The 54,764-nt window shown below is 68.5% G+C and carries 52 protein-coding genes and 2 pseudogenes (1 of these 54 cut by a window edge); 37 read left to right on the top strand and 17 right to left on the bottom strand.

Features of this window, described 5'->3' with window-relative positions:
• The 3 genes from ELQ92_RS15100 to ELQ92_RS15090 all read left to right on the top strand — a co-directional run.
• Positions 1-1,433 (top strand): YncE family protein (locus tag ELQ92_RS15100; protein WP_208004413.1); only part of this gene is annotated, 1,433 nt, incomplete at its 5' end.
• 344 nt (positions 1,434-1,777) lie between these two features.
• Positions 1,778-3,049, top strand: a complete 1,272-nt coding sequence (locus ELQ92_RS15095; protein WP_128500157.1) for a DUF445 domain-containing protein — start codon at positions 1,778-1,780, stop codon at positions 3,047-3,049.
• Between the two features lie 43 nt (positions 3,050-3,092).
• The gene (locus ELQ92_RS15090; RefSeq protein ID WP_128494143.1) at positions 3,093-4,130 is read left to right on the top strand and encodes a lactonase family protein; all 1,038 of its coding nucleotides are present in this window, start codon (positions 3,093-3,095) and stop codon (positions 4,128-4,130) included.
• Positions 4,131-4,218: 88 nt separating this feature from the next.
• On the opposite strand, the gene ELQ92_RS15085 is transcribed toward ELQ92_RS15090, so the two are convergent.
• From ELQ92_RS15085 to ELQ92_RS15075, 3 genes are all read right to left on the bottom strand, one after another.
• Complete coding sequence (locus ELQ92_RS15085) at positions 4,219-4,431, bottom strand: hypothetical protein (protein ID WP_128494144.1); 213 nt, start codon at positions 4,429-4,431, stop codon at positions 4,219-4,221.
• Positions 4,432-4,435: 4 nt separating this feature from the next.
• On the bottom strand, positions 4,436-5,230 hold the full coding sequence (locus ELQ92_RS15080; protein ID WP_128494145.1) for a hypothetical protein: 795 nt from the start codon (positions 5,228-5,230) through the stop codon (positions 4,436-4,438).
• A 138-nt stretch (positions 5,231-5,368) separates the two neighbouring features.
• Complete coding sequence (locus ELQ92_RS15075; protein WP_166408907.1) at positions 5,369-6,019, bottom strand: response regulator transcription factor; 651 nt, start codon at positions 6,017-6,019, stop codon at positions 5,369-5,371.
• Between the two features lie 199 nt (positions 6,020-6,218).
• Between ELQ92_RS15075 and ELQ92_RS15070 the strand changes: the two genes are divergently transcribed.
• The 10 genes from ELQ92_RS15070 (at position 6,219) to ELQ92_RS15025 (ending at position 17,995) form a co-directional block, all read left to right on the top strand.
• Positions 6,219-7,538, top strand: coding sequence for a sensor histidine kinase (locus tag ELQ92_RS15070; protein ID WP_243695071.1), 1,320 nt, complete (start codon positions 6,219-6,221; stop codon positions 7,536-7,538).
• Positions 7,539-7,618: 80 nt separating this feature from the next.
• Positions 7,619-9,085 (top strand): SDR family NAD(P)-dependent oxidoreductase, encoded by a 1,467-nt coding sequence (locus ELQ92_RS15065; RefSeq protein WP_128500156.1) that lies wholly within the window; start codon positions 7,619-7,621, stop codon positions 9,083-9,085.
• Positions 9,079-9,291: a putative acetyltransferase gene (locus tag ELQ92_RS15060; protein WP_128494148.1), complete on the top strand. Its 213-nt coding sequence runs from the start codon at positions 9,079-9,081 to the stop codon at positions 9,289-9,291. Before ELQ92_RS15065 ends, ELQ92_RS15060 begins: the two co-directional genes overlap by 7 nt.
• 180 nt (positions 9,292-9,471) lie before the next feature.
• Complete coding sequence (locus tag ELQ92_RS15055) at positions 9,472-10,665, top strand: ROK family transcriptional regulator (protein ID WP_243695070.1); 1,194 nt, start codon at positions 9,472-9,474, stop codon at positions 10,663-10,665.
• A 191-nt stretch (positions 10,666-10,856) separates the two neighbouring features.
• On the top strand, positions 10,857-12,191 hold the full coding sequence (locus ELQ92_RS15050; protein ID WP_243695069.1) for an extracellular solute-binding protein: 1,335 nt from the start codon (positions 10,857-10,859) through the stop codon (positions 12,189-12,191).
• Positions 12,192-12,298: 107 nt separating this feature from the next.
• Positions 12,299-13,189 (top strand): carbohydrate ABC transporter permease, encoded by an 891-nt coding sequence (locus ELQ92_RS15045; protein ID WP_243695068.1) that lies wholly within the window; start codon positions 12,299-12,301, stop codon positions 13,187-13,189.
• Positions 13,186-14,085, top strand: a complete 900-nt coding sequence (locus ELQ92_RS15040; protein ID WP_128500154.1) for a carbohydrate ABC transporter permease — start codon at positions 13,186-13,188, stop codon at positions 14,083-14,085. Before ELQ92_RS15045 ends, ELQ92_RS15040 begins: the two co-directional genes overlap by 4 nt.
• Before the next feature lie 2 nt (positions 14,086-14,087).
• The gene (locus tag ELQ92_RS15035) at positions 14,088-15,359 is read left to right on the top strand and encodes a family 4 glycosyl hydrolase (RefSeq protein WP_128500153.1); all 1,272 of its coding nucleotides are present in this window, start codon (positions 14,088-14,090) and stop codon (positions 15,357-15,359) included.
• A 77-nt stretch (positions 15,360-15,436) separates the two neighbouring features.
• Positions 15,437-16,435 (top strand): N-acetylglucosamine kinase, encoded by a 999-nt coding sequence (locus ELQ92_RS15030; protein ID WP_128500152.1) that lies wholly within the window; start codon positions 15,437-15,439, stop codon positions 16,433-16,435.
• Between the two features lie 123 nt (positions 16,436-16,558).
• Positions 16,559-17,995 carry an APC family permease gene (locus ELQ92_RS15025; RefSeq protein ID WP_128500151.1) on the top strand — a complete coding sequence of 479 codons (1,437 nt, stop codon included), beginning with the start codon at positions 16,559-16,561 and terminating at the stop codon, positions 17,993-17,995.
• A gap of 78 nt (positions 17,996-18,073) precedes the next feature.
• Here the strand turns inward: ELQ92_RS15025 and ELQ92_RS15020 are convergent, their stop codons facing one another.
• A complete protein-coding gene (locus ELQ92_RS15020; protein WP_128500150.1) occupies positions 18,074-18,532 on the bottom strand; it encodes a hypothetical protein in 459 nt (152 codons plus the stop codon).
• Positions 18,533-18,707: 175 nt separating this feature from the next.
• On the opposite strand from ELQ92_RS15020, the gene ELQ92_RS15015 reads away from it, so the two are divergent.
• From ELQ92_RS15015 to ELQ92_RS15005, 3 genes are all read left to right on the top strand, one after another.
• Positions 18,708-19,241, top strand: a complete 534-nt coding sequence (locus ELQ92_RS15015) for a PadR family transcriptional regulator (protein WP_128500149.1) — start codon at positions 18,708-18,710, stop codon at positions 19,239-19,241.
• Between the two features lie 3 nt (positions 19,242-19,244).
• Positions 19,245-20,957: an ABC1 kinase family protein gene (locus tag ELQ92_RS15010; RefSeq protein ID WP_128500148.1), complete on the top strand. Its 1,713-nt coding sequence runs from the start codon at positions 19,245-19,247 to the stop codon at positions 20,955-20,957.
• An 83-nt stretch (positions 20,958-21,040) separates the two neighbouring features.
• Positions 21,041-21,403: a hypothetical protein gene (locus tag ELQ92_RS15005; protein WP_128500147.1), complete on the top strand. Its 363-nt coding sequence runs from the start codon at positions 21,041-21,043 to the stop codon at positions 21,401-21,403.
• Positions 21,404-21,547: 144 nt separating this feature from the next.
• On the opposite strand, the gene ELQ92_RS15000 is transcribed toward ELQ92_RS15005, so the two are convergent.
• Positions 21,548-22,312 (bottom strand): SDR family NAD(P)-dependent oxidoreductase, encoded by a 765-nt coding sequence (locus tag ELQ92_RS15000; protein ID WP_128500146.1) that lies wholly within the window; start codon positions 22,310-22,312, stop codon positions 21,548-21,550.
• A gap of 101 nt (positions 22,313-22,413) precedes the next feature.
• On the opposite strand from ELQ92_RS15000, the gene ELQ92_RS14995 reads away from it, so the two are divergent.
• Complete coding sequence (locus tag ELQ92_RS14995) at positions 22,414-23,133, top strand: SDR family oxidoreductase (RefSeq protein ID WP_128500145.1); 720 nt, start codon at positions 22,414-22,416, stop codon at positions 23,131-23,133.
• A 176-nt stretch (positions 23,134-23,309) separates the two neighbouring features.
• Here ELQ92_RS14995 and ELQ92_RS14990 read toward each other — a convergent pair whose 3' ends face one another.
• A complete protein-coding gene (locus ELQ92_RS14990) occupies positions 23,310-25,103 on the bottom strand; it encodes a glycoside hydrolase family 2 protein (protein ID WP_128500144.1) in 1,794 nt (597 codons plus the stop codon).
• Positions 25,100-26,098: a LacI family DNA-binding transcriptional regulator gene (locus ELQ92_RS14985; protein ID WP_128500143.1), complete on the bottom strand. Its 999-nt coding sequence runs from the start codon at positions 26,096-26,098 to the stop codon at positions 25,100-25,102. Before ELQ92_RS14985 ends, ELQ92_RS14990 begins: the two co-directional genes overlap by 4 nt.
• A 115-nt stretch (positions 26,099-26,213) precedes the next feature.
• Here ELQ92_RS14985 and ELQ92_RS16370 point away from each other — a divergent pair, with 115 nt between their 5' ends.
• From ELQ92_RS16370 to ELQ92_RS14945, 9 genes are all read left to right on the top strand, one after another.
• Positions 26,214-26,351: a hypothetical protein gene (locus ELQ92_RS16370; protein ID WP_166426815.1), complete on the top strand. Its 138-nt coding sequence runs from the start codon at positions 26,214-26,216 to the stop codon at positions 26,349-26,351.
• Between the two features lie 235 nt (positions 26,352-26,586).
• Positions 26,587-28,725 carry a hydantoinase/oxoprolinase family protein gene (locus ELQ92_RS14980; RefSeq protein ID WP_128500142.1) on the top strand — a complete coding sequence of 713 codons (2,139 nt, stop codon included), beginning with the start codon at positions 26,587-26,589 and terminating at the stop codon, positions 28,723-28,725.
• Positions 28,722-30,386: a hydantoinase B/oxoprolinase family protein gene (locus ELQ92_RS14975; RefSeq protein WP_128500141.1), complete on the top strand. Its 1,665-nt coding sequence runs from the start codon at positions 28,722-28,724 to the stop codon at positions 30,384-30,386. Before ELQ92_RS14980 ends, ELQ92_RS14975 begins: the two co-directional genes overlap by 4 nt.
• A complete protein-coding gene (solA, locus tag ELQ92_RS14970) occupies positions 30,383-31,528 on the top strand; it encodes an N-methyl-L-tryptophan oxidase (protein WP_128500140.1) in 1,146 nt (381 codons plus the stop codon). The genes ELQ92_RS14975 and solA (ELQ92_RS14970) overlap by 4 nt, the downstream gene beginning before the upstream one ends.
• A gap of 122 nt (positions 31,529-31,650) precedes the next feature.
• On the top strand, positions 31,651-33,234 hold the full coding sequence (locus tag ELQ92_RS14965) for an ABC transporter substrate-binding protein (protein ID WP_166426814.1): 1,584 nt from the start codon (positions 31,651-31,653) through the stop codon (positions 33,232-33,234).
• 34 nt (positions 33,235-33,268) lie between these two features.
• The gene (locus ELQ92_RS14960) at positions 33,269-34,216 is read left to right on the top strand and encodes an ABC transporter permease (RefSeq protein ID WP_128500138.1); all 948 of its coding nucleotides are present in this window, start codon (positions 33,269-33,271) and stop codon (positions 34,214-34,216) included.
• Between the two features lie 4 nt (positions 34,217-34,220).
• Positions 34,221-35,075, top strand: a complete 855-nt coding sequence (locus ELQ92_RS14955; protein ID WP_128500137.1) for an ABC transporter permease — start codon at positions 34,221-34,223, stop codon at positions 35,073-35,075.
• Entirely contained in the window at positions 35,068-36,807 is a 1,740-nt protein-coding gene (locus ELQ92_RS14950; protein ID WP_128500136.1) for an ABC transporter ATP-binding protein, read from the top strand. Before ELQ92_RS14955 ends, ELQ92_RS14950 begins: the two co-directional genes overlap by 8 nt.
• 53 nt (positions 36,808-36,860) lie before the next feature.
• The gene (locus tag ELQ92_RS14945) at positions 36,861-37,772 is read left to right on the top strand and encodes a LysR family transcriptional regulator (protein ID WP_128500135.1); all 912 of its coding nucleotides are present in this window, start codon (positions 36,861-36,863) and stop codon (positions 37,770-37,772) included.
• 46 nt (positions 37,773-37,818) lie between these two features.
• On the opposite strand, the gene ELQ92_RS14940 is transcribed toward ELQ92_RS14945, so the two are convergent.
• From ELQ92_RS14940 to solA (ELQ92_RS14905), 8 genes are read right to left on the bottom strand one after another with little or no spacing between them, the layout of a single operon-like run.
• A complete protein-coding gene (locus tag ELQ92_RS14940; protein WP_128500134.1) occupies positions 37,819-38,847 on the bottom strand; it encodes an aldo/keto reductase in 1,029 nt (342 codons plus the stop codon).
• A complete protein-coding gene (locus tag ELQ92_RS14935; RefSeq protein WP_128500133.1) occupies positions 38,844-39,731 on the bottom strand; it encodes a class II fructose-bisphosphate aldolase in 888 nt (295 codons plus the stop codon). Before ELQ92_RS14935 ends, ELQ92_RS14940 begins: the two co-directional genes overlap by 4 nt.
• Positions 39,728-41,029, bottom strand: coding sequence for an FGGY family carbohydrate kinase (locus tag ELQ92_RS14930; protein ID WP_128500132.1), 1,302 nt, complete (start codon positions 41,027-41,029; stop codon positions 39,728-39,730). The genes ELQ92_RS14935 and ELQ92_RS14930 overlap by 4 nt, the downstream gene beginning before the upstream one ends.
• Positions 41,026-42,060, bottom strand: a complete 1,035-nt coding sequence (locus tag ELQ92_RS14925) for a 1-phosphofructokinase family hexose kinase (RefSeq protein ID WP_128500131.1) — start codon at positions 42,058-42,060, stop codon at positions 41,026-41,028. The genes ELQ92_RS14930 and ELQ92_RS14925 overlap by 4 nt, the downstream gene beginning before the upstream one ends.
• A 2-nt stretch (positions 42,061-42,062) precedes the next feature.
• A complete protein-coding gene (locus ELQ92_RS14920) occupies positions 42,063-42,797 on the bottom strand; it encodes an amino acid ABC transporter ATP-binding protein (RefSeq protein WP_128500130.1) in 735 nt (244 codons plus the stop codon).
• Positions 42,794-43,546, bottom strand: coding sequence for an amino acid ABC transporter permease (locus tag ELQ92_RS14915; RefSeq protein ID WP_128500129.1), 753 nt, complete (start codon positions 43,544-43,546; stop codon positions 42,794-42,796). Before ELQ92_RS14915 ends, ELQ92_RS14920 begins: the two co-directional genes overlap by 4 nt.
• A 54-nt stretch (positions 43,547-43,600) precedes the next feature.
• Positions 43,601-44,467, bottom strand: a complete 867-nt coding sequence (locus tag ELQ92_RS14910) for an ABC transporter substrate-binding protein (protein WP_128500128.1) — start codon at positions 44,465-44,467, stop codon at positions 43,601-43,603.
• Positions 44,464-45,636, bottom strand: coding sequence for an N-methyl-L-tryptophan oxidase (solA, locus tag ELQ92_RS14905; protein ID WP_166426813.1), 1,173 nt, complete (start codon positions 45,634-45,636; stop codon positions 44,464-44,466). Before solA (ELQ92_RS14905) ends, ELQ92_RS14910 begins: the two co-directional genes overlap by 4 nt.
• Before the next feature lie 182 nt (positions 45,637-45,818).
• On the opposite strand from solA (ELQ92_RS14905), the gene ELQ92_RS14900 reads away from it, so the two are divergent.
• The 4 genes and pseudogenes from ELQ92_RS14900 to ELQ92_RS14890 all read left to right on the top strand — a co-directional run bounded on the left by ELQ92_RS14900 (position 45,819) and on the right by ELQ92_RS14890 (position 47,144).
• Positions 45,819-46,595, top strand: coding sequence for a DeoR/GlpR family DNA-binding transcription regulator (locus ELQ92_RS14900; RefSeq protein WP_243695067.1), 777 nt, complete (start codon positions 45,819-45,821; stop codon positions 46,593-46,595).
• A gap of 9 nt (positions 46,596-46,604) precedes the next feature.
• Positions 46,605-46,739: pseudogene (locus ELQ92_RS16825) on the top strand (histidine kinase dimerization/phospho-acceptor domain-containing protein); the annotation flags it as partial.
• 76 nt (positions 46,740-46,815) lie between these two features.
• The gene (locus tag ELQ92_RS16740; RefSeq protein ID WP_279432177.1) at positions 46,816-46,938 is read left to right on the top strand and encodes a hypothetical protein; all 123 of its coding nucleotides are present in this window, start codon (positions 46,816-46,818) and stop codon (positions 46,936-46,938) included.
• Positions 46,926-47,144, top strand: coding sequence for a hypothetical protein (locus ELQ92_RS14890; RefSeq protein ID WP_128500125.1), 219 nt, complete (start codon positions 46,926-46,928; stop codon positions 47,142-47,144). The genes ELQ92_RS16740 and ELQ92_RS14890 overlap by 13 nt, the downstream gene beginning before the upstream one ends.
• Here the strand turns inward: ELQ92_RS14890 and ELQ92_RS14885 are convergent.
• On the bottom strand, positions 47,131-47,877 hold the full coding sequence (locus tag ELQ92_RS14885; protein ID WP_128500124.1) for an alpha/beta fold hydrolase: 747 nt from the start codon (positions 47,875-47,877) through the stop codon (positions 47,131-47,133). The genes ELQ92_RS14890 and ELQ92_RS14885 overlap by 14 nt on opposite strands.
• A gap of 166 nt (positions 47,878-48,043) precedes the next feature.
• On the opposite strand from ELQ92_RS14885, the gene ELQ92_RS16365 reads away from it, so the two are divergent.
• The 4 genes and pseudogenes from ELQ92_RS16365 to ELQ92_RS14865 all read left to right on the top strand — a co-directional run bounded on the left by ELQ92_RS16365 (position 48,044) and on the right by ELQ92_RS14865 (position 51,854).
• The gene (locus tag ELQ92_RS16365; protein ID WP_166426812.1) at positions 48,044-48,250 is read left to right on the top strand and encodes a DUF1232 domain-containing protein; all 207 of its coding nucleotides are present in this window, start codon (positions 48,044-48,046) and stop codon (positions 48,248-48,250) included.
• Positions 48,251-48,322: 72 nt separating this feature from the next.
• Positions 48,323-49,708: pseudogene (locus ELQ92_RS14875) on the top strand (ABC1 kinase family protein); the annotation flags it as partial.
• Positions 49,709-49,710: 2 nt separating this feature from the next.
• Complete coding sequence (locus ELQ92_RS14870) at positions 49,711-50,265, top strand: hypothetical protein (RefSeq protein WP_128500121.1); 555 nt, start codon at positions 49,711-49,713, stop codon at positions 50,263-50,265.
• Positions 50,262-51,854, top strand: coding sequence for an ABC-F family ATP-binding cassette domain-containing protein (locus tag ELQ92_RS14865; protein WP_128500120.1), 1,593 nt, complete (start codon positions 50,262-50,264; stop codon positions 51,852-51,854). The genes ELQ92_RS14870 and ELQ92_RS14865 overlap by 4 nt, the downstream gene beginning before the upstream one ends.
• 106 nt (positions 51,855-51,960) lie before the next feature.
• Here ELQ92_RS14865 and ELQ92_RS14860 read toward each other — a convergent pair whose 3' ends face one another.
• Positions 51,961-52,638 (bottom strand): phosphoribosyltransferase, encoded by a 678-nt coding sequence (locus ELQ92_RS14860; protein ID WP_128500119.1) that lies wholly within the window; start codon positions 52,636-52,638, stop codon positions 51,961-51,963.
• Positions 52,639-52,806: 168 nt separating this feature from the next.
• Here ELQ92_RS14860 and ELQ92_RS14855 point away from each other — a divergent pair, with 168 nt between their 5' ends.
• The 3 genes in view from ELQ92_RS14855 to ELQ92_RS14845 are tightly spaced (at most 51 nt apart) and all read left to right on the top strand, a layout consistent with a single transcriptional unit that may run on beyond the window.
• The gene (locus ELQ92_RS14855; RefSeq protein ID WP_128500118.1) at positions 52,807-53,139 is read left to right on the top strand and encodes a DUF3140 domain-containing protein; all 333 of its coding nucleotides are present in this window, start codon (positions 52,807-52,809) and stop codon (positions 53,137-53,139) included.
• 51 nt (positions 53,140-53,190) lie between these two features.
• Positions 53,191-54,576: a magnesium chelatase ATPase subunit I gene (locus tag ELQ92_RS14850; protein WP_128500117.1), complete on the top strand. Its 1,386-nt coding sequence runs from the start codon at positions 53,191-53,193 to the stop codon at positions 54,574-54,576.
• Positions 54,569-54,764, top strand: the 5' end (the start) of a protein-coding gene (locus tag ELQ92_RS14845; protein ID WP_128500116.1) for a vWA domain-containing protein. It continues 1,817 nt past the right edge of the window; 196 of the gene's 2,013 nt are visible here — the first part of the coding sequence; its start codon is at positions 54,569-54,571; its stop codon lies beyond the right edge, outside the window. Before ELQ92_RS14850 ends, ELQ92_RS14845 begins: the two co-directional genes overlap by 8 nt.

Genomic DNA, 54,764 nt, shown 5'->3' with positions numbered 1-54,764 from the left:
TGGTCTACGGGGCCGTGCCGTCGCGCGGTGTCGAGGTGCTCGACGCGGAGACGGGCGCATCGCTCGGAGTCGTGAACGGCACCCTCGGTGCCTACTACGTCGCGGCCGATCCGGCGAAGGGCTACGTCACCACCGCGTTCTTCGAAGACGTGCCGGATGCGATCAACATCGCTGCTTTCGACGTGAGCGATGGTTACATGCAGGTCTGGGAGCAGGTCACGCGGCCGAACGCCCGTCAGCTCGACGTCGACTCGACCAACGGCTTGGTCTACGTGGGGTACACGGGCACCGCCGCGGGTACCGGTGGATTCTCGGTGCACGACATCGCGACCGGTGAGGTGGTGGCCGACATGGCCGATCCGTCCTTCGGAAAGGACGGCTACGGTATTTCGATCGACGAGGAGCGCCAGCGCGTCTTCGTGTCCAACCGCGACTTCCGTCTCAATCCGCCCGGCTCGGAGCTCGCTCCGGTCGCCGTGACGGTGAGTCAACGCACGGGAGCGACGGACCCGACCGATCCGACGGACCCGACCGATCCGACGGACCCGACCGATCCGACGGATCCGACCGACCCTCCGGCCGGAAGCGAGTACACCGCCTCGGCGCTCACGGCCATTCCGTCGGCCGAGCAGGATGGTGAACTCGACGTGAAGCCGGTGGGTTCCGTGGTCGACCCCGAGACGGGCCACCTGTTCGTGGGCAACGAGCAGCGACCGGCTCGCATCCTCGAGATCGACCCGGTGACCGACACCACCGTCGCCACCCACGTCATGCCGAACGGCACGGACGAGGGCGTGCGCGACGTTGCCATCGACACGGAGAAGAACGAGCTCTACGTCGGCTACGGCAATTCGTGGGTGGTCATGGACCTCGCCGACGACTCGGTAGTGCGTGGACCGTTCGCCTTCACGGCGAACGTCCGTGGACTCGATGTCGACCTCGCCACCGGGCGGGTGTTCGGCGCCACCCGAGGCAGTGGTTTCGAAGTGCTGGACGCCACCACGGGGGAGTCGTTGCAGGTCGTGACGACCCCGGGGGAGAACTGGTCGACCCACGGCATCGCGTTCGATCCCGAGGCGAACCGTCTTTACACGACGAACAACGGTACGGGAACAGAGGGCGTGCGCGTCTACGACGGCACGAGCTTCGACCTGCTGCAGTCGCTCGCCGTCGTCGACCCTGACTACAGGTCCGTCGCGGTCGATCCGGTGACGGGGCGGCTCTACATCGGGCATTCGAGCGACGCGTTCGAGGCGAGCGGTGTGCGGGTCTTCAGCGGGGCCGATCTCACCGAGATCGCGAACTACCCGGGCACGGCGTATGGGAACAAGGTCTACGGGGTCTCCGTGGATTCGGAGCGCGGCAGGGTCTACGTATCGGCCCGGGACCGTTTCCCCACCGGCCTGATCGTCCTCCAGCGAACCTCCGAGTAGGTCGCCGGCAGGCATCTCGCAGATCCGCCACCTCCTTTCAGCTCTCGTGGTTCGGAGCGGGAGGTGGCGGATCTGCGTCGACGGGGAGCGCGTCGTCCGGCCAACCGGATGCTGATCGAGATGCCGAGACCTCGGCATCACGCCGCGCCAGGCCAGACAGACCGTGACGGTCACGGCACTCGTCGGCCTGATCGTCGCGCCCACGTGGGCTCATGTTGCGCCTACCGGGCATCGGTGCCGGTTCCTCGGGAACGTCGACATCGGCGCCGATCCGCGGGAGGAGCATCTGATCTGGGCGGACAGACACCGACGCTCACGCTGGAACCGCGTGTAAGGATGACTGGATGGCACACAATCGGACACAGTTGCTGAGCCCCGCCGACCAGGAGCGCCGCCGGGGGCTGCGGGTCATGAAGGGGGTCGCACTGGGCGCGCTGGTGTTCATGGCGGTGCTGTTCGTGATCGCATTTGTGCTCCAGCAGGAGCACCCGCCGCTCGCCTACGTGCGTGCGTTCGCCGAAGGGGGCATGGTCGGCGCGCTGGCCGACTGGTTCGCGGTGACTGCGCTGTTCCGGCATCCGCTCGGCATCCCGATCCCGCACACGGCGATCATCCCGAACCGCAAGGACGAGATCGGAATCAACCTCGGCGAATTCGTCGAGACCGAGTTCCTGCGCGGGGACGTCGTGCGCACCAAACTCGAGAGCGCCGGGGTCGCCGCGCGGCTCGGGGAGTGGTTGAGCGTGCCGGAGCACACCGAACGGGTCGGCACTGAGGGGGCGCTCATGGCGGCGAGCGTCCTGCGCGCCTTGAGCGACGACGATGTGCACGACGTCATCGAGGACCTCGCCCGCAAGCACCTCATCGAACCACAGTCGGGTCCGCCGCTCGGCGCCCTGCTGGGCCGGACCGTGCAGTCCGGTGCGCACCACGGTGCCGTGGACCTCGCTCTCGACAGCATCGGGACGTGGTTGGCGTCCAACCACGACTCCTTCGCCGGACTCGTCTCGCGGCGCCTCCCGTCGTGGGTGCCCTCGATGGCGACGCGCCTCGTCGACGACGCCGTCTACAACGAAGCCGTGAAGTTCGTCGCCGCCGCTCAGGCCGACCCGCAGCACCCCGCCCGCGTCGCGATCGACGGGTACCTCGCGCGCCTGGCCGACGACCTGCAGCACGACCCGAAGACCATGGCGCGACTCGACGACGCCAAGGCGACGCTCTTCGACAGCCCGCGCGTACGCGAGTTGGCCGCCGAGGCGTGGAACACGGCGCGCGCCGGCCTGCTCGACTCGCTCGCCGACCCGCAGAGCGGGCTCCGCCGACGCGTGGTGCAGGTGCTCGGCGACATCGGCGCGCGGCTGACGACGGATTCCGCGCTCCAGAGCCGTGTCGACGGCCGAGTCGTCGACGCCGCGGTCTTCCTCGTCGACCGGTACCGGCACGACATCGCGTCCATCATCACCGACACCGTTTCACGCTGGGACGCGGAGGAGACTACCGAGAAGATCGAGCTCATGGTCGGGCGTGATCTGCAGTACATCCGCCTCAATGGCACCGTCGTCGGGGCGCTCGCCGGACTGGTGATCTTCACGATCGCGCACGCCGTTCTCGGCTGACCGAGGTCGCCGCAGTGGGCCACGGGATGTCTACGATCGAGGCATGACCGATTCCCTCGTCCTCGTCGCCAACTCCGGCGACGGCAGCATCAGCACCTTCCGTCTCGTCGGTGACTCCCTCGAGCGCCTCACGGTGACCGGCGATCTCGCCGGAACCTCCACGTTCGTCGTCGACACCGAGCGCGACCTCGTCTACGCGGGAGTGAAGGCGGGCGGCGGGCACGAGTCGGCCGGCATCGTGACGCTGAGCCTCGACCGCTCGAGCGGCGCGCTCTCCGTCCTCTCCCGCCGAGCCCTGCCCGGCGGCGGTATGAACTACCTCGCCCTGGCCCGCGAAGGGAGGGTCCTGCTCGGAGCCTCGTACGGAGGCGGCTACGGCATCAGCGCCGTCGTCGACGACGGGGTGGTGGGAGAGCCCGTCGCCCGCATCGATTACCCCAACCTGCATTCCGTGCTTCCGAGCGCCGACGGCCGCTTCGCCTACTTCGTGTCCCTCGGTGCCGACCTCGTCGCCCAGTACGCGCTGGGTTCGGACGCCGCGCTCACTCCACTCGACCCGCCCACCGTCGACGCGCCGAGCGGCAGCGGTCCGCGTCATCTCGTGCTCAACGCGGCCGGCGACGCGGTGTACGTGAACACCGAGTTCACCGGGCAAGTACTCCACTACGTGCCTGACGCCGAGACGGGCACGCTCGAACTCCGCGGCGCGGCCGACGCGTTCGACCCCAGTCAGGGACTGGCCGTGAGCCGCTTTGGCGCCGATCCGCGCGAGGAGCACCTCATCTGGGGTGCCGACCTGCACCTCGCCGACGGCGGGAACCGCATCTGGGCGTCCGAACGCACCGCGGCCACGCTCAGTTCCGTCGCCGTCGCGGCGGACGGCTCGCTCACCTCCTCGGCATCGTTCGTCGCCACCGAACCCCAGCCCCGTGGCTTCGCCATCAGCCCCGACGGCATGCACGTCGTCGTCGCGGGTGAACTCTCGACGACCGTGTCGCTGTACGCGGCCGAGGGTGACCGACTGCAGCTGCTGCAGCGGGCCGAGACGGGCCGCGGCGCGAACTGGGTGCGATTCGTCTGACCTCGGTGGCGGGACCGAGCCCCCGTCACACAGGGGCCGGCCTCGACGAGGAACGGGAGTCCTCGTCGAGGCCGGTGTCAGATCTCGGCTACGGCTGTGTGGACGGTGTCTGCTTCCAGTCGGGTCGGACCTTCCAGGCGATGAAGGCACTTGCCGCGAAGAGTGCACCCAGCACCGAAGGGATCCAGGGCTGGATCGTGGAGTCGGGGTTGATGGCGGACGGCATCAGCAGAATCAGCGCGGCTCCTGAGGCGACCGTGACGATGAAGAAGACGAGGAATCGACCGGTTGAACGCTTCATTCCTCTAACCTCCGTTGAAGCAGCCCATGACTGCGGGGATGGAAGCGCCGCCGACCACTGCGATTCCAGCGATGCATGCAGCACAAATAGTAGCAGTGGGGGGTGTGACGGGAACAGAGCATGAGCCGCCGCAGAGCACCAGGATGATGCCGGCGACGACAGCGCTCACGCCGAGTACCGCCATGAGGCAGGTCGTCGGATCCATCGCCTTCGCGCTCGCCGACTGTGCCGAGAGGGTGCTGGGGTCGATCTGGGCGGAGTGGATGAGCGCCCCGTCGCGGTAGGTGTGGAGATCGATCAGGCCGTCCGCGCGCTCGACGACCGTCGACTCCGAGTACTGCGAGAGCTGCCCGGCTTCGTCCACGATGTACGAGACGTTGCTCGGCTGGATGAAGTCGCCACCCTCGAGGGGGAAGGTCACCGAGGTCGCTTTCACGCCGTCGATGTCCAACGCGTACGCCTTGACACCCTCATATTTCACGAACTCCGGAGACGTCTGAGGCGCGATGCCGGCCGCCTCAGCGAGGCTCGTGGCTTGTGATGCCGCCGCGGCCGACGCTTCGCCGTCGAGCAGGGTCATCTCCGCCGAGCCGTCGGTGCCGACGGTCTCGACGTTCGCGGGCTGTGCCGCGCACTCTGCGGTCGCCTGAGCTTGTGTGCTCGATGGGGCTTTCCCGACGAGCGCCGGGGTCGTGGCCGAGGCCGTTCCCGTACTCAGCGTCGTCGTCAGGACCGCTGCCAACACGGTCGCCAACAGGCCGCCCGTGAGTCTCGCTCTCACATGGACTTTCGACGTCATTGTTCTCACCTTCCCGATCTGCGAATGGCCGGCGCCGACTGCGCGGGGCCAACGCAAGCCGACCACCGTCGATGGGGCGGAGCAAGGTTCGGCGGAGCTTCATGGCCCTGGGGCCAGGAATACGACGAGGAGGCGCGATCAGAGACTGATGATCCCGAACTCGGTGGCCCGGAGGACGATCTGCAGGCGGTTCTCGACGTTCCACAGATGATTGATGTGACGGATGTCGGCCTTCACGGTGCCCTCGGCATAGTGGAGTGCCTCGGCGACCTCTGCGTTCGACAGTCCCTGTGCGATCAGTTCGATGATCCGTCGCTCGCGATCGCTCAGCGCAGGCGTTTCAGGAACCGGGCTGTCATGCGCTTCGATGGCTGAACGCACGAATCTCTCCTGGACTTCGGGTGAGACGACGCGATCACCGGCATGGGCCGCGACGATGGCGTCGACGATCTGCTCCGGCGTGGAGTTCTTCACGAGGTATCCACATGCCCCGGCGCGCAGGATCTCGAGCGCACGCCACTCCGTGGTGAACGTGGTGAGCGCTAGGACGCGGCAGCGAGGGTTCCACTGCAGGACGCGCCTGGTGGCTTCGATGCCGCTGATCTCGTGCATCTTGATGTCCATGACGACGACGTCGGGCTTCACAGTTCTGCAGGCGTCCACCACCTCGGAACCGTCCGTCGCCTCACCGACGAGTGTGACGCGATCGTCGTCTGAGATGAATACGCGGAGCGCGTGCCGCACGAGGGCTTCGTCGTCGACGACGAGAACGCGGACAACTCCAGCCACCTCTCCACGGTACCGCGGGAACACCGGCGGATTTCTAGCCCTGGGGTCAGAATTCCGTGACCCCAGGAGCATGACTCGTAGGGTGGAGACACTATGGCCGATGTCGTCCCGAGGACATCGACATCGACATCGGCCCGAGCGAAGGAGACGATGATGGGACTGATCAACACGTACGGTGTCGGAGCATTCGTCCACGTGATTGCCCGGTCGAACGCCGACCTCGGCGACTGGCTCTGTCAGATGCTGGGCATCTGTGCCTGAAGCCTTTCCGGCTTCCAGCACTGACCGGGAGCCGGTCCTCGCCGTGCGGTCCTCCATCGGGGGGATGCTGCGCTCTCGCGCCTTCTGGGAACAGCGTTCCCTTCATCCGGTTGCGCGGCTTCTGCTGGTGCTGGCTGTCGGCGTGCTCCTGTGCATCGCCATCGCGTTCATCCTCGCAAGCGGGACCTTCACCCGATACGACCTCCTCGCGGTCGCGCTCTACTTGAGCCTGGCTGCCTTCGCCTGGCATCCGACGATCGCGGCGGTCGTCGTCATGGTCATCAGCGGCGTCGGCGTCGTTTTCACCGGCAGCGGCGGCGATCTCCTCGAGCTCGCCATCGCCCTCAGCCTGGTTGCCGCGACGTGCGTGCCATGGGTGATCGTCGCCCACGTGGCGTTGCTCGGGGCTCTCACCACGTATATCGCTCTCAGCGGGCCGACACTAGCCGAGGGTGGTGTGTACGGCATCGCCGGAATTGCGTTGATCGCCTTCCTGGCAGGCATTGCATTCCGTCTGGTAGCCGCCAGGGAGACGGTTCTCGTCGCTGAGCGAGCGCGCATAGCGAAGGACCTCGAAGCCATCGCGCGGCATGATCAGGAGCGCATCGCCGATGAGCTCCACGATGGCATCGCGCATGATCTGACGCTCATCCTGTTTCACGCGCGGGCGTTACCACGGCAGCCGGACCGCGCTGGTCGGCAGGTGTCGCTCACCACGATCGAGGAGTCCGCAGAGCAGGCATTGCAGAGTATTCAGTCTCTGCTCTCGCTGATCCGCGATACGAAGACCGAGGGTCCTCGGTTGCGCTCCACCCGCTACGAGGGGAGTGTCACGGAGGCTGTCACATCGCTGGGTGCTCTTCTGCACGATGCGGGAATCCCTACGAGCGTTGCGACACCGAGCGTGCCGCTCGGTGTCGCAACGACCGCTGAACGAGTCCTCACCGAGACCGCCGTCGAAGCGGTTACCAACATCATCAAGCACGCCCCGAAGTCGAAGTCGGCGAGCATCGGCATCCATGTCCGTCCCGACGCCGTCGAACTCGTCGTGAAGAACGTCGCCCCGACCAGCCTGACCGCGGAGGATCACACGACGGGGGGACGCGGCTTGCGACGTGCACGGCAGCGACTCGCGAGCAGCGAAGGACGGTTGGAATCGGAGAGGACGCCGGAGGGATGGTCTCTCCGGGCGGTCGTTCCGGCTGACCCCGATAGTGCATCTGAGCACGGAGGCGTCAGCGCCTTCCCGCCTCCCTGACCAGGGAGAACCATCCTGGAACGCAGCGGAGAGAACTGCTCGGGCGCGGGACAGAACCCTCATCCAGCGTAGAATCTCGTGTGCCCTCAGATCTTCCGAAGCCCAGCGGTATCGCCCCAGCGGACCTCGAGATCACGCTCCGTGTCCTCGAGCAGCTGCCGGACGTCGACGAGACGCACCCCGACTTCATCGCCGTGCGGCAGGCGACCGCGAAGATGTTCAAGGCCGTGAAGCGCGCGCACCGGCTCGAGAAGCGCGCGGTCGTCGCCGAGGCCGACCGCCTCGTGATCGCCGCGACGGCGACGGGGGCCGCCGACCGCATCGATGACGAGACCCGCGGCATTCCCATCGGCACCTCGACGACGGCGCCCACGGCTGGAACGCTGCTCAAGTCGCGCCCCTGCTACATGTGCAAGCAGCACTACACGGTCGTCGATGCGTTCTACCACCAGCTCTGCCCGTCGTGCGCGGCGCTGAGTCACGCCAAGCGCGACGCCCGCACCGATCTCACGGGCAAGCGCGCTCTGCTGACAGGTGGCCGCGCGAAGATCGGCATGTACATCGCGCTGCGGTTGCTGCGCGACGGCGCCCACACCACCATCACGACGCGCTTCCCACGCGACGCAGTGCGGCGGTTCACGAGCCTGCCCGACTCCGCGGACTGGATCTCGCGGCTCAAGGTCGTCGGCATCGACTTGCGCGACCCCGCCCAGGTCATCGGACTTGCGGAGGACGTCGCCGCGGCCGGCCCCCTCGACATCCTCATCAACAACGCCACGCAGACGGTGCGCCGCTCGCCCGGCGCCTACCAGCCGCTCGTCGACGCCGAGCTCGCGCCGCTGCCGGACGGACCGCTGCCCGAACTCGTGACCTTCGGCCACACCAACGACGAGCACCCGCAAGCGCTCGCGCGCTCGGTCACGGCCCACCCCATCCTCGCGGCCGCCGCGGCGCGCGCCGACGAGCTCACGGAGCAGGCGATGGCGGCCGGCTCGAGCTCGCTCGAACGGCTCGCGGCGGGCACCGCGATCGACGCCGGCGGCCTCCTGCCCGACCTCCACGACGTCAACTCGTGGACCCAGCACGTGAACGAGGTGGACCCGCTCGAGATGCTCGAGGTGCAGCTGGCCAACACGACGGCCCCGTTCATCCTCATCTCGAAGCTCCGCCCCGCCATGGCGGCGAGCGCGGCGAAGCGCACCTACGTCGTGAACGTGAGTGCGATGGAGGGCGTCTTCGGCCGCGCCTACAAGGGGCCGGGTCACCCGCACACGAACATGGCGAAGGCCGCGGTGAACATGCTGACGCGCACGAGCGCGCAGGAGATGTTCGAAACCGACGGCATCCTCATGACGAGCGTCGACACGGGCTGGATCACCGACGAACGCCCTCACCCCACGAAGATCCGTCTCGCGGAGGAGGGCTTCCACGCGCCCCTCGACCTCGTCGACGGAGCCGCGCGCGTCTACGACCCGATCGTGCGCGGCGAAGCGGGGGAGGACGTCTTCGGCGTCTTCCTCAAGGACTACCGGCCCGGCTCGTGGTGATCATCCCGGCACCCGGCACACGCGTCGTCGTGCGCTACCTACTGCCGAGCGGCCAGGCGACCGACGCCCTCGGAATCCTGGTCAGTGCGGATGCGACGACTCTCGTCGTCGACGGGAAGCGCGGCCTCGAACACATCGACGTCGACACCGTGATCGCCGCGAAGCCCGTGCCGCCGCCGCCAGCACCGCGGCTTCGCAGGCCCTGACCCCGACGCCGTCGAGACGCGCCGACACCGCCCGCAGGACTCGGCGGCGTGGGCGCCAGCGGCAACCCCGTTTCGGAGGTGCAACGCACCTTCTGTTTCTGATTTGTAAACAAACCTTTCAGAAAGGAAGGTTGCCTGTTAGCGTTCCCGCACAACCACTGACGATCGCGAGGAGCAACCGTGGCAGACACCGATTGGGCCAATCCCGGCACTCCGGCGCTGTTGCGGATGCTCAATGACCGTAAGGCGCTCGCGCTCCTCATCGAACACGGACCGCTCACCAAGAACGAACTCGCACGTCGTTCGGGATTGTCTAAGCCCACGGCGGCCGAGATGGTGCGCCGTCTCGAGGAGGCCGAACTCATCTCCGTCGACGGAGAGCAGACCGGCCGCCGCGGTCCAGCCGCGGTCACCTACGGGGTGCGCGCGGACCGAGAGGTCGGCGTGGCGATCGATGTGACTCCGTCCGTCGTGCGATCCGTCGTCGTCGACGTAACCGGACGCGAGTACCCGGTACACGCCGAACCTCTGATCGCCAACGGCACCTCCGCAGGGGTCGTGCTCCAGAACGCCATCGATGCCGCGAGCGCTGCAGCCGGGGTCCTTTCCTCCGCGATCACCGCCGTCAGCGTCGGCATCCAGGCGGCCGTGGATCCGCGCACCGATGAGCTTCTCTACAACGATTTCATGCCCGGCTGGCCGCGTCAGCGCGTGCGCTCCAGCCTCTCCGAGGAACTCGGAGTGGACGTCGTCATCGAGAACGATGCCAATCTCGCCGCCGTCGCAGAGCGCTCGCTGGGCGGGGGAGCAGACGTATCGAGCTTCGCTCTGCTCTGGATCGGCGAAGGCTTGGGTGTGGCGGTCGACATCGGTGGCCGCATCCACCGGGGGGCGACCGGTGGCGCCGGCGAAATCGGATACCTCGCGGCCAGCCCGCACATGCACGCGGCGGATAGCGGAGAACTCGTTCAGGACCTCGTCGCCGCCGCGGTGCTCGTCGACCTCGCTCGAGACCACGGGCTCTCCGTCGATGGATATCCGGAGCTCCTTGCGCTGCTGGGTTCCGATCTCGCCGCGAGCCCGCGACTGGCCGATCTGCTCGACGACCTGGCTCCGCGCGTCGGAACCGCAATGCTTCCACTTGTGGCGGTGCTCGATCCGGAGCTCGTGGTCCTCGCCGGTCCCACCGGGAGCTTCGCCGGTGTGCCGCTCGCCCAGCGTGTCGAGAGGTGGATGGCCGACAACACGCGCTGGTCGCCACGGGTCGCCACGGCGCTCGTCGACGATGCCCCGGTGCTTCGGGGAGCCCGGCTCGTGCTGCTCGACACGGTGCGCGCGGCCATCCTCGACTCGGTCGCAGCGCTCGGTACCTGAGGTCCTCGCTGTTCGACCCCTCAACGTCTTTTCCTGACCGTACCTCGCCATCACCGCTCCACGTCACCACCCGCACAACCGCTCCACCCGACCACCGGTCCCGTCACCACCAGGCACCCCGGACCACCGCTGCACCCTGCAGCACCGATTCGCCCATCGCCAGCACCACCGAGATCAGCAAGGAGCACCGTATGACGCAGAACCGAACGCTCCGACTGACGGTCATGTCGACCGTTGTCACCGGAGCACTCATCCTCGCCGGCTGTTCGAGCGATTCCGAGCAGACCATCGCCGAGTCCGCGCCCGAGAAGCTCGAGGGCACCGTCTCACTCTGGCACTTCTTCAGCGGACGCGAGGCGGAGGTCGTGCAGTCCGTCATCGACGACTTCGAGGCCGCCAACCCTGATGTGACCGTCGAGGTCAACTCTGGTCAGGACGACGACAAACTGCAGAAGGTCATCTCCTCGGGAGGCAATATCGACGTCGGCCTCTCCTACTCCACGGCGATCGTCGGCAAGTTCTGCTCGACGGGTGCTTTCGTCGACCTCAACCCGTACATCGAGCGCGACGACGTGGATATGGACGACGTGCTCGAGCGCACCCTCGACTACACGTCGTACGACGGCGTGCAGTGTACGCTCCCGGCGCTCACCGACACCGGGGCGCTCATGTACAACAAGACGATCTTCGATGCCGCCGGCATCACGGAACCGCCGAAGACACTCACCGAGTTGCACGACATCGGGATGGAGCTGACGACGTTCAACGCCGACGGCTCGATCAAGCAACTCGGCTTCAACCCCCTGGTCGGCTTCTACGAGAACTCGCCGTCCCACTTCGCGGCGATGACGGGGGCTTCGTTCCTCGACGAGGACGGCAATCCCGACTTCGCCACGGATCCCGCGTGGAGCGAGGTCATCGAGTGGCAGAAGGCGTTCGTCGACGAGATCGGTTACGACAAACTCCAGCGCTTTACGGCGGGGCTCGGTCAGGAGTTCTCCGCGGATAACGCCTTCAACGTCGGCAAGGTCGTGATGAACATGGACGGTGAGTACCGAACGGCCTTCCTCGCAGATCAGGTTCCCGACCTCGACTACGGTGTCGCACCGCTGCCGGTCGTGGACGACGCGCCCGATCTGTACGGGGCCGGCTGGCTGGGCGGCAACGTCGCGGGGATCGCGAAGGGCTCCGATAATAAGGAACTGGCGTGGGCGCTGCTCAAGTTCATGACCACGGATACGGATGCCGTCGTGAAGATGGCCAATGGGCTGAAGAACATTCCCACTCTTCATTCCGCGCTGGAATCGCCCAACCTCGAGGTCAGTGACGAGTACCGCGTCTTCCTCGAGGCGGCGCAGCACGAGCACAGTGTGACGATGCCGGCGACGGCCGATGGAGCCGCCTACGCCGAGAGCTTCGCCGACTTCTGGACCACGTATCAGACGGGCGAGTCGGCAGACCTCGAAGAGGGTCTGACAGAGCTCGACGCCCAGATCGCCGACGCCTTCGAACTCGCGGGTCAATGACCTCCGTCATCGATCGCCTCGGGAGCCCGGCCGCGACCGGGCTCCCCGGGCCCCCCGCCTCGCCACGTATCCCGCGTAAGCGTCGCCGACGGATCGCCGCAGCAGCGATGGTTGCCCCGACCGTCGCCGGTCTGTTGGTCTTCTACGCGTATCCGTTGGTCGCCTCGATCTACTACTCGTTCACGAGTTACGACCTCTTCTCGCCCCCGCGCTGGGTGGGGCTGACGAACTACGAGTTTCTCTTCACGAGCGACCCGCGGATCGGCAATGCAGCGTTGAACACGCTCTGGTTCGTCGTCGTGCTCGTGCCGATCAAGATCGTGGTGGCCCTCGCGATCGCCGGGCTCCTCGCCCGCCGCACCCGCGGGTCGGGGTTTTGGCGCACGGTGTTCTACCTGCCTTCGCTCGTGCCCCCGGTCGCCGGGGTGGTCGCGTTCGTCTTTCTGTTCAACCCTGGCAGTGGCCCGGTGAACGTGGTGCTCGGCTTCTTCGGGATCGAGGGTCCGCTGTGGTTCAGTGATCCAGCGCTCTCAAAGCCATCGCTCGTGCTGTTGGGCATCTGGATGATGGGGGATCTCATGGTCATCATGCTCGCCGGACTGCTCGACGTGCCGAGGGAGCTGTACGAGGCGGCGTCGCTCGATGGCGCGAACGGTTGGCAGCAGGTGCGCTTCGTGACCCTGCCGACGATCCAGCCGATCCTCGGGTTCTCGGTCGTCACGGGGGTGATCGCGGCGCTGCAGTACTTCACCGAGGCAGCGGTCGCGTCGTCCGTCGCGAGTGGGCAAGCCGCGGTCGGATCCGGTACGGCTTCGACCCTGGGCTACCCGGGCGACTCCCTCCTCACCTACACGCAGTGGCTTTACGTCCGCGGCTTCAGTAACTACCAGCTCGGCTACGCGTCGGCGATGGCGGTCGTCCTCTTCGTCACCGCGTCCATCCTCCTCGTGGTCGCGATGCGACGTATCAGCGCGTTCCACCCCGAGGAGGTCTCATGACCGCCGTGACGACGGCGCCCGCTCAGGTCGGGTCGGACGAACCCGCGGTCCGCCGGCGTCCCCGGAGGCTCGTGGGGCGCGCTCTGCTCGCCTGGATCGCGGAAAATGCCCTGCTCCTCGCACTCGCTGTCGTGTTCGTCTCACCGGTCGTGTTCGTGGTGTTCACCTCTGTGATGCACTCGAATCAGGCGCTCACGGGAGATCTGTTACCGAGGTCGCTCGAGCTCGGAAACTACGTGAGGATCTTCAGCGAGGCGCCCCTGGCCACCTGGTACGGCAACACCGTGCTCTACGCGGTGCTGAGCACCGCGTTCATGCTCGTCGCGTCGGTGCCGGCCGGGTATGCACTCGCCAAGTTGCGCTTCAGGGGGTCCAACGTCATCTTCCTCGCGATCGTCGTGGCGATGCTGCTCCCGCCGCAAGTGACGGCGGTGCCCGTCTACGTGATGTGGAGCGAGTTGGGGCTCACCGGCTCACTCTGGCCGCTCATACTGCCCAACCTGCTGGGCGATGCGTTCTCGGTGTTCCTCATCCGCCAGTTCTTCCTCACCATCCCGACCGACTTCGCGAACGCGGCGCGGATGGACGGCGCAAGCGAGTGGGGAGTGCTCTGGCGCGTAATGATCCCGATGGCCCGGCCGGGAATCGCCGCTGCGGCCATCTTCCTGTTCTTCCGGTCGTGGAACGACTACTACGGTCCATTGCTGTACGCCTCCGAGAACCAGGCAGCCTGGCCGGTGGCCTATGGCCTCGCAACGTACCGCGGTATACACGGCACCGATTGGGCCGGCACCATGGCGCTCACCGTCGTCGTGCTGGTGCCCGTCGTGGTCGTGTTCTTCCTCGCCCAGAAGGTCTTCGTCGAGGGAATCGCCCTCTCTGGAGTGAAAGGCTGACCGTGAAACTGACGATCGTAGGGGGCGGCTCGACCTATACCCCTGAACTTCTCGACGGCTTTGCCCGCATGCGCGACGTACTTCCGATCGACGAGGTCTGGCTCGTCGATCCGGATGAGGATCGGCGCGGGCTGGTGGCCGCGCTCGGCCGCCGGATGCTCACGAGAGCAGGGCATCCGGGGACCATCCACACGACGGGTGAACTCGCCGTCGGCGCAGCGGACGCCGACGCCGTGCTGTTCCAATTGCGGGTCGGGGGCCAGCGCGCGCGTTACGGCGACGAAACCTTCCCCCACGGGGCGTGTTGCATCGGCCAGGAGACGACGGGGCCCGGCGGGTTCGCCAAGGCGCTCCGGACGGTGCCTGTCGTCCTGGACGCGGCGGAGACCGTGCGCCGTGCGGCGAAGCCGGACGCCTGGATCGTCGACTTCACGAACCCTGTGGGGATCGTGACGCGCGCACTGCTCGAGCGCGGGCACCGTGCGGTGGGGCTGTGCAACGTCGCGATAGGGTTCCAGCGCCGGTATGCGAAGCGTTTCGGAGTCGAACCGCACCAGGTGAGGCTCGATCACGTCGGTCTCAACCACCTCACGTGGGAGCGTGGCATCCACGTGATGACGGATGCTGGGGAGCGGGACGTGCTTCCTCAGCTGCTGACCGACGAGCTCGCCGAGACGGCGGAGTCGGTGCATATGGCACCGGAACTGCTGTCGATGCTCGGGGCGATCCCGTCGTACTACCTGCGCTACTACTACGCCCACGACGAGGTCCTGAGCGAGCAGCTGTTCGAGCCGCCGCGCGCGCAAGTCGTCGCCGAGACGGAGCGCGTGCTGTTGAAGAAATACGCCGATCCGACCCTGGATGTGAAGCCTGTCGAGCTCGAGCGTCGGGGCGGAGCGTACTACTCCGAGGCTGCCGTCGACGTCCTCGCGTCGCTCACCTCAGATCGTGGTGACGTGCAAGTGCTGAACGTCCGCAACGATGGCGCGTTGCCGTTCCTGCCGGACGACCACGTCATCGAGGTGCCGACCCGGGTGCGCACGGCGGGTCTCGCCCCCCTGCCGGTGCCCGAACTGCCGGCCGACATCCGCGGCCTCATCGCCCACGTCGCGGAGTACGAACGACTGGCTTTGGACGCCGCACTCGATGGCGGGCGGGAGCGGGTCACCCGTGCTCTGCTCGCCCACCCGCTCGTCGGTCAGTGGAGGCGAGCGGAGAGATTGACCGACCTCCTCCTCGAGGAGAACGCGAGCTACCTGACGTGGGCCTCGTGAAAGCGTCCGCCGGCTCCATCGGCGCAGAGAAGAGCCGTGGGGGAGTGGCAGAACCGTCGGGGCCTCGCCTCGATCCCATGACGGCGGGCTCCGGGGATGTCGAGGCGGTCCTCGCGTTCGACGGAGGCGGCAGCAAGACCGACGTGATGATCGTCGGGCTCGACGGCTCACCATTGGCGCACGTGCGCGGGGCGCGCTCGAGCCCTCAGACCCTGGGATGGGACGTCGCGCGTCCGGTCCTTCAGCGGCTCCGTGACGACGTCATCGCGGCCGCCCCCCAGGCGAGGATCGTCGCGACGCACGTCTACCTCGCCGGACTCGACCTGCCCGTCGAGCTCGACGAGGCCCGCACCGCGCTCGCGCACTGGTCACCGGACGTCGTCGACAACGACCTCTTCGCGCTTCTGCGAGCAGGCACGAGTGACAGAGACGCCGTCGCGGTCGTGTGCGGAACCGGTATCAACGCGATCGGCGTCCGGGCAGACGGGGCGGTCGCGCGGTACCCGGCGCTCGGCGCGATCTCCGGTGACTGGGGCGGAGGCTCTTTCCTCGGGCGCGAGGCGCTCTGGCATGCGGCCCGCGCCGAGGACGCCAGGGGGCCGGAGACCGAACTGCGTTCGGCCGTACCTGCGGCCTTGGGGCTGAGTTCGGTGTTCGAGGTGATCGAGGCGATCCATGTCGGTCGGCTCGGTCATGACACGTTCGCTCAGCTGTGTCCGGTGCTCTTCGATGTTGCGGCGCGGGGTGACGCGATAGCGATCTCGGTCGTCGACCGACAAGCCGAGGAGGTGGCCGTCATGGCGACGACAGCGATGCGCAGGCTCGATCTGCTCACGTCCGCGGTGCCGGTGGTTCTCGGCGGAGGGGTGTTGGCGTCTCGAGACGAGCGTCTCGTCGGCGGCGCATCCGCTCGCATCGCTCGGGAGGCTCCGCTGGCGCGGGTGAGTGTCGTGACGACGCCGCCGATCCTGGGTGCGGCATTGCGGGCGCTCGAGAGCGCGGGAGCGACGACCGCCGCCCTCGAGAGATTCTCTGAAGCCGTCAGCGGGCGCCGTTGGGAACGGGCAGGGGTCTGACGACGAGCACGGCCCCGGTCGTCCTGCCGACGGTAGGCACTGTACGGTCCTGCCGGCCCTTCTCCCGCGAGCATGGCCGGGAGTAATGTCCCTGAGAACAGCCGAGCGCGCGAGGGAGACACCATGAGCAGTGACCCGTCCTGGACGCAGGTCGTGAAGACCGCCGAGCCGGAGCAACCGGAGCTGAAGAGGGCGCTCGGCCCGGGACTGCTGCTGCTGTTCATCGTCGGCGACATCCTCGGGACCGGGATCTACGCGCTCACCGGTCAGGTCGCCGCGGAGGTCGGGGGAGCGGCGTGGTTGCCGTTCCTGCTCGCCTTCGCCGTCGCGACCGTCACCGCGTTCTCCTACCTGGAACTCGTGACGAAGTACCCGCAGGCGGCGGGAGCCGCGCTCTACACGCACAAGGCGTTCGGTGTGCACTTCCTGACGTTCATCGTGTGCTTCATCGTCATGACGTCGGGCATCACGTCCGCGTCGACCGCGTCCCGCGCCTTCGCCGTGAACCTCGCGATCGGTTTCGGGCTTCCCGACGGCGTGGGTCTCACGCTCCTCGTCGCGCTGGGCTTCATCGTGCTCATCATGCTCGTGAACCTGCGCGGGGTGACCGAGAGCGTCTGGCTCAACGTCGTTCTGACGCTCATCGAACTCTCCGGGCTCCTGCTCGTGATCTTCATCGGCATGTGGGCGATCTTCGGCGGCAATGCCGATTGGGGCCGCGTCGTCGCGTTCGAGACCGCCGAGGACAAGAACGTGATCCTCGCCGTGAGCACGGCCACGTCGCTCGCGTTCTTCGCGATGGTGGGCTTCGAGGACTCGGTCAACATGGCCGAGGAGACGAAGAACCCGAGCAGGATCTTCCCGCGGATGATGCTCACGGGACTCGGAATCGCGGCAGCGGTCTACGTGCTCGTGTCGATCACCGTCGTCGCTCTCGTTCCGATCGGCGAACTCGTCGGGAGCGAGACCCCCCTCGTCACGGCCGTCGAAAAGGCGGCTCCGGGCTTCCCGATCAACTCGCTGCTGCCGTTCATCTCGATGTTCGCGGTCGCCAACACCGCGCTCATCAACATGATGATGGCGAGCCGGCTGCTCTACGGCATGAGCAAGCAGCGTGTCCTGCCGGCGTTCTTGTCGAAGGTGTCGCACTCACGGCGCACGCCGTGGGCCGCCATCCTCTTCACGACGGTTCTCGCTCTGGCGCTCATCACCTACGTGTCCCTCGACGCCGAGGGCTCGGTCGTCGCGCTGCTCGGCGGTACGACCTCCCTACTCCTCCTCACGGTCTTCGCGATCGTCAACGTCGTGGTGCTCGTGCTGCGGAAGCAGCCGGTCGATCACGATCACTTCACGACACCGACGGTGATGCCGATCATCGGTGCGATCACGTGCCTGTACCTCGTCCTCCCGTTCACCTCTGGGCGGCCGGGCGGCCAATACGGCATCGCCCTCGTCCTCCTCGCGATCGGGGTGGTGCTGTGGGGTGTCGAACGGCTGTTCCGCCGCTCGAGCCGGGAGCCCGCAGACACGACGAGTCCGACCGACAGCTCGTCGAGTTGAGCTGAGCCGACCCGACCCGACGCGAGCCGAGCCGAGCCGAGCGGACCCGCGAACCGAAACGGGGAGGTACCGCCGGGATCAACTCGCGTCGTCCGCGGGAAGGTAGGGCTCGAGCCAGGCCATGGTGCCGTCGCGGACGGGAACCGTCATCGTCGTGTCGTCGTCGTCGACCGCGACGGTCACCTCGGTCGTGGCACCGGGGATCTCGTCGGCGGTGTCGAAGATCTGGGGGTTCTCGTGGAGGGCGTACTGCTGGCCCGGATCCAGGCTGAGCGAGACGCTGTCGTCGGCGTCTGAGAGCGTGACGTCGACCGACGCGTCCGACTCGTTCAGGAGGACACCGATGAGGCGCGCAGGCTCGCCCGCGTCGCGGGTCACGACGAGGAGGTTGTCGACGCTCACCGGCCCCGCCTCCGCGTTGGCGCCGAGATTGATGGCTTCGAGTTCCTCGGGCGGCAACGGTTCGTCGGCGCAACCGGCCAGAGCCGTCATGAGGGCGACGGCGGTCGCTCCGGTCCAGAAAAGTCGTGCGCGCATTCTCCACTCCGTTCGTCGTGTCGCTTGCAGAGTTCGCGGCAGGTTAGTCACTGCTCCTGGAAACCGGCGCAGAAGACGGGCCGGAGACGACCCCGATCGGCGACGGCACCCCTACCGGACGGAGCGAAGCGCATATATCGTTGAGTATCGTTCACATCGTTCCGAGGAGAACATCATGGCCAACTCGTTCCCGACCGCGAGCATCACCCCCGACGCCATCTGGCAGGCGATGGAGGACTTCCGGTCCCGCTTCGAGAAGAGCGCGGGCACGCGGATGGGCCGCGGCGACGTCCGCGCGGCCGTGATCGCCCTCCTCGCGGAGCAGCCCATGCACGGGTACCAGATCATCCGCGAGATCGAGGACCGCAGCGGGGGGAAGTGGAAGCCCAGCCCCGGCTCCGTGTACCCGACGCTCCAGCTGCTCGCTGACGAGGGACTCATCAGTGCCGAGGAGTCGAACGGCCGGAAGACCTACTCCTTGACCGACGCCGGCCGCGTCGAGGCCGAGTCCGCCGATTCGGCGGCACCCTGGCGCGCGGAGACGTCGGAGAACGGCTCCGAGTTCGCCGCGCTCCCCAAGGCGGGCGTCGAACTCGCGCGAGCGGCCGCTCAAGTGGGGCGGACCGGCACCCCGGAGCAGGTGCAGCAGGCTGTCGCGGCACTCGACGAGACGCGTCGCCGACTGTACGCCATTCTCGCCCAGGACTGACGGGTGGCGACTGCTCGTCGCGCCCCGGGAGCAACCGCTTCCGGAGCCGGGAACACGCGAGCCCGCTATCGGCGAATCCTGCGCTTCGCGGCCTGGAACCTCGCCGTGACGTGGTGGTTCGAGCTGTTCCTGCCCCGGATCGGCCTGACGGTCGTCGCCGAGCGCACACGAACGCGGCGCATGAAGCGCTTCGCCCGCCGCTTCCACGTGCTCGCCGTCGACCTCGGCGGATTGATGATCAAGGTCGGACAGTTCATGTCGTCGCGGCTCGACGTACTACCGCCCGAGATCACGAGCGAACTCGAAGGACTGCAGGACGAGGTGCCGGCGGTGCCGTTCCCGGCGATTCGGACGCTCGCCGAGTCGGAGCTCGGCGTTGCGCTCGACGGGACGTTCGAGCGGGTCGACGAGGTCCCAGTCGCGGCGGCGTCCCTGGGTCAGGCGCATCGCGCCGTGCTCGGTCCGCTCGACGCGGCCGACACGGGGCTCCACGGCGTCGTCCTCAAGGTGCAGCGGCCGGGCATCGACACGATCGTCGCGGTCGACCTCGCGGCACTCCGCAGAGTGGGCGGCTGGCTCAGTCACGTGCGACTCGTATCGGATCGGGTCGACGCTCCCGCGCTCGTCGAGGAGTTCGCGATCACGAGCCTGGAGGAGATCGACTACCTGCACGAAGCCGTCTCCTCCGAACGATTCACCGCGGACTTCGCAGATGACGACCGGGTGAGTGTTCCCGCCGTGGTGTGGGAGCGGACGACGCGACGGGTCCTGACGCTCGAGGACGTCACGGCCATCAAGATCACGGACGTGGACGCCCTGACCGCCGCGGGAATCGACCCGGAAGAGGTCGCGCGGGAATTCGCGTCCGTCATGTTCGACCAGTTGTTCGGGACGGGCTTCTTCCACGCCGACCCCCACCCGGGCAACGTCTTCGTCACGCCGCATTCGCTGGGCCAGGGAACCCGCCCCTGGACCCTCACCTTCATCGACTTCGGCATGATGGGGGAGATCACGCCGACCACGCGCCGCGGGCTGCGGAAGCTGCTCATCGCGGCAGCCTCGCGCGACGGAGCGGGGCTCGTCGACGCCGCTCGCGATGTCGGTGTCCTCCTGCCGACGTCCGACACGAGCGAACTCGAGCGCGCCATGACGCAGCTCTTCGCTCGCTTCGGGGGGATGGGGTTCGCCGAACTGCGCGAGGTCGATCCGCGAGAGTTCCGTGCGTTCGCGGAGCAGTTCGGCGACGTGGTGCGTTCGCTGCCGTTCCAGCTTCCCGAGAATTTCCTCCTCGTCGTCCGGGCGATGTCCCTCACGTCGGGTGTCTGCAGCGCCCTCAATCCGGCGTTCAACCTGTGGGACTCGATCGAGCCCTACGCGGCGAGGCTGATTCGCGAGGAGCGCGGAAACGTCGTGCAGGACGTGACGGAGCGTGCGATTGATGCGGCGGGCGTCGCCGTGCGGCTCCCGGAGCGCCTCGACGGCCTCGTCACCCGCTTCGAGGAGGGGACGGTGTCCGTCACGGCGCCAGAGGTCGAGCGTCGGCTCGGGCGGCTCGAGCGCTCCGTCCGCCGGGTCGTCGCCGCTCTCGTCTTCGGAGCGCTTCTCGTCGCAGGCGCGGTCCTCCGGCCGGACGACGAGGCGCTCGGGACGGTCTTCATGCTCGGATCGATCCTCCCGCTGCTCGTGGCGCTCTTCGGGGGCCGATCCCGCGGGTGAGCGCCGCCGGGCGGGGGTCCCGGCCTGGAAGCGTAGTAACTAGAGTTATCAACAATTTTAGTGAAAGCGATCGAGGAGCCCTCATGAGCGCCGCCCCTGACCGCTCCGACCGAATCCGACAGATGGTCGTGATTGTGAGCGCCGTCCTTGCGCTCATCGGCTCCTTCATCGGATCGGGGGCCGTCATCGGAACACCCATCCAGGAGCAGGTCGGTGGCACGCTCACCGCCGACTCGACCCTCATCGTGCCCGCCGGCCCCGCGTTCTCGATCTGGTCCGTCATCTACACGGGACTGATCGCGTACGCGATCGGGCAACTCCTCCCGTCGCAAGCGGCGCGCGAGCGGAATCGACGTCTCGGCTCCCCGATCGTCGCGACGATGCTGCTGAACCTGGCCTGGATCTTCCGCCTACCGCCCTCGGAACCGAACGAGCGCCCTCGCTGATCGTGACCGTCCCGCCCACGTCACGCCGACGCGGCCCGCCGGGCGGGTGTTCCGGCGCGAGGGAGCCACGTCGGTCGCGAGGGCGCCTGGTCTACATGGCGCCCTCGTGCGGGTGTAGCTCTTTCGGGGAGGGGAGGGGTGTCGTCAGCGGCCATGAGCGCGCGACGGCATCTGGGTGGCGAGCTTGCCGCCCGAGACGTCCAGCAGGGTCCCGGTGATGTACCCCGCCTGATCGCTCGCGAGGAAGAGCAACAGGTCGGCGACGTCGTCGGGCGTCTCCCATCGGCGCAGTGAGAGCGTGTCGAGAAGACGATCCTGCTCCGTCCCCGGCATCTCCGCGAAGCCGTTCATCGCCGTCGGCACCATCCCCGGCGCATAAGCATTCACGGTGATGTTCCACGGCCCGAGCTCGGAGGCCAGCACGCGGGTGAACTGCGCGACGGCGGCTTTCGACGCCGCGTACGCGGCGCTCCCGACGCTCGGGATGATCGCCGCGAAGGACGCGGCGTTGAGAATGCGCCCGCGACCCGCCCGCCGCATCACCGGCGCGACGGCCTGGCTCATGAGGAAGACACCCCCGAGGTTCACATCCATGCACGTGCGCCAGTCCTCCCAGGTGAGGTCGGCTACCGCCCCGGACACGTTGATCCCCGCGTTGTTGACGAGGACGTCGATCGTGCCATGGCTCTCGACGACCGCGTCCACGGCGCGGCGGACGGAGGCAGGATCGGCGACGTCGCACGTGAGCGCCTGGACCCGCTCGTGCTGGGGAGCGGTGGCCTCGGGACGGGTGAGATCGAGGGCGACGACGCGGGCCCCATCGTCTGCGAACCGCTCCGCGATGGTGCGGCCGATGCCGCGGCCGGCTCCCGTGACGACGACCACCTGGTCGGTGAGATCGAGGTGCATCCGTGCTCCTTTGCTCGGTCGGACGCGCGCCGTCCGTTCCTCCAGCAGACTATTCGTGTTCGGGCGAGTGGGCCCGTTCGCGAGGAGCGAGGAGTTCGACGGTGGACGATCGGGTGCTGTGGATCACGGGCGGGGGCAGCGGAATGGGGGAGGCCACCGCGCGAGCCGCCGCGTCGAACGGGTGGACCGTCGTGGTGAGCGGCCGCCGCGCCGCCGCGCTCGACTCTGTCGTCGTGGACATCCGGTCGACGGGCGGCGAGGCGTTCGCCGTCCCCCTCGATGTGCGTGATCCCGGGGCGGTGCGGGACGCGGCGGACACGATCGTCGCCGACCACGGGCGGCTCGACGGACTCGTTCTCGCCGCCGGGCTGAACACGCCCAACCGCCGGTGGAGCGACCAATCGCTCGGTGACTTCCGCGACATCGTCGACACCAACCTGACGTCCGTCGTGGCGGTCGTCGATGCGGCGCTCCCGGCGCTGCGGGCCTCCGCCGGTGTCGTCGTGGTCGTCTCGTCCTTCGCGGGATGGTCGTTCCAGCCGGCAGCGGGGGTGGCATACTCGGCGACCAAGACCGCCCTCGGTTCCGTCGTGCGCACTCTCAACGACCAGGAGGCCGTGCATGGCGTCCGGGCCTGCCACATGTGCCCGGGCGACGTGGCGACGGATTTCCTTGACCAGCGACCCACCGTCCCCGGCGCGGAGGCGCGAGCGGCCATGCTCACGCCGGACGACATCGGCGACGCCGTGCGCTTCGTGATCGACACTCCCTCCCACGTCCGCATCGACGAACTGGTCATCTCGCCCGTCTATCGCCGGTAGGGCGATCGGTGACGCCACTAACGTGGGAGCACGCGCCGTGCAAGGAGTATCCGTGGTCGTGACGCAACTCGATGTCGCTCGTCGTGCGGGCCCCGGTTCCGTCGTGGGGCTGAGGCGCTGACGGCGACGGCCCCGGTGGAGCGGATCCACCGGGGCCGTCGCCGTTCGCGCGGTCGTCAGTCACCGGTGATGATGCGGCGGAGGTCCTCGATGGGGATCTTGGGGGAGCGGTCGGCGCGCACGAGACCGTTCGTCTCCTGCCCCGTGTCGGTCAGCTGCGTGTAGCAGAAGCCTGCGAGCGGGGCGGCGGCGCGGACGGCCCCCACGATCCCGCCGACGCGCCGTGCGAAGTCCTGAGCGTCGCTCGCCGAGCTGTACCCCCAGGCGCCCTCGACGTCCTGGTCGATGTAACTGACGCCGCCGAACTCGGTGAGCATGACCGGTTGCCCGGCGTCCGGCTGTCCGACGGAGATCCGCCGCCCCGCCGGCCCGAACCCGTCGAACAGGTCGGTGATGGCCGCGGTCGAGCCGTACCGGTGCGCGAGGATCTCGGGGTCCGCCTCGTAGTCGTGCACGGTCCAGATGTCCGATCCGGCGTGTTCCCACCCGTCGTTCGAGATCACGGGGCGCGAGCCGTCGAGGCTGCGCGTGAGATCGGAGATCGACCGGCTGAACGCCTGTTGGCGCGGATCCGAGGCGATGTGCTGCACGCCCCAGCTCTCGTTGAGCGGCACCCACGCGACGATCGACGGGTGGGAGCGGTCCCGACGGACGAGAGCCGTCCACTCGGTCGTGAGCGCCGCGATGGCGCGCTCGCTGAACTCGTAGGCGCTCGCCGTCTCTCCCCAGATCATGAGGCCCAAACGGTCGGCCCAGTACAGGAAGCGCGGGTCCTCGGCCTTCTGGTGAACGCGCGCGGCGTTGAACCCGAGGTCGAGGATGAGCTGCACCTCTCGGCGGAGGGCGTCGGCGTCGGGGGCGGCGAGGTGGGACTCCGGCCAGTAGTTCTGGGCGAGCACCGACCGCAGGTACAGGGGGCGGCCGTTGAGCAGGAACCGCCGATCCGTCGCCTGGACGGAGCGCAGCCCGAGGTAACTCGACACGGCATCGACCGCGGAGGACCCGCGCCGGAGAGTGATCGTCGCGTCGATGAGACGCGGTGTCTCCGGGTTCCACAAGAGGTGCTCGTACTGCTGGCCGTTCCGCTGCCTCGCGAGGTGCAGCGTGATCTCCGTCGTGCGATCGAGGAGTCGGACGCTCGTCCGGGCGAGGAGCTCGCCCGCGATGCGCAACTCGACCGTCGCGTCGAGCTCCTCCGCCGGCCGGGCGTCGAGAGTCAGCTCGAGGGCGACGCTGCCGTTCGGCACGTCGCTCGACCACGCGAGGCCCTCGACGTGGGTCTCGGGCACGACCTCGAGCCAGACGGGCTGCCAGATCCCCGTGGTGCGGTGGTACCAGATGGCGTGGGGCTCCTCGAGCCAGTCCTGCTTGCCGCGCAGGATGGCGACGGCGTGCGGATCGTCCACCGCGCGGACCACGAGCTCGTTGTCGCCGTCGCGGTCGAGGACGTCCGTGGCATCGATCGAGAACGGCGTCTGACCTCCTGTATGACTGCCGAGGTGCGTCCCGTTGACCCAGACGTCCGCCGTCCAGTCGACGGCACCGAACCGGATCATCACGCGGGCGCCGTCGCCGGCGGCTCCCGCGTCGGCGATGTCCTCCGCGGTGACCCGACGGCGGTACCACGCGACGTGGTGGTATCCGGTATCGCCGATTCCGGACGCGGGCGACTCCGGCGGGAAGGGGACGACGATCGTGTGATCGAAGTCGACCCCGGCCGGCGCTTCGCGCGGGTCGTCACGGAACGCGAAGTCCCACTGCCCGTCAAGTGGGCGCCACGCTCCTCTCACGAGTTGCGGCCGGGGATAGGTTCCGTCCTGCTGGGAGGCGACGGGAAGGGGTGTCGTCATGTGCTTGCTCGTCTCACGATCTCGAAGGGAATGGTCTTCTCGGTGTCTCCGTCGTCGTCGCCGTCGTCCTGGAGGAGCAGATCGAGGGCGACGGTCGCGATGGCCTCGGTGTCGGGAGCGACCGTGCTGAGCGCCGGCGAGCTGTACCGGGCCTCCTCGATGTCGTCGAACCCGATGATGGCGACGTCGTCGGGCACGACGACGCCGCGGGTGGCGAACGTGTGCATGGCCCCGAGCGCGAGCAGGTCGTTGAACGCGAAGACGGCGTCGAAGTCCACTCCGCCGGCGAGGAGCGATTCCGCGGCGGCCGCTCCGTCCCGTCGGACGAACTGTTCGACGACGCACACGAGCGCCTCGTCGAACGGGATCCCGGCGTCGTCGAGGGCGGCGCGATAGCCCTCCAGGCGGAGATCGGCGGTCTCGGTGGCCGCTCCTTCCTGGGCCCCGATCGCGGCGATGCGTCGTCGACCCGTCGAGATCAAGTGGGTCGTTGCGGCGTGGGCCGCCGCCGCGTTGTCGACGGTGACGTGCGGGAACGGACTCGCGCCGATGTGTTCGCCGAGGAGGACGAGGGGAGTCGTGTCGAGGCGCATCGCGAGGTCCTCCGCCGTGACCGACAAGGCGCTCAGGATGAGACCGTCGGTGAGGGGGACCCCGATGCCGTCGCTGATGCGGCGCTCGGCCTCGGCCTGGCCGTTGGTCTGATGGATGAGGACCGTGATCGATCGGGCCTCCGCGGCCCGCACGAGCGCCGAGGCGAGTTCCGCGAAATAGGGCTGGGCGAGGTCGGGGAGCGCGACGGCGATCATCCCGCTTCGACCGCTCCGCAGATGGCGGGCGGCCGCGTTCGGTCGGTACCCGAGCTCCTTGATCGCACTGCGGACGCGGACCTTCAGATCCTCTCGGACCCAACCGGTCCCGTTCACGACGTTCGAGACCGTCTTCGCCGAGACCCCGACGTAATCCCCGACGTCTTTCAACGTGGTGCGGCTCATGGGACTCCTCTCTCGTCGCCGTCGATCACATCGTTCAACGTTTACCATGCCCGACGTTCTCAGCTCTTGTCCAACGTTTACCGATCTGAAGACCCCGGATGAGTGGTTCATCCACATGGGACTCGTCGACCTCGAACGAGGTGCTGATCGGGTGCTCGCGCGGCGGAAGACGGCGGCCTTCGACCGATTCCAGGAACTCGCGAAGGGCACGGGTACGGTGCGACCCGTCGGCGCGTCCGCCACCGGCGGCTGATCGTTCGGGGCGGACTTCCGGCCGAGGGGTGACGGATGCGTCCGTCGCCCCTCGGCCGTCTCGTCGTGCGCGACCCGCCCGGGACCCCGCCCTCCCCGGTCCCACACGGGAGTTCCGGAATCATAAGCACATGCTTATGAGGCTTTACAGAATCGGTATTGGACGCTTCCCTCCGCCGTCCCACAGACTCGCTCGCAACCGTTCGGATACGGACAGTGGTTGAGGAGGAGTTCACGTGAGTTGGCGCGTTGGTGTGGATACCGGGGGAACGTTCACGGACGTCTGCCTGTACGACGACGAATCGAAAGCGATCGTCGTCGGCAAGATCTCGAGCACACCGGCGGATCCCGGCCGGGCCGTCCGTGACGGTGTGTCTGCGCTCATCGCCCGGGTCGTCGGAGCCGACGAGGCGGGCGGCGCGATGGGCCGTATCGATTATTTCGCCCATGGCACGACCGTGGCGACGAACGCGCTCCTTCAAGGGCGTGGTGCTCGGACCGGACTCATCACCTCCGCGGGATTCCGGGATCTCCTGGAGCTCGGACGCCAACGCCGACCGAAGCTGTACGACCTCGAAGCGCAGAAGCCCGTCGCCCTCGCCCCGCGCGACCTCCGGATCGAGGTGGCCGAACGGGTCCGCTACGACGGAACGGTCGACACCCCGCTCGACCTCGAGGAGGTCAGAGCAGCCGCGGTGTCGCTGCGGGAGGCGGGGGTCGAGGCGGTCTCCGTCTGCTTCCTCTACAGCTACCTGAACCCCGCGCACGAGAGCGCCGTCCGGGCCGTCCTCGAGGAGGAGCTCCCCGGAGTGTTCCTGTCCATCTCCCACGAGGTGTTGCCGGAGTTCCGGGAGTACGAGCGGCTCTCCACCGTGATAATCAATTCGTTCATCGGTCCCGTGATGGAGGGGTATCTGTCTCGACTGAGGCACGGGCTCGCCGCCGATGGACTCCGTGTCGAGCCGAAGGTGACGCAGAGCAACGGTGGCGTCATGTCCTTCGTCACCGCCGAGAAGATGCCCGTTCGAACGGTGCTCTCCGGTCCCTCGACCGGAGTGGTCGGGGCCGCGAGGCTGTCTGCCCAATCGGGCATCGACGACATCATCACGTTCGACATGGGAGGGACGTCCTCGGACGTCGCCCTCGTCACCGACGCGCGTCCCACCTCCGCGACCGGAATGGACCTCGACGGGCGGCCCGTGCGTGCGCCGATGCTCGACATCAACACCGTCGGAGCCGGCGGAGGTTCGATCGCGTGGATCGATGACGGTGGGCACCTCAAAGTGGGACCGCAGAGCGCCGGAGCGGACCCCGGCCCCGCTTGCTACGGCCGCGGCACGACGGAGCCGACGGTGACCGACGCCAACGTCGTGCTCGGGATCCTCAACCAGGAGTCCCTCCTCGGCGGCGCGATGCCGATCGACGCGAGTCTGTCGTTCGCCGCGGTCGAACGGCTGGGTGCTCGTCTCGGGATGTCGACCCTCGACACGGCCCAAGGAATCATCAGCGTCGTGACAGCCAACATGGCGCGGGCGATCCGTGTCATCTCGGTGCAGCGCGGCTACGACCCGGCCGACTATGCGCTCGTCGCTTTCGGCGGTGCCGGCCCGCTCCACTCCGCCCGGCTCGCGCACGAGCTGGGCATGGAGCGGACGATCATCCCGCAGCGCCCCGGCGCGCTCTCGGCACTGGGCATGCTCATGACGGACCTCCGCAGCGACTACACCCGCACAAGCATCACCCTCGTGGCGCCGGAGCAGATCCCGGTCTTCGCCTCGACGTTCGACGCGCTCTCGGCGCAGGCCCGCGACTGGTTCGACGCCGAAGGCCTCGCCGAGGGCGACCGCAGTCTCCGATGGGTGCTCGACGTCCGCTACGTCGGCCAGAACTATGAGATCGGTGTCGAGGTTCCCGTGGAAGAGGTCACGGAGGAGTGGATCGCCCTCGTTGCCGCACGATTCCACAGCGCACACGAGAAACGCTACGGCTACAGCACGACGAGTGAACGCGTCGAGGCCGCCACGTTCCGCGTCGAAGCCATCGGCGATGCTCCGCAAGCCGCGTTCCCGCGCGAGCCGATCGTGGGCGCTGACGCGACGGCCGCGGTGATCGGCGATCGGGACGTCTACCTCCCCGAGGCCGGGCGACGCGTCTCCGTCCCCCTCTACGCGCGTGACGAACTCCGTGCGGGCAACATCGTGACCGGCCCGGCCGTCATCGAGCAGTACGACACCACCGCTCTCGTCCTGCCGGGCGAAGAGGCCGTCGTCGACGAGTACCTCATGATCGTGACCCGTCCGTCGCGCGGCTCGGACCCCTCGGTCGCCGTCGCGTCGGACGAGCGCATCCTCAGCACGAAAGGACAGTCCGAATGAGCGCGACGGCGTCGGAACTCACACCCGTCCAGGTGGAAGTGATCGGTTCGGCACTCGAGTCGATCTGCGACGAGATGGGGGAGGCCCTCGTCAAGACCTCCTACTCGCCCAACATCAAGGAGCGGCGGGACTGCACGACGGGCATCTTCAACGCGGGAGGGGAACTACTCGCGCAGGCCGAGCACATCCCCATGCACCTCGGATCCCTCATGGGGATCGTGAACGCGATCACGGACCGCTACGCGCTCGAGGACATCCGCGACGGTGACTCGTTCGTGGGCAACGACCCCCACATCGGCGGCGGAACGCACTTGCCCGACATCGTGCTCGTCACGCCGATCTTCGTCGAGGGCGCTCTCGCTGGGTGGGCGACGAACCTCGCGCACCACTCGGACTACGCGGAGCGCGGTCACGAGCACATCTTCCAGGAGGGTCTGCGTATCCCGCCCGTGCGGTTCCTGCGCGACTGGACGTATGTCCCCGAGGTCATGGACCTCATTCTCACGAACATGCAGGTCCCCGCCGAGCGCGTCGCCGACTTCAACGCGCAAGTCGCGGCGAACCGACTCGGCGTCGCCCGCTTCCGAGAGATCTCCGAGAAGTACGGGCCTGCGACCATCGAGGCGGCGGGGCAGGAACTGCTCGACTACACCGAGCGCAAGGTGCGCGCGGGGATTCGCGAGGTGCCCAACGGCCGGTACCGGTTCTCCGACACGTTCGACTGCAACGAGCTCGACGAGCAACTGCAGCTCAGCGTCGTGATGACCGTGAGCGACGAACACCTGGACTTCGAGTTCACCGCTCCGGAACAGGTGCGCGCGAGCATCAACATGGTCGAGACGGCGTTGCTCGCGACCGTCTACTACGCCGCGAAGACCGTCGTGGGACCGGACATCCCCGCGAACGGCGGGCTCGGTCGCGCCATCTCCGTGTCGGCCCCGCGCGGCTCGGTCCTCAATTGCGTCGCCCCCGCAGCGGTCAACGGTCGGATCCAGCTCTGCCAGCGCGTCGTGGACCTCGTGCACGGGGCGCTCGCGGACGCCGTGCCCTCCCGCGTGATCGCCGCGTCGAACGGCGCCGTCACGGGAACCCAGTTCTCGGGCACCGACCCGCGCACCGGCCGCTACTACGTCTACCTCGAGACGATCGGCGGCGGCTACGGCGCCGGATGCGCGTACGACGGGCTCGACGGCGTCCAGGCCCATATGACCAACACGTCCAACCTGCCGGTCGAGGCCCTCGAGAGCGAGTACCCGCTCTTCGTGGAGCGGTATGCGCTCATCGACGGCTCGGGAGGAGAGGGGGAGCACCGCGGTGGCATGGGGATCCACCGCCAGGTGCGTGTCGAGCACGACGACTGCCAGTGCGAGGTCGGGATGAGCCGGATGCTCTCCCGCCCGTGGGGGCTTCTCGGCGGGACGGCGGGGCAGAGTGCCCGTCTCGAGAAGAACGGCGTCGTCGTGCCGACCGGAGACGTCGTGCACTTGTCGCGTGGCGACTCCATCAGCGCGATCACGGCGGGAGGCGGCGGGTACGGGGACCCGGCCAACCGCCCGAAGGACGTCGTCCTCCGGGACCTCCGCGAGGAGCGCATCGACTCGTCGACGGCCGAGCGGATTTACGGCGTCACGAATGACGAGAACAGCGGCGGTGCCGCATGACCCCGCTCGACGCCGACGTCGCGGTGGTGGGCCTCGGGTCGTGGGGCGCCTCGGCACTCTGGCGTCTCGCCAGCCGCGGCATGCGTACGATCGGGTTCGAAGCGAACCGCATCGCGCACCCGTACGGGTCGAGCCACGGCCACACCCGGTTGTTCCGGGTCGCCTGTCACGAGCACCCGGGACTGACTCCGGTCGCGCGGCTGGCCCGGGACCTCTGGTACGAGCTCGGCGGGATATCCGGCACCGACCTGCTGCACCAGACGGGCGCGATCTCCATCGGGCCCCGGGGCGGGCGCGCACTCGGGAACACTGCGACGGCGCTCGCCGAATCGGGTGTCGACGCCGAGTGGCGGACGATCGGCGAACTGCGGGAGACCTATCCCCAGCATGCTGCCCTTCCCGACCACTACGAGGGGATCTGGGACGCGGAGTCCGGTTACGTGCTCGTCGAGGTCGCGCTCGTCGCGGCGGTCGACGCGGCGAAGGCGGCGGGAGCGACGGTATACGAACGCACGGCCGTGACTCGGGTCGAGCCGGACGGCGACGCGGTGCTCGTCGGGACGGCGGACCGCACGTTCCGAGTCGGCCAGGTCGTCCTCGCCGCGGGGCCGTGGATGTCGATCATGCAAGACCTCGTCAGCCTCACCGCGTACCGCGCGCCCATGCTCTGGTGGCGGCCCACCGCCTCGCCCGAGGACTTCGAGCTCGAGCGGTTCCCCGCGTTCATCCGGCACTACGACGACGAGAACACGATCTGGGGCCACGGCAGTGTCGGCGACATCCCGGTCAAGGCGGGCCTGTCGAACGACCCGCGATCGAAGATCGCCGTGCATCCTGACCGTCTCGAGAGGTCTGTGCGGCCGGAGCGGGACTGGGCGGGCTCCGCCGAGGTCCTCGACTGGGCCGTCCCGGGCCTCGGCCCCATGCCGTACGAGGTGGCTCCGTGCATGATCACGGAGAGCCCCGACAAGCAGTTCGTCGTCGGACGCATGCCAGGCAGCGAACGCATCGTCCTCGCCGGCGGATGCTCCGGCCACGGCTACAAGCACGCGACGGCGATCGGGGAGATTCTCGCGCGCATCGTGACGGACGAGGAGCGCATCGTCGAGACCGACTTCATGGACCCGCTGCGGTACGCGTGACGAACCGCCGGCATCGTCGCCGGAGGGACAGCACGCGCCGTGGCATCAGACGACCCCGGGTCGTCACCCCACCGCACCATCCATCGAACAGCGATACCCACGCACCACGATCAGGAGGAACCATGTTGCACAGGACAGAGCCGTGGCGGCCGTCGTCGCCCGGCGCACGGCGGAACAAGCGGGCGATCGTGGCCGCGGCCCTCGCGACGGGGCTCGCGCTCACCGGCTGCGCCTCGGCCGCTCCGGACCCCTCGGCGGCGCCCGAACAGACTCTGCGGTTCGGCCTCTCGGGCGAGCCACAGGACGTGAAGGTCGGCGCCGACCAGGGCTCGACGGGCTATACGCTCGACGCGCTCATCCACCGTGGCCTCATGGCGTATGACGCCGACGGTGCGCTCGTTCCCGCGCTCGCGGAGAGCTTCGAGGAGATCGATCCCGCGACCTACTCGTTCACCCTCCGCGAGGGACTCGAGTTCAGTGACGGGACGCCGCTCACGAGCGCGAACGTCAAGAACACGCTTCTCTTCCTCGCCGATCCGGAGAACGGCGCGCGCACCCTCGCCGCCATGCGCAACATCACCGAGGTCGAGACGCCCGACGACCGCACCGCGATCGTGCACCTGTCGGAGAACAACGCCGATTTCGTGGCCTACCTCGCCGACTCGACGGCCTTCATCGCTCCCGACGACGCCCTCTCGGCCGACGCGATCGCGACGGTCGGTGCCGGTCCGTTCGTCATCGAGCAGGACGACGCGGGCGTGCAACTCGTCCTCGCGCGCAACGACGCCTACTACGACGCCGACTCGGTGACGCTCGACAGCATCGACCTCGTGTTCTACCCCGACGGCACGGCACGCACCAACGCGCTCGTGTCGGGAGACGTCGACCTCATCGACTACGTCCCATGGGAGCAGTTCTCGACCCTCGAGTCGACCGACGGGGTGACCATCGACGTCCAGAACGGCCTCCTCATGGACATCGAGTTCAACGTCACCGACGGCCCGTTCGCCGACCCGCTCGTCCGTGAGGCCGTCGCCTATGCGGTCAACCGCGACAGCGTCGTCGACGCGGCGTTCTTCGGCAACGCCAAAGCGATCTACGGACCGCCGATCCCCGAGTCGAGCGACTACTACACGGAGGAGTCGCAGGAGCTCTGGGAGTACGACCCCGAGCACGCGAAGGAGCTCCTCGCCGAGGCCGGCTACCCGGACGGATTCTCCACCACGATCCTCACGACCTCTCAGTACGTCTTCCATCAGGACACCGCGCTCACGGTGCAAGCGGACCTCGCCGAGATCGGGATCGACGCGGAGCTCGACAGTCCGGACTGGGCGACGCGGATGGAGAAGGCCACGAGCGGCGACTTCCAGATGAAGATCAACGGCTGGGGCGGCATCGTGTCCGAGCCCGCCTACCTCGAGTCGTACCTGGGCGGTCCGGACCTCGCGAAGAGCTTCGGCTGGAACGATCCGGAGATCATGGCGGCCCTCGCGGCGGGACGCACGGGCGCCGACGTCGACTCGCGCAAGGCGGCATACTCTGAGGCGATCGATCTCATGGGGACGAACGTCCCGTTCGTCCCCCTCGTGCAGCGCGGTCAGGCGTTCGCCTACAAGGACACGGTGACCGGGTTCTCGAACCTGCCCGGCTTCCTCACGTTCTTCGCCGGCTACACGCTCGCGTCCACGAGCATCAGCGCCGGCTGATCCCGACCGTCCCGCTCTCATCCATCGGAGGACCATGATCTCCTTCATCGCCAAGCGCATCGGCGTCGGCCTCGGACTCGTCTTCGTCGTCTTGACGTTGATCTTCCTGGCCATCCACGCCGTGCCCGGTGATCCGGCGGCCGTCCTCGCCTCCGGTGGAGCGAGCGGGACGGCCACGCCGGAGTCCATCGAGCGACTGCGCGAACAGCTCGGCCTCGACAAGCCACTCGCCGTGCAGTACCTCGACTACCTCGCGGGCGTCGTCACGGGGGATCTCGGCTCGTCGTTCCGCGACAGTCGCCCCGTCGTGACGACGATCCTCGAGCGGCTCCCCAACACGATCGAACTGGTCGTGCTGGCGTGCGTCGTCGGCGCGGTCGTCGGCGTCGTGCTCGGCGCCGCCGCCGGTCGCTTCGGCGGCTGGGTCGACTCGCTCGTGACCGCGTTCTCGAGTCTCGCGATCTCGGTCCCCGTCTACGTGCTCGGTACGGTCTTCATCCTCATCTTCTCGCTCACGCTCGGCTGGTTCCCCGCAGGGGGGTTCGTGAGCTGGCAGACGGACCCCGTCGGGCATCTGCGCTTGCTGCTGCTGCCGGCGCTCACCCTCTCGATCGCGTTCATCGGTGTGACAGCGCGGATGACACGCTCCTCCGTCGTCGAGACGTCACGGATGGACTGGGTGCGGACGGCGCGGTCGTGGGGGCTCACCCCCTCGCGTGTCTTCTCGCGCCACGTACTGCGGAACTCGATGACTCCGGTCGCGACCGCGATCGGACTCGAGGTCGGGATCATGCTCGGCTCGACGGTGCTCGCAGAGCGCGTCTTCAACTATCCCGGGCTCTCCGCGCTCCTCGTCGATTCGGTCGTGAACCGGGACTACCCCGTTGTGCAAGGAATCGTCATCGTCATCTCCGTGCTCTTCATCGCGATCAACATCGCGGTCGACCTCGTCTACCGCTTCCTCGATCCGAGAGTGAGGTAGCCCCATGCTCAGCCGATTCCGCCGGATCGCCGGCGCCTTCAGCGTCGTGCGGTGGACCGCGCTCGCCTTCGTCCTGCTCCTCGTCGTGCTCTCGGTGCTTGCGCCGATCGTCGTCCCGACCGATCCGCTCGCCCAGGACGTCGCCAATCGCCTCCTGTCGCCCGGTACTCCCGGTCACGTTCTCGGGACCGACGAGTACGGCCGGGACGTCCTCGCCCGCATCCTCCACGGAGCGCGCGTCGAGCTGCTCATCGCCCTCGGAGCGAGCGCGGTCGCTGCGGTCATCGGCTCGCTGCTCGGCCTCGTGGGCGGCTACTTCGGCGGCGTCGCCGAGTTCCTGACCATGCGGCTCGTCGGCGACGTGCTGCTCGCGTTCCCCCCGGTCATCCTCGCGCTCCTGATCGTCACGATCTACGGACCGGGGGAGTGGACGCTCATCGCCGTGATGGGCATCCTCTTCGCGCCCGGCTTCGCGCGCATCGTGTACGGACAGACGCTCTCGGTCAAACGCCTCGAATACGTGGATGCGGCGAAGGCGTTCGGTGCGCGGACCGCGACGGCGCTGTTCCGGGTCGTGCTCCCGAACGTGACGGCCCCGATCATCGTCCAGTTCTCGCTCGTCATGGCCTCGGCGATCCTGCTCGAGTCCGGGTTGAGCTACCTCGGTCTCGGGGTGGTCGCGCCGGCACCGTCCTGGGGCGGCATGGTGGCGTCGGGGCAGCGGTACATGGGGAACGACCCTTCGACGATCCTCGTCCCGAGCATCGTCGTGGTCCTCACGATCCTGTCGTTCGGCCTCTTGGCCGATGCGCTGCGCGACCTGCTCGATCCTCGCGCGAGGAAGGGAAACCATGCCTGAGAACACACCGACCGCCGACTCGGCGTCGACGACGGCCTCCGCCGTGCTGCGCGTCCGTGACCTGTCCGTCGAGTTCGGATCGGGCTCCGACTGGCGGGCCGTCACGCACGACGTCTCCTTCGACGTGCGGGCGGGTGAGACCGTCGCGCTCGTCGGCGAGTCGGGCTCGGGGAAGTCCGTGACGGCGATGTCCGTTCTCGACCTCCTCCCCGGCAACGCACGACGGCGGGGCACGATCGAGCTGTGCGGGGAGGACCTCGTCGGAGCGGGCGCGGCTCGGATGCGGGCGGTGCGCGGTCGTGACGTGGGCGTCGTGTTCCAGGAGCCGATGACGGCCCTGAACCCCGTCTACACGATCGGCACTCAGCTCCGGGACGTCCTGCGCGCACACGCCCGATTGAGCCGGCCCGAGGCGGACCGGCGGGCACTCGACCTGCTGCGCCTCGTGAACCTGCCGGACCCGGAGCGTCGGCTCGGACAGTACCCGCACCAGCTGTCGGGGGGACAGCGTCAGAGGGCGATGATCGCGATGGCGATTTCGGGGGACCCGAAACTGCTGATCGCCGACGAACCGACGACCGCACTGGATGTGACGGCTCAGGCCGAGATCCTCGATCTCCTGCTCGACCTCCAGTCCCGACTCGACATGGCGCTGCTCCTGATCACGCACGACATGGGCGTCGTCGCGGACATGGCGACGCATGTCGTCGTCATGAGGGACGGCCGAGTCGTCGAGGACGCGCCCACCGCCCGTCTCTTCGCCGCTCCGGAGCACGCCTACACGCGGGAACTGCTCGACTCGGTGCCGTTCCTCGGCCGGAGTGAGATCGTCGAGCGGCAGCCGACGATCTCACTCCGCGTGGTCGAACCGGAGGAGCCCGCGGCGACGCGCGACGACCCGACCGACACGGTGCTCGACGTGCGCGACCTCGTGATCCGCTACCCGGGTCGCTTCGGCGAGAAACCCTTCGTCGCGGTGGATCACGTCGATCTGCGCGTCGGGCGGGGCGACGTCGTGGGACTCGTCGGTGAATCCGGGTCCGGCAAGTCGACCATCGGCCGCGCCGCGATCGGTCTCGTCCCGGTGACCTCGGGCTCCATCCGTGTCGCGGACGTCGACCTCGCGAAGGCATCGCGAGCGCAGATGCGCTCGGTCCGGCGGGCGGCGTCGATCGTGTTCCAGGACCCGGCATCATCACTCGACCCTCGAGCGACCATCGGTGCAAGTATCGCGGCTCCGCTGCGCTGGAACGACGTCGAGAAGGACCCGCGCCTCCGGGCACGGAGAGCGCGAGAACTGCTCGAACTCGTCCGACTCCCCGCCGATTGGGTGGACCGATACCCTCACGAGTTGTCCGGCGGGCAGCGCCAACGCGTCGGTATCGCCCGCGCCCTCGCCGTCCGGCCGAGCATCCTGATCGCCGACGAGCCCACATCGGCCCTCGATGTCTCCGTACAGGCCGCCGTGCTCCGGCTGCTGCTCGAGCTGCAAGCGGAGCTCGGCTTCTCCTGCCTCTTCATCAGCCATGACCTGTCCGTCGTCGAACGACTCGCTACGCGGGTCGTGGTCCTCAATCGCGGCCGGGTCGAGGAGCAGGGCGACACGCGTCAGATCCTGCACCATCCGCAGGAGGAGTACACCCGGCGTCTCATCCAGGCCGTCCCGGTGCCGGATCCCGTCGTGCAGGCGGATCGCCGTCGACTCCGCCTCGAGAGCGCGAACGCCTCGTGAGCGACACGGCGCCGGGAGCCACGCCGGGCGACGCGCTCTCCTAGGCTGACGCCATGGAGACCCGGCGCCTCGAGTATTTCGTCGTCCTCACGTCGGAGAGGAGCTTCGGGCACGCCGCAGCGCGGCTGCGCATCTCGCAGCCGGCGCTGTCCCAGCAGATCCAACGACTGGAGCGGGACCTGGGCGCGAAGCTCATCGACCGTTCGGTCACGCCGTTCGAGCTCACCCAGGCGGGCATCAAGCTCCTCGCCCACAGCCGGAAGCTGCTCGACGATCTCGAGGAGATCGACGCCCTCGTGACGGACTCGCGCGTCGGTCGGGTCGGACGCCTGCGCATCGGGATCGTGCCGTCGCTGCTGTACGGCGACCTCCCGGCGATGATCCGCACGTTCCAGGGGCTGTTCCCCGGTATCGATCTGCGCGTGAGCAAGGAGAACACCAACGACGTCGTCGACATGCTGTCGATGGCGCAGATGGACGTGGGGCTGCTCTATTCGAAGCCGCGCGGTGAGGTGCTGAGCCACTCGGAGTTGTACGTCGACCCCTACGTCGTGGTGCTGCCGTCGGACCATCCGCTCGCCGTGCAGGACGAGGTCTCGCTGGGGCAGTTGCACGACGAGGAGCTCCTGATGTTCCCGCGCCATGGTGCGCCGGAGGCGTACGACGGCATGATCGCGGCGTGCGTCGCCGCGGGCTTCTCGCCGCGTCGCACGATGATCAGCGGAACGACGTACACGGATCAGATCGGTTTCGTGGCAGCCGGACTCGGTGTGAGTCTCCTCCCCAGTCGACTCGCCACGGTACGGATGAACGGCGCCGTGTACCGGCCCATCGCCGCCCCCGCTGTCACCTCGATCGCCACGATCGTCTGGAACTCCTCGGTTCAGGACCCCACGAAGGGCATCTTCGTCGACTGGTTCCGCCGCCGCGTCCGCGAGACGGCTCCCGCGCCGCTGCGCCGGTGACCGGTGCCGCACCGCTCCGACCGAGGTCGGAACGGCGCGGCCGGACTCAGGGCGCGACCGGTCCCGAGCCCGCGCCCGTCCGCTCGATCACGGCCGCGACGGCGGCGTACTCCTCCGACGTCAGCTCGATGCGCGAGCCGCCGATCCAGCCGCCGATTTGGTCGGGGCGACGCGCGCCGACGATCGCGGCGGTGACGCCGGGGAAGCCGAGCACCCACCCGATCGCCGCTTCCGCCGTCGTCACGCCCCGGTTCGCCGCGATCTCGGCGAGGGCGTCCGCTACGGCGAGGTTGCGGCTCAGCCCCTCGCCGCGGAAGTCGTCGTGCCGTGACCGCCAGTCGTTCGAGGGGAGCGCCGCAGCGCGTTCGGCGGAGAACGAGCCGGTCAGCAGCCCGGACTGCATCGGACTGTAGACGATCACACCCGTGCCGTTGGCCGCGCACCAGGGGATGACGTCAGCGGCAGCGTCGCGGTAGATCGCCGAGAACGGGGGCTGCAGCGAGTCGACGTGACCGATCGCCTCGGCGCGCGTCAGCTCGTCGACGTCGTGGTTCGAGAGGCCGATCGCTCGGACCTTACCCGCAGTGCGCAGGTCCACGAGTGCGGACCAGTACTCCTCAAGGGGCGTACCGTCCTCGGCCGGCCAGTGCATCTGGTAGAGGTCGATCGTGTCGACGGCGAGGCGGCGCAGCGAATCGTCCACCTCTCGGCGGAGGCTGTCCGGGTGCCCGACCTTCCGCTCCCCGGTGTCGAGCGCGTCGTCCTCCGACCATACGAGGCCGCCCTTGGTGAACACGAGCGGGCGCTCGTCCTCCGAGAGCTGCTGCAGTGCTGCGCCGACGACGGCCTCCGAATGACCACGCCCATAGACGGCGGCGGTGTCGATCCAGTCAATGCCGGCGTCGACGGCCGCGAGAATGGTCTGCACCGACTCGTCGTCGTCCTGTACCCCCCAGCCGTACGACCAGGCCGAGCCCCCGATGGCGAACGCGCCGAGTCCCACGCGCGTGACGTCGAGGCCGCTCGTGCCGAGGGGAGCGGACGAGAGCGGTGTCGAGGGGGCGGTGTCGGTCATGAGGGGGTTCCTTTCAAACGGGACGGGGTGCCGGCGGCCACGGCGGCCGTCGGACGGGAGATGAGCGAGATGAGGTGGGCGGCCTGCTGCTCGACGGCGGCGCGGGCGGCGCGGAGGTAGCGTCGGGGGTCGACGACATCGGGCTCGTCGGAGAGCAGTGAGCGGATGGCATCGGTCATGACCCTGTTGAGCTGGGTCGAGACGTTCACCTTCGTGATCCCGCTGACGACGGCTTCGGCGACGAGGGCGTCCGGCACCCCGGAGGTGCCGTGCAGGACGAGTGGGACGGACACGGCCGAGCGGATGCGCCGGAGCAGCTCGAGGTCGAGAGCCGCGGACTGGGTGACCATCGCATGGGACGAGCCGATGGCGATCGCGAGTCCGTCGACTCCCGTCGCCGCGACGAAGTCGGCGGCGTCAGCGGGGTCCGTGCGGGCGTCGGCCACATGGGCGCCCTTCCCGCCGACCTCGCCGAGTTCGGCTTCCACCCAGAGCCCGTTCTCGTGTCCCCACAGGGCGGCTTCGCGCGTGACGCGTGTGTTCTCGTCGTCATCGAGCGCAGACGCATCGATCATGAAGGAGCTGAACCCTGCGGCTGCCGCCGTGCGACAGAGTTCGAGTGATGTCGCGTGATCGAGGTGCAGTGAGACCTCGGCCTCGGAACGCTCTGCGAGAGCGAGGCACGCGGCGGCGAGCGGCGCGACGTCGCCGCCGTGATAGCGGACAGCGTTCTCGCTCACCTGCAGGATCACGGGTGCGGCGCACCGTTCCGCGGCCGTCACGATCGCTTGCGCGTGTTCGAGTTGGATGACATTGAGGGCGGCGACCCCCCGCCCGGTCGCTCGCGCTCCGGCGACGAGATCGGCGGTGGTGGCTACGGTCATACGATCGGGTCTCCTCTCGGACCGGACGTATCGTCCGGGTATGTGGTCCTGTCGGGTCCCGGAGCAGCACCCTCGACGGCGCACTGCGCGAGGAGGGCGGCTCCGAGGGCGGAGAGCTCCGACTCGACGAGGAAGGTGAGGGGCAACGGGCTCGTGCGAGCGCGGATGCGGCGCCAGAGCGGCTGCGCGACGGGGGCTCCGCCGACGAGGACACGACGCGCGGTCGTGTCGCAGGCCTGCATGAGACGGCGAGTGATGTCGGCCGCGGCGGCCGCTTGGGACTGCAGGATGTCGAGGATCGGGCGGAGGTCGGCCTCGCCGGGGACGATGGCGCCGTCCGTGGGGCCGTCGAGACGGGAGAGCGCGTCGTAGAGCGCGTCGAGGTCCTCCTCGGTCCCGCTCGCAGCGAGCGCCTCGGCGAACGCTGCCCCGGAGGACTGGGCGACGTGCACGTAGGCGTGGCGACCGTCCACAAACGTGCCGATGTCGAGAGCCGCGTCGAGTGTGCCGTTCGGGACCTCGTCGACGAGCACGAGTTGCGACTCCGACGTTCCGACCGAGATGAACACGTCGCCTGTCTCCCGTGCGCCCGCGCCGAACGCGCCGCAGAAGTGGTCGTGGCCTCCGGCGACGACGGGCACGCCGAGCGGCAACCCGTGCGCGGTCGCGATGTCGCCGGCGGTCGCGCCGATGGCACGGCCCGAGTCGGCGAGCGCGGGGAGGCCGAGCGCTCCGATTCCGGGGATTCCGGCGTAGCGCTCCTCGTCCCACTCGCGGTCGGCGGCGTTGTAGAAGTCCGTGCGTGAGGCATGCGAGCGATCCATCACGGCGGTGCCGGCCCCGACCGCGCCGACCAGCCGTGCGGCGACGTATCCGGACAGATCCGTGAACGAGGTCGCGGACGCGACGGCTTCGGGGGAGCGGAGGGCGAGGGAGGCGAGCTTGAACCGCGACGCCTCCGGGTGGCGAGGGGAGTCGTGCGTGACGGCCGGATCGACCGCGTACCACGTGGGCACCGAGCCGACGGCCGCTCCTGACACGTCGACGAGCACGACCTCCTCGCCGACGGACGCGACGCAGACGCCGCCGAGGTCCTCGCCCCCGACGACGTCGAGCACGGCGCGTGTTACGGATGCGGTCACGTCGAGCACGTCGTCGGGCCGCCGCCGATCGCCGTCGGCCCGACGCTCGACGGGGGTCGCCGTCGATGCGGCGTGCAGGACCCGGCGCGACACGGCGTCGTAGACGAGCGCCTTGGTCCGGGTCGTCCCGACGTCGATGCCGAGGTAGCGGGTCACCGGGCGCCCCTCTCCTCGGGCTCGCGGGCGTCGGAGGGGGAGAAGGTGACGTCGCGCGCATAGCCGGCGAGCGCGCTCGTGTCGTCGAGGCCCGCCTGCAGCTGGGCGGCGTTCGCGACTCCACCGGCCGTCGCTCGACGGAGGGCGTCGGCGAGTGACCCGCCGTCGGCGACGGTTGCGACGAAGCACGCGAGGAAGGTGTCCCCGGATCCCGTCGCGTTGACGGCGTCGATCCGCGGGACGTGCACCGTCCACACGCCGTCCGCGGTCGCCACCAGGAAGGCCGAGGCGCCCATCGTCACGATGACGACGGACGTGCCGCGTGCCACTTGACGCCGCATCGCCGCCGTCAGTCCCGAGAGGGACGTGGCCTCGGTTCCGGACGCGGCGACCCCCGCAACGGCTTCGAACTCCGTCCGGTTGCACTTCACGATCCACGGGGCCGCCTCGAGGGCCATCCGCAGCACGTCACGGCTCGCGTCGACCGCGACGAGCGCTCCGCGGGAGCGCCCGGTCCGGACGACGTCTGCGTAGAACCCGGTGTCGAGACCCGGCGGGAGACTTCCGGTGCAGACGACGAGGTCGCCGGCCTCGAGATCGGTTGAGAGGCGCCGCGTGAGTTCGGCGACCTCGGTCGCGGAGACCTCCGGACCCGGTTCGTTGAACACCGTGGACCGGCCCGTCGACTCCTCGACGATCACGGGGGTGATCCGCGTCTCCCCTCGGATCGGCGTGTGCCGGTCGTCGATACCGAGGGTGCGGCACTCGCGCGCCGCCAACTCGGCGACGGGACCGCCCAGGAAGCCGTAGAGGCTCACGTTCACGCCGAGCGAGCGGACGGTGCGGGCGACGATGAACGACTTGCCGCCCGCCTTCGCGACGACGGAGCGAACGCGGTGCACGTGCCCCGGGACGAGGTCTCCGACCGTCTGGATCCGGTCCATCGCAGGGTTGGGGCCGACGATACGGATGCGGTGGGTGGTCGTGGTCGGCCAGTCGCGCGGGTCGATCGGCTCGGTCGAGTCGGGCATCCTCACAGCACCTCGGACAAGAACGATCGCAATCGAGGGGACTGCGGATCGCCGAAGATCTGCTCCGGGGGGCCCTGCTCGACGATGCGGCCGGCATCCATGAAGACGACCCGGTCCGCGACCTGACGGGCGAAGCCCATCTCGTGGGTCACCACGACCATCGTCATACCCTCGCTCGCGAGTTTCATCATGATGTTCAGGACGCCCTTGACCAGTTCGGGATCGAGCGCAGACGTCACTTCGTCGAACAGCATGATGCCGGGTTGCATGGCGAGGGCGCGTGCGATCGCGACGCGCTGCTGCTGGCCGCCGGAGAGGTTGAAGGGGCGGGACGAGGCCTTCGCCTCGAGCCCCACTTCGCGCAGCCGGTCGAGGGCGATGCGCTTCGCCTCCTCCTTCCCGACGCTCTTCACCCGCTCGAGGGCCACGGTGATGTTCCGTTCCACCGTCATGTGCGGGAAGAGGTTGAAGCTCTGGAACACCATGCCGATGTGGCTCCGGACGGCGTTGATGTCGGTGCGGATGTCCGTGATCTCGTCGTCACCGACGCGGATGGACCCCGAGCTCGGCACCTCGAGGAGGTTCATGCTGCGCAGGAGGGTGGACTTCCCGGAGCCGGACGGTCCGATGATGCACACCACCTCGCCGGGGCGGACGTCGAGGTCGATCCCCTTCAGGACCTCGTTCTCCCCGAACTTCTTGTGCAGACCGTTCACGGTAACGCCGAACGTGGTCATGCGTGTGCTCCTTCACTCTCGGTGGTGTCGACGGCGTCCTCGATGATCACGGGGACCTTCCCGGTCCGCAGCCGCTTGTCGAGCCAGTTGACGTAGTAGGTCAGGGGGACCGTGATCAGGAGGTACACGAGCCCGGCCGCGACGAGCGGCGAGAGGTTGCCGACGCGCTGCGACATGTCCTGGCCGATGCGGTAGAGCTCGCGCTCGCCGACGGCGAGTCCGAGGACGTAGACGAGGCTCGTGTCCTTCACGATGCCGATGAACTGGTTGGTGAGGGCGGGGAACACGTTGCGGACGCCTTGCGGCACCACGATCCGTGCCATCGCCGTGCCGTAGCTCATGCCGAGCGCCCGTGCCGCCTCGAGCTGGCCGTGGTGGATGCTCTGGATGCCCGAGCGGAAGATCTCCGCCATGTAGGCGGAGCCGATCAGGCCGAGCGAGACGATCCCGTAGGGGTAGGCGCTCGGCCCGAACGGCTGCACCCCCATGTAGGGCAGGCCCTGCCCGATGAGGAAGATCGTCAGGATGACCGGCAGACCGCGCAGCAGGTCGACGTAGACCCGAGCGGGCCAGCTGAGCCAGCGATGCCGCGAGATGAGCGCCATCGCGATGAGCATCCCGATGAGGAGCGCGATGAGGGTCGCGGAGATCGCGAGGATGAGCGTGTTGACGAGTCCGACGGCCACGAGATCTGGCAGCACCTTGAGGATCAGCTCAGGGTTGAAGAACATGTCGATGAAGTCGTTCATGGTGGCAGTTCCAATCGACGACGGTGGCGGGCCGTGGGGCCCGCCACCGGAACGTCACTCGTTGGGGTAGGAGTTGTCCGGGTGCTCCGCGTAGTAGCCGGACAGGAAGTCGAGTTGCGGCTGGACGTCCTCCGTGGTCACCCACGTCGTGAAGATCTCCTCGTACGTGCCGTCCTCGAGCATCTCGCGCAGGGTCTGATTGATCGCCTCGCGGAGGTTGTCCGCGTCCTGGCGCAGGACGATAGCGGCCCCCCGGTTGTCGTCGTTCACGGCGCTGAACGCGACGCGCACGTCGTACTGCTGCACGTACTTGTCGGCGGCCTGGCCGTCGAAGAAGGCAGCGTCGATCGTGCCGCCCTCCAGGGCGTTGAAGAGCGGTGCCTCGGCCGGGAAGTAGACGATCTCCGAGTCGGTGAAGTACTGCTCTGCGTACTCCGCGTTCCGGCTCGCGGACTTGACGCCGACCCGCTTGCCCGCGAGGTCGTCGGCCTCCTCGATGGCCGACTCGGTGGGGACCGTGATCGACATGACACCCGTGTACGTGGGGAGCGAGAAGGAGACGGTTTCACGACGCTCGTCGGTGTCCGCGATGGAGGACGCCGCAGCGTCGGCCTGCCCGACGGCCACACTCGGAAGGATCGTGTCGAACTCCTGCGTCTTGATCTCGAGGGTGAGACCGAGACGGTCGGTGACCTCGGTCAGCATCTGCACGTCGAAGCCCTCGAACTCGTCGTCGTCGTTGACGGATGCGAAGGGGGCCGCATCGCTGTTGACGAGAAGCTGCAGGGTGCCCGGCGTGACGGTCTCGAAATCGGCTGTCTCCTCCGATCCCGTGCTCGTGCTCGCGCTCGTGCCGGCGCAGCCGGCGAGGGCGAGCGCCGCGACGGCGAGGACGATGGTGCTGGTCGTTCTGTTTCTCATGTGGCGCTCCTGGTGGTTGTGTGTTGACGGGTGAAGCGGTGCGGGTCGAGTGGAGAGATGTCGGTAGTGGTCCGGCCGAGGATGGCGAGATCCGCTCCGATCTCGCCGATGGCCGGCGAGTGCTTGAAGCCGTGACCGGAGCACGCGGCGAGGAGGACGACGTCGGGGTGTTCGCGCAGCGTGCCGACGGAGAAGTTCTCGTCCGGAGTGAGCGTGATCATGCACCCCTTCGCGTGCACCGCCGTGGGCACGAGTCCGTCGAACTGCCGGGAGACGAACTCCTCGACGCGCGCGGTCTCGGCCGCAGTGACCTCGGCCGGGTTCCGCGACGGGTCGCCGACCACGGGACCGTCCTGATCGTGCAGCCCGACCTTGACGCCGAACTCGTCGATCATCGGCGCGCCCCAGCCGCGGAGATCCCCGTCGTCACGTGTGAAGACGGGGAAGCGCTCGGGCGTGAAGTCATCGGCGCTGCCGTCCCGGGGAGTGAACCAGGTGAGGATGGCCCGGCGAACCACGAACGGCGTGGGGAGGTCGGGCAGGAGGCGAGCCGCCCACGCTCCGGCCGAGAGGATCAGCTTCTTCGCGACCACCGTGCCCCGGTCGGTCTCGATCGTGACGCCGTCCACGGTGTCGTCGATGCTCAGCACGCGCGTGCCGTCCCAGACGGTCGCCCCGGCGGCACGGGCGAGCTCGACCGCCGTCGTGATCGCGAGTTCGGGGCGCACGACGCCCGTTGCCGGATCGAGGAGCCCGCGATCCCCGTCGAGCACACGGTGCTGCGGGAACCGGTGGCGGAGCTGCTCGGGGTCGAGGACCTCGAAGGGCATGTCCCGAGCCTCGAGCGCCGACCGGGTGTCGCGGATGAGGTCTCCGTCGGCCGGACCGATGGTGACGCCGGACACGAGGCTCAGGATCTCGCGGCCCGTCTCCTGCTCGAGTCCCGCCCAGATCTCCCGGGAGCGACGGGCGAGGTCGACGTACAGCGGTCCTTCCGACGCGCCGCCGCGGAACAGACGCGAGCGGCCGTGCGACGAGCCTCGATCGTGCCCGATCGGGAACTGCTCGATGCCGAGCACGGACGCTCCCCGTCTCGCAGCGCTGAGCAACGCGTGGCTGCCCGCCGCCCCTACTCCGACCACCGCGACATCAACGGTCTTCTCGATCACGTCTGTGCTCCCTTGCTGTGTTGGATGACACACAACCACAGGCAAACACAGATGGTCAAGAAGAAATACAGAATGAAACAAAGCTAAGATCAGAACGAAACGCGGACGTAACGGAGGCTCACGAGGCCACCGCTACTGTTGCTCCGAGACTGACGGAACGCGACCTCCAGGAGGAGACAGGCATGAGCGACGGCGATCGGCTGTATGCGGAGGAACGCCGATACGCGATCGTCCAGAGCGCGCGTCGCGCCGGCCGCGTGGAAGTGGCTGCGCTCGCGCAGGAGTTCGGCGTCACGCCCGAAACGGTGCGAGTCGATCTCAATGCACTCCAGGCTTCCGGCATTCTTAAGCGCGTGCATGGTGGCGCCGTGCCGGTCGAACGCACACTCTTCGAACCGCAGATCGCCAGCCGCGTGGAGTTCGCCGACGAGAAACGCGCCATCGCCGGTGCGGCGCTCGCCGAACTCCCCGAGGCGGGGGCGGTATTCCTCGAATCGGGCTCCACGTCGATGTTCCTCGCCGAACAACTGCCCCGCGGCCGCTCGCTTTCCGTCTTCACGAATTCGCTCCCGATCGCGACCTACCTCGCGACCGTGCCGGAGTACACCGTGCATACCCTCGGCGGTCGCGTCCGCCCCGTGACGCTCGGCGAGGTCGACACGGTCGCGATCCGCACCCTCCACGGGGTGAATATCGACGTCGCCTTCCTCGGCACGAACGGGCTCTCGGCCGAGTTCGGACTCACGACTCCCGACCAGGCGGAGGCCGATTTCAAACGTGCGACCCTCGCGAGCGCCCGCCGACGTGTGCTTCTCGCGGACCGCAGCAAGGTCGGGACCGTCGCTCTGTGGCGGTACGGCGATGTGAGCGACGTGCATGTCGTGGTCACGAGTTCGCGGGCCGACGAGCGCGAGATCGGGGCCCTGCGCGAGACCACGGGACGCCTCGTCCTCGTGTGACCTCGCCCCGTGTCAGACGGCGACGGCGACGCTGACGGCGACGGGAGAGCATTCGAGCAGCTCGCCCACTTCGCCGGGCAGGTCAGCCACGACCTCCGGAACCCGCTCATGACCATGTCCGGCTTCATCGAGATCGTGAGCGACAGTCCGGAGCTGGAACGCACCGCAAGGCGCCGCCGCCCTCGCTCGAGCCGAGTCGGCCGCCGACCGCGTGGCCGCGATGATCACCGACCTGCTGCGCTTCGCCCGCATCGGCGGCGCACATCCCCGGCGAGTCGAGATCGACCTCGACGGCCTCGTCGCCACGGTGGTGGAGGACCTGCATAACGGGTGTTCGGTCTGATGGAGCGCGGCGGCGCCGAAGAGGTCGTGGGGACGGGGATCGATCTCTCCACCTGCCGGCGCATCGTCGAGGCGCACGGTAGCCGCAGCGGCATCGAGGACTCGTCGCTCGGCGGGGCCAGCGTCTGGTTCGTCATCGCCGATACCGCCGCTGACCCCGCCGCTTCGCCGGTCACCTCTCCCCCGGAGCGGATCAGCGGGCCCTGACCAGGGCTCCGCGTGCCGCGGCGTCGATCGTGTCGGACACGACCGCCGGCTGGGTCAGGAAGAGTGCGTGGCTCGCCGAGACCGTGGTGATCTCGGCGCCGATCCGCGACGCCATGTGCTGCAGCATCGCCTGGTCGAACGCCTTGTCCTCCCGGGCGATGACGGCCCAACTCGGCTTCGTGCGCCATGCCGCGTTCTGAACGGCCGCGCCGAAGGCCGACATGTTGATGGGTACCTGCGAGTCGCGCAGGAAGGCGGCGTCGGCGTCGGTCGTGTCGTGCGCGAATCCGGCCTTGAACGCGTCGTGGTTGAGGATTCCGAACCCGTCGTCGCCCACATCGATCACGAAGTCCGGAGTGGGGGCGAATCCCTCGTACTGCTGAGCCGTGGTCTCGCCGGCGTCGGGTGCGAGCGCGGAGACGTAGACGAGGCCCGCGACGTTGGGGTGGACACCGGCCTCGGTGATGACCGTGCCGCCCCACGAGTGGCCGACGAGGATGGAGGGACCCGACTGGCGGTCGAGGATGCGCGTGGTCGCGGCCACGTCGTCCTCGAACGAGGTGAGCGGGATCTGCACGATCGAGACGGTGTAGCCGCGCGCGGTCAGGTTCTCGTACACGGGCCGCCAGCCCGAGCCGTCGGCGAACGCGCCGTGCACGAGCACGACGTTCCTGATCGGCTCATCGGGCGTCGCCGAGGGGGAGATCTCCGCCGTGGTGTCGATGGTGCTCATGATGCTGTCCCTTTCCGTCGTGACCCGGATCGTCCCGGGCGAATCGTCTGCTCGAACGCTCGTCGAGCCATATGCAATATATTGCGATGAAGACCGCCGCGCAAGAGCCGTTACGGAGATTGTCCGCTCGTTCTCAGCGAGCCGAGATGCGTTCTATCGTTGGAGCATGAAGAAGGACCGATCGACGCTCAAGGCCGTGCTCATCGGCCTCGGGGCGTTGCTCTACGGCGCGTCGCCGGTCGACGTCATCCCCGAGATCATCGCGGGTCCGCTGGGATTCGGCGACGACGCCATCGTCCTGATCGGTGCCGGCGTCGCCATCTGGCGCATCATGCGGCGGCGCAGCATCCGGCGGGGGAACACACAGCCCTGAGCCACGCGGTCGCGGCGCCGGCGCGCGAGCACCGCGGCGACGCGGGACGAGTTTTCGACACTTCAGGACGCCGCTCCCGCGGTGCCGTGGGAGTCGGTCCGCTCGATCGTCGTTGAAGAGTTGGGAGACGAGCCGGACGACGTGTTCGACGCCTTCGATCCGGAACCACTCGCGTCGGCATCCATCGGCCAGGTTCACACGGCGGTGCTCCACGACGGTTCCGCTGTCGTCGTCAAGGTCCGGCGGCCCGAGGCCGTTCAACGGGTTCACGAAGACCTCGAGATCCTGCGCGTGCTCGCCGAAGGCGCTTCTCGTGTCTCGGACCTCGCCGCAGGGTTCGACGTCCGCGGCCTCGTACGAGAGTTCTCCGACACCCTCCTCGCCGAACTCGATTACCTCCGGGAGGCGCGGAACGCGGAGCGTCTCGCGCACAACTTCCGAGCACGCTCCGACGTGCTCGTCCCGAGCGTTTCGTCGGCGACGACGACGTCGCGTGTCCTGACGCTCGAACGCTTAGGCGGCATCAAGGTGGACGACATCGCCGCGCTCGAGGCGGAGGGCATCGATCGCCGAGCCCTCGCGCGCCGGGGCGCCGGCATCGTCCTGCAGATGATCTTCGATGATCGATTCCTCCACGGCGACCTGCAACCGGGGAACCTCTTCATCCAGCCGGACGGCTCGGTCGCCCTCATCGACTTCGGGATGGTGGGTGAGATCTCCGAGGATCTCCGCGACGACCTCGCCGGCTTCCTCGTCGCATTCGCCTCGGGTGAGGCGGGAGCGCTCGCCGATGCGGTGATCGATCTCTCCGTGGCGGCCGCTCCCGTCGACCGGGCAGAGGTGCGAGCGGCGATGGCCGGCTTCGTGGAGGAGTATGCGGGACGCTCGCTCGGTGAGATCCACTTCTCCCACCTCGCAGCCATCCTGTTCGGCATCCTCCGGCGTCATCGACTCCGCCTGCCGCGCGAGACCGCACTGGTCTTCAGAGTCCTCGTCATGGTCGAGGGGATCGGTCTTCGGCTCGATGCCGACTTCGACCTCTTCTCCGTCATCGAGCCGTACGCACGTCGTCTCGCGATGGAACGCTTCGCTCTCGGCTCGCTCCTGCGTCGAGCGGTCGGCGCGACGGCGGACGCGGGTGAACTCGCACTCGAGCTTCCCGGGGCGCTCCGGCGGCTCCTGGCGGAGGTCGATCGCGACGGCCTGCAATTCCGCATCCGCGCGGCGGAGCTGGAGCCGCTCGTCGAACGTGCGGAGCGCATCGGCAACCGCTTGGTCGCGGGGATGATCACCGCGGCGCTCATCGGAGGCGTGGGGCGACTCACGACGGAGGGGAGGCGGTGGCGCAGTTGGCAGGACGCCCTCATGGGGACCGGAGTGACGATCACGAGCGTGCTCACCGGCTATCTGCTCTGGACAGCTCGCCGCCGCGGAAGCGACGGGAAGAGGCGGCGTTGACGATGAAGCGCACACGATTGACCGACACCCTGGCGGTGTCGCTCGCACTCCTCGGGTCGTTCAACGCACTATCGGCCATCGCGGGCGGCATCGCGATCCTCGCCACCGACGGTCTCGGCATGCCGATCTCGATGCTGTCGGGCAGCCCGTTCACGTCGTTCCTCTGGCCGGCCGTCATCCTGATCGCTGTCGTCGGCGGAACGCAGGTCACGGCCGTCGTGCTCGTCGTCGCCCGGAGAGCGGAGGCCCTGGCGGCGTCGGCCGTCGCGGGCTTCGGGATGGTCATCTGGATCTTCGTCGAGACGGGCATCATCCGCGGCCTGTCGTGGCTGCAGATCGTCTACTTCGCCACGGGTGTCCTCCAGCTCGCCCTCGTCATCGTTCTCTCCGGCGCTCTGTCGTGGCTGCCGTCATGCCGATGGGCGCGTCGATGTCTGGTCGTGGATCGGCGAGAGGGGGCTGACGAGGAGACGCGGAGGAGACCTGCTACTGTCGGGGAAACGCCCTTTCGATCGGGCGTTTTTCCGTGTGCGCCAACAGAAGAGGCATCCCGATGAGCCTGGTCAGACTGAACGACGTCACCGTCCGCTTCGAGCACACTCCCGTCCTCCGGGAGGCGTTCTTCCGCCTCGAGGAGAAGGACCGGGTGGGCCTCATCGGCCGGAACGGCTCCGGAAAGACGACGCTCTTGAAGCTCGTGCTCGAGCAGGTCCAGCCCGATACGGGCACGGTCGCGATCGAGAACGGGACCCGCATCGGGTACTTCTCCCAGTTCTCCGAGCTCGACGGCGACGCGAGCATCGCCGAGGTCCTCGACGGCCTCTTCGGCGAGGTGCACGCGGTCGAGGCCGAGCTCGCGGCGATCGATGCGGCGATCGCCGCGGGCCTCTCCGCCGGCGCGCTCGACCGCCTCATCGAGCGGCAGGCCGAACTCTTCGGGGAGATGGAGCGTCTCGGCGGCTGGGACTACCCGCGGAAGATCGACCAGGCCCTCACGACGCTCGGCTTCACGGAGGAGCACCGAAACGCGCCGATCGACCGCCTCTCGGGCGGCTGGCGCAACCGTGCGGCGCTCGCAAAGATCCTGCTCGAGGACCCCGACGTGCTGCTGCTGGATGAACCGACCAACTTCCTCGACGTGCCCGGCGTGGAGTGGCTCGAAGCCTGGTTCCGCGACTTCCACGGCGCCGCGATCATCGTCTCCCACGATCGCAAGTTCCTCGACGCCGTTGCGACGCGCATCGTGGAGGTCGAGAACTTCCACCTGCACGAGTACCCGGGGAACTTCGACGAGTACGTCGTGCAGAAGCAGTTCCGCCTGAAGACGCTGCAATCGCAGTTCGTTCACGAGAACGAGCTCCTCGCCTTCGAGGCCGAGGGCATCGCGGACCGTCGCGAGGCGGCGAAGAACGGCGGCAAGAACCTCGGCAAGCAGCTCGCGGGCATCAAGAAGTCGCGCGCGCCGCGGCCCGTCGACGAGATCATCACTGAGATATATGGAGGCCTGCACATCAAGGACGTGCTCTGCCGGGTCGTGGGTCTCGGCAAGTCGTTCGGCGAGCGCACACTCTTCACCGGACTCGACCTCGAGGTGCGCCGCGGGGAGCGCATCGTCGTCGTCGGCGCGAACGGAAGCGGCAAGAGCACCCTGCTGAAGGTCCTCACCGGTGAGGAGAAGGCGGACGAGGGCAGCGTGACCTGGGCGTCGGGGGCGAAGGTCGTCTCCTACAACACGGTCCTCGCGGAACTCGACCTCGACGACACCGTCACCCACGCCGTCAACGCGATGCCCGACAGCCTCGCGCTCACGGCGACGCGGAAGGCCGTCGGCCGGTTCCTCGCGATGTTCCAGTTCTCGGAAGCCGATCTCAAGAAGCGCATCCGCGAATTGTCGGGCGGTCAGCGTGCCCGCGTCGCGATGGCGCAGTGCTTGCTGTCGGGCGCCTCGGTGCTCCTCCTCGACGAGCCGACGAACCACCTCGACCTGCCGAGCACTCAAGTGATGGAGCGAGCGCTCGTGCATTTCCCGGGCGCCGTCGTCGTCGTGAGCCACGACCGGTTCTTCGCCGAGAAGGTCGCGAATCGCCGCATCACGTTCGCGGCGAATGGTGCCGAAGGAGCCGAACTGGACGTCTCCGCGGCGTAGCGGACTCGCGCCGGCTCGGACTCGGGCTCGGACTCGGACTCGGGCTCGGGCTTGGGCTCGGACCCGGACCCGGACCCGGACTCGGACTCGGACTCGGACTCTGTTCTCAGGCTCGGCCCGAGGCGGCGAGGATACGACGCACCTCGTCATCGCTCGTCGGAGAGAAGTCCTCGTACGCCTCGCCGACGCTCCACAGCTCGGTCGGCTCCCACGGGCACACGACGGCGTCGACGAGGGGCCGCACCCGTGCGCACGAGCCGGAGAGTCCCACGGGCACGGCGACGATGACGCGCGCCGGCCGCTCCGACCCGATCGCGGCGATCGCGGCGCGCATGCTCGCGCCCGTCGCCATCCCGTCGTCGACGAGTACGACGGTTCGGCCGGCGACGTCGGAGGGAGTGCGCGCTCCCCGGTAACGGCCCTGACGACGGCGCAGTTCGCGTTCCGCCACCGAAGCGGCGTCACTGATCATGCGCTCCGCGGGACCGAGCTCGTAGGGCCGAGCGGTGATCTCCCGGTTCTCGACGACCTCGATCCTCCCCGCGACGGCGGCGATGGCCCCGATCGCCACCTCGGGTTGGCCGGGGAAGCCGAGCTTTCGGACGACGAGGACGTCGAGCGTGCCCCCGAGCGCCCGGGCAACCTCGTCGGCGACCGGCACCCCGCCTCGCGGCAGGCCGAGAACGAGCGGCTCATCGTCGGCGAATCCGCCGAGCGACTCCGCGAGGAGACGTCCGGCATGCCTTCGGTCCACATAGCGGCGAACCCGCCGATCCTCGACCATGCCGCCCCCTCGCTGTAGCGAAGCTCCGTCCACGTGCGTTCGCGCCTTCCACGGTAGGAGCCCGAGGGATCGACGGTGAAGGGCTTGATCCGGGCCGATCGACGTGGTTGCGTAGCCCACGGCCGGGCGCTCCCGCGTCGGCCGAGAACGACAACCGAGGAGGACGCCATGGCCCATTCGGAGATCGACGACGCGTTGTGGGAGGACTTCCACGCCGTCGTCAATATGACCTCGCGGGAGCTCCGCGACTGGCTGGAGACGGACGCGGCCGGGACGGAGACGGAGGCCCTGCCCGATCAGGCGGGCGATGAACGATCGCGCACGGTCTTGGAGATCCTCGGCAAGCGCCGTACGGATCTGACGACGGATGACGTGGAGGTCATGCAGTCCGTCGTCGCGGAGATCAGGGCCGAGCGGGGCGAGGCACTCGACACGGAGGCCGGTGACGACGAGTGGCGGCGCCGGCTCATGTCGATCGGCCACGATCCGCTCAAGCCCTGACCCTGGGGGAACCCGTACCCGGCCCCGGTTTCCGGGCGTAACATCGCCGGTGTGAAGCGACCTGAACCGACCACCGTCGGCGGTCTCCGTGCCTCCGGGCACGAGCTCAAGACCGTCCGAGCCGAGATCCGCGACAACCTGCTCTCCGCCTTGCGTGAGGGCCGGGATCCGTGGCCGGGGCTCCATGGGTTCGAGACCACCGTCATCCCGCAGCTCGAGCGCGCGCTCATCGCGGGCCATGACGTCGTGCTGCTCGGCGAGCGCGGCCAGGGCAAGACCCGCCTCCTCCGTACCCTCTCCGGACTGCTCGACGAGTGGTCACCGGTCATCGAGGGCTCGGAACTCGGTGAGCACCCGTTCGATCCGATCACGACGGAGAGTCTCCGCCGAGCCGCCGAGCTCGGCGACGACCTGCCGGTGGTCTGGCGGAGCCGCGAGGAGCGGTACGTCGAGAAGCTCGCGACCCCGGACACGTCGGTCGCCGACCTCATCGGCGACGTGGACCCGATGAAGGTCGCCGAGGGTCGCAGTCTCGGCGATCCCGAGACGATCCACTTCGGCCTCATCCCACGCAGCCACCGGGGCATCGTCGCAATCAACGAACTGCCGGACCTCGCCGAGCGCATCCAGGTCGCGATGCTCAACGTCATGGAGGAGCGCGACATCCAGATCCGCGGCTACGTGCTGCGCCTACCGCTCGACGTGCTCGTCGTCGCGAGTGCCAACCCCGAGGACTACACGAACCGCGGACGCATCATCACTCCGCTCAAGGACCGCTTCGGGGCCGAGATCCGCACGCACTACCCGACGGAGCTCGTCGATGAGGTCGCGGTCATCCGTCAGGAAGCCGATCTCGGCGCCGACGTCCCCGACCACCTCGTCGAGATCCTCGCCCGCTTCACGCGGAACCTGCGGGAATCGAGCGCCGTCGATCAGCGCAGCGGCGTGAGCGCGCGCTTCGCGATCGCGGGCGCCGAGACGATCGCCGCTGCCGCGCTGCACCGCGCCGCGCGGCAGGGCGAGGCCGAAGCGGTCGCTCGCCCCGTCGACCTCGAGACGGCCGTCGACGTGCTCGGCGGCAAGATCGAGTTCGAGTCGGGGGAGGAGGGGCGCGAGGAGGAGATCCTCGATCACCTCCTGCGCACCGCGACAGCCGAGACGGTCCGTGCGCATCTGCGCGGCGTCGACTTCGCGGTGCTCGTCGACGCGATCGAGAACGGTGCGCTCATCACGACCGGTGAGCAGGTCGCCGCCCGCGACGTGCTCACGGGACTGCCGGCGCTCGGCGAGTCGGAGCTCTACGACGAGATCTGCGATCGCCTCGGTGCCACGAGCGACGGCCAGCGTGCCGGCGCGATCGAGCTCGCTCTCGAGGGGCTGTACCTCGCTCGTCGGGTCGGCAAGGAGTCCGGCGGGGGCGAGACCATCTATGGCTAGGGCGAACCGTCGCCTGACACGGGCCGCCCGGTACGGCAAGTACGTCGACGGCCCCGACCCGCTCGCGCCGCCCGTCGACCTCTCCGAAGCGCTCGACGCGATCGGCGCGGACGTGATGGGGGGATCCTCGCCCGAGCAGGCGCTCCGCGAGTTCCTCCGACGCGGGCCGCGCGACGGCTTCGGGCTCG

This window comes from Labedella populi (genome assembly GCF_004078655.1).
Lineage (GTDB): Bacteria > Actinomycetota > Actinomycetes > Actinomycetales > Microbacteriaceae > Labedella > Labedella populi.
The sequence above is the reverse complement of the archived record's forward strand: the minus strand, read 5'-3'. Positions and strand labels throughout refer to the sequence as shown.

Excerpts from the sequence above, each read along its gene's own strand:
- ELQ92_RS14950 (WP_128500136.1), top strand. The coding sequence starts at position 35,068 with ATGCCTGAGAACACACCGACCGCCGACTCGGCGTCGACGACGGCCTCC.
- ELQ92_RS15015 (WP_128500149.1), top strand. The coding sequence starts at position 18,708 with ATGGCCAACTCGTTCCCGACCGCGAGCATCACCCCCGACGCCATCTGG.
- ELQ92_RS14985 (WP_128500143.1), bottom strand. The coding sequence starts at position 26,098 with ATGAGCCGCACCACGTTGAAAGACGTCGGGGATTACGTCGGGGTCTCG.
- ELQ92_RS15020 (WP_128500150.1), bottom strand. The coding sequence starts at position 18,532 with ATGCGCGCACGACTTTTCTGGACCGGAGCGACCGCCGTCGCCCTCATG.
- ELQ92_RS14925 (WP_128500131.1), bottom strand. The coding sequence starts at position 42,060 with ATGCCCGACTCGACCGAGCCGATCGACCCGCGCGACTGGCCGACCACG.
- ELQ92_RS14935 (WP_128500133.1), bottom strand. The coding sequence starts at position 39,731 with ATGACCGTAGCCACCACCGCCGATCTCGTCGCCGGAGCGCGAGCGACC.
- ELQ92_RS14900 (WP_243695067.1), top strand. The coding sequence starts at position 45,819 with ATGAGCGACGGCGATCGGCTGTATGCGGAGGAACGCCGATACGCGATC.
- ELQ92_RS14955 (WP_128500137.1), top strand. The coding sequence starts at position 34,221 with ATGCTCAGCCGATTCCGCCGGATCGCCGGCGCCTTCAGCGTCGTGCGG.
- ELQ92_RS14960 (WP_128500138.1), top strand. The coding sequence starts at position 33,269 with ATGATCTCCTTCATCGCCAAGCGCATCGGCGTCGGCCTCGGACTCGTC.
- ELQ92_RS14940 (WP_128500134.1), bottom strand. The coding sequence starts at position 38,847 with ATGACCGACACCGCCCCCTCGACACCGCTCTCGTCCGCTCCCCTCGGC.
- ELQ92_RS16370 (WP_166426815.1), top strand. The coding sequence starts at position 26,214 with ATGGGACTCGTCGACCTCGAACGAGGTGCTGATCGGGTGCTCGCGCGG.
- ELQ92_RS16740 (WP_279432177.1), top strand. The coding sequence starts at position 46,816 with ATGATCACCGACCTGCTGCGCTTCGCCCGCATCGGCGGCGCACATCCC.
- ELQ92_RS15085 (WP_128494144.1), bottom strand. The coding sequence starts at position 4,431 with ATGAAGCGTTCAACCGGTCGATTCCTCGTCTTCTTCATCGTCACGGTC.
- ELQ92_RS15090 (WP_128494143.1), top strand. The coding sequence starts at position 3,093 with ATGACCGATTCCCTCGTCCTCGTCGCCAACTCCGGCGACGGCAGCATC.
- ELQ92_RS15040 (WP_128500154.1), top strand. The coding sequence starts at position 13,186 with ATGACCGCCGTGACGACGGCGCCCGCTCAGGTCGGGTCGGACGAACCC.
- ELQ92_RS15030 (WP_128500152.1), top strand. The coding sequence starts at position 15,437 with ATGACGGCGGGCTCCGGGGATGTCGAGGCGGTCCTCGCGTTCGACGGA.
- ELQ92_RS14965 (WP_166426814.1), top strand. The coding sequence starts at position 31,651 with ATGTTGCACAGGACAGAGCCGTGGCGGCCGTCGTCGCCCGGCGCACGG.
- ELQ92_RS14865 (WP_128500120.1), top strand. The coding sequence starts at position 50,262 with ATGAGCCTGGTCAGACTGAACGACGTCACCGTCCGCTTCGAGCACACT.
- ELQ92_RS15050 (WP_243695069.1), top strand. The coding sequence starts at position 10,857 with ATGACGCAGAACCGAACGCTCCGACTGACGGTCATGTCGACCGTTGTC.
- ELQ92_RS14975 (WP_128500141.1), top strand. The coding sequence starts at position 28,722 with ATGAGCGCGACGGCGTCGGAACTCACACCCGTCCAGGTGGAAGTGATC.
- ELQ92_RS14855 (WP_128500118.1), top strand. The coding sequence starts at position 52,807 with ATGGCCCATTCGGAGATCGACGACGCGTTGTGGGAGGACTTCCACGCC.
- ELQ92_RS14870 (WP_128500121.1), top strand. The coding sequence starts at position 49,711 with ATGAAGCGCACACGATTGACCGACACCCTGGCGGTGTCGCTCGCACTC.
- ELQ92_RS14910 (WP_128500128.1), bottom strand. The coding sequence starts at position 44,467 with ATGAGAAACAGAACGACCAGCACCATCGTCCTCGCCGTCGCGGCGCTC.
- ELQ92_RS14915 (WP_128500129.1), bottom strand. The coding sequence starts at position 43,546 with ATGAACGACTTCATCGACATGTTCTTCAACCCTGAGCTGATCCTCAAG.
- ELQ92_RS15025 (WP_128500151.1), top strand. The coding sequence starts at position 16,559 with ATGAGCAGTGACCCGTCCTGGACGCAGGTCGTGAAGACCGCCGAGCCG.
- ELQ92_RS15095 (WP_128500157.1), top strand. The coding sequence starts at position 1,778 with ATGGCACACAATCGGACACAGTTGCTGAGCCCCGCCGACCAGGAGCGC.
- ELQ92_RS15080 (WP_128494145.1), bottom strand. The coding sequence starts at position 5,230 with ATGACGTCGAAAGTCCATGTGAGAGCGAGACTCACGGGCGGCCTGTTG.
- solA (WP_128500140.1), top strand. The coding sequence starts at position 30,383 with ATGACCCCGCTCGACGCCGACGTCGCGGTGGTGGGCCTCGGGTCGTGG.
- ELQ92_RS16365 (WP_166426812.1), top strand. The coding sequence starts at position 48,044 with ATGAAGAAGGACCGATCGACGCTCAAGGCCGTGCTCATCGGCCTCGGG.
- ELQ92_RS14920 (WP_128500130.1), bottom strand. The coding sequence starts at position 42,797 with ATGACCACGTTCGGCGTTACCGTGAACGGTCTGCACAAGAAGTTCGGG.
- ELQ92_RS15005 (WP_128500147.1), top strand. The coding sequence starts at position 21,041 with ATGAGCGCCGCCCCTGACCGCTCCGACCGAATCCGACAGATGGTCGTG.
- ELQ92_RS15045 (WP_243695068.1), top strand. The coding sequence starts at position 12,299 with ATGGTTGCCCCGACCGTCGCCGGTCTGTTGGTCTTCTACGCGTATCCG.
- ELQ92_RS14945 (WP_128500135.1), top strand. The coding sequence starts at position 36,861 with ATGGAGACCCGGCGCCTCGAGTATTTCGTCGTCCTCACGTCGGAGAGG.
- ELQ92_RS14885 (WP_128500124.1), bottom strand. The coding sequence starts at position 47,877 with ATGAGCACCATCGACACCACGGCGGAGATCTCCCCCTCGGCGACGCCC.
- ELQ92_RS15000 (WP_128500146.1), bottom strand. The coding sequence starts at position 22,312 with ATGCACCTCGATCTCACCGACCAGGTGGTCGTCGTCACGGGAGCCGGC.
- ELQ92_RS14860 (WP_128500119.1), bottom strand. The coding sequence starts at position 52,638 with ATGGTCGAGGATCGGCGGGTTCGCCGCTATGTGGACCGAAGGCATGCC.
- ELQ92_RS14990 (WP_128500144.1), bottom strand. The coding sequence starts at position 25,103 with ATGACGACACCCCTTCCCGTCGCCTCCCAGCAGGACGGAACCTATCCC.